Annotated in this window: 40 protein-coding genes (2 of these 40 only partly in view); 15 read left to right on the top strand and 25 right to left on the bottom strand. The window is 40.2% G+C overall.

The features are described from left to right. The 3 genes from NE535_RS01255 to NE535_RS01265 all read right to left on the bottom strand — a co-directional run. On the bottom strand, positions 1–685 hold the 5' portion of the coding sequence (locus tag NE535_RS01255; protein WP_261296875.1) for a hypothetical protein. It extends 206 nt beyond the left edge of the window; the window shows 685 of its 891 coding nt (coding positions 1–685); the start codon lies at positions 683–685; its stop codon lies beyond the left edge, outside the window. Next, the gene (gene ribA, locus NE535_RS01260; protein ID WP_261296876.1) at positions 669–1283 is read right to left on the bottom strand and encodes a GTP cyclohydrolase II; all 615 of its coding nucleotides are present in this window, start codon (positions 1281–1283) and stop codon (positions 669–671) included. The genes NE535_RS01255 and ribA overlap by 17 nt, the downstream gene beginning before the upstream one ends. Positions 1284–1415: 132 nt before the next feature. Next, positions 1416–1772, bottom strand: coding sequence for a YibL family ribosome-associated protein (locus NE535_RS01265; protein ID WP_261296877.1), 357 nt, complete (start codon positions 1770–1772; stop codon positions 1416–1418). 234 nt (positions 1773–2006) lie between these two features. Between NE535_RS01265 and NE535_RS01270 the strand changes: the two genes are divergently transcribed. Together NE535_RS01270 and NE535_RS01275 are read left to right on the top strand one after the other, a co-directional pair. After that, positions 2007–3251, top strand: coding sequence for an NADH:flavin oxidoreductase/NADH oxidase family protein (locus NE535_RS01270; RefSeq protein WP_261296878.1), 1245 nt, complete (start codon positions 2007–2009; stop codon positions 3249–3251). A 179-nt stretch (positions 3252–3430) separates the two neighbouring features. Beyond that, positions 3431–5239, top strand: a complete 1809-nt coding sequence (locus tag NE535_RS01275) for a putative bifunctional diguanylate cyclase/phosphodiesterase (RefSeq protein ID WP_261296879.1) — start codon at positions 3431–3433, stop codon at positions 5237–5239. Positions 5240–5465: 226 nt separating this feature from the next. On the opposite strand, the gene nrdG is transcribed toward NE535_RS01275, so the two are convergent. The 3 genes from nrdG to rssA all read right to left on the bottom strand — a co-directional run bounded on the left by nrdG (position 5466) and on the right by rssA (position 9245). Beyond that, positions 5466–5939, bottom strand: coding sequence for an anaerobic ribonucleoside-triphosphate reductase-activating protein (gene nrdG / locus NE535_RS01280; RefSeq protein WP_261296880.1), 474 nt, complete (start codon positions 5937–5939; stop codon positions 5466–5468). Further along, positions 5939–8056 carry an anaerobic ribonucleoside-triphosphate reductase gene (gene nrdD / locus NE535_RS01285; RefSeq protein WP_261296881.1) on the bottom strand — a complete coding sequence of 706 codons (2118 nt, stop codon included), beginning with the start codon at positions 8054–8056 and terminating at the stop codon, positions 5939–5941. The genes nrdG and nrdD overlap by 1 nt, the downstream gene beginning before the upstream one ends. A gap of 223 nt (positions 8057–8279) precedes the next feature. Beyond that, on the bottom strand, positions 8280–9245 hold the full coding sequence (gene rssA, locus NE535_RS01290) for a patatin-like phospholipase RssA (protein ID WP_261296882.1): 966 nt from the start codon (positions 9243–9245) through the stop codon (positions 8280–8282). Between the two features lie 426 nt (positions 9246–9671). On the opposite strand from rssA, the gene NE535_RS01295 reads away from it, so the two are divergent. From NE535_RS01295 to NE535_RS01305, 3 genes are all read left to right on the top strand, one after another. After that, positions 9672–11027, top strand: a complete 1356-nt coding sequence (locus NE535_RS01295) for a DEAD/DEAH box helicase (RefSeq protein ID WP_261296883.1) — start codon at positions 9672–9674, stop codon at positions 11025–11027. 66 nt (positions 11028–11093) lie between these two features. Continuing rightward, complete coding sequence (locus NE535_RS01300) at positions 11094–11531, top strand: DUF3010 family protein (RefSeq protein WP_261296884.1); 438 nt, start codon at positions 11094–11096, stop codon at positions 11529–11531. A gap of 236 nt (positions 11532–11767) precedes the next feature. After that, positions 11768–12262, top strand: coding sequence for a M48 metallopeptidase family protein (locus NE535_RS01305; RefSeq protein WP_261296947.1), 495 nt, complete (start codon positions 11768–11770; stop codon positions 12260–12262). Positions 12263–12626: 364 nt separating this feature from the next. Here NE535_RS01305 and NE535_RS01310 read toward each other — a convergent pair whose 3' ends face one another. The 14 genes from NE535_RS01310 to smc all read right to left on the bottom strand — a co-directional run bounded on the left by NE535_RS01310 (position 12627) and on the right by smc (position 33453). After that, the gene (locus NE535_RS01310; protein WP_261296885.1) at positions 12627–13751 is read right to left on the bottom strand and encodes a DUF481 domain-containing protein; all 1125 of its coding nucleotides are present in this window, start codon (positions 13749–13751) and stop codon (positions 12627–12629) included. Positions 13752–13966: 215 nt separating this feature from the next. Then, entirely contained in the window at positions 13967–15259 is a 1293-nt protein-coding gene (locus NE535_RS01315) for a peptidoglycan DD-metalloendopeptidase family protein (RefSeq protein ID WP_425347430.1), read from the bottom strand. Between the two features lie 291 nt (positions 15260–15550). Beyond that, complete coding sequence (locus NE535_RS01320; protein ID WP_261296886.1) at positions 15551–19246, bottom strand: AAA family ATPase; 3696 nt, start codon at positions 19244–19246, stop codon at positions 15551–15553. Continuing rightward, positions 19246–20520: an exonuclease subunit SbcD gene (gene sbcD / locus NE535_RS01325; RefSeq protein ID WP_261296887.1), complete on the bottom strand. Its 1275-nt coding sequence runs from the start codon at positions 20518–20520 to the stop codon at positions 19246–19248. The genes NE535_RS01320 and sbcD overlap by 1 nt, the downstream gene beginning before the upstream one ends. A gap of 76 nt (positions 20521–20596) precedes the next feature. Further along, positions 20597–21358 (bottom strand): TSUP family transporter, encoded by a 762-nt coding sequence (locus NE535_RS01330; RefSeq protein ID WP_261296888.1) that lies wholly within the window; start codon positions 21356–21358, stop codon positions 20597–20599. A 187-nt stretch (positions 21359–21545) separates the two neighbouring features. Next, positions 21546–23531 (bottom strand): NERD domain-containing protein kinase family protein, encoded by a 1986-nt coding sequence (locus tag NE535_RS01335; RefSeq protein ID WP_261296889.1) that lies wholly within the window; start codon positions 23529–23531, stop codon positions 21546–21548. A gap of 142 nt (positions 23532–23673) precedes the next feature. Continuing rightward, entirely contained in the window at positions 23674–24057 is a 384-nt protein-coding gene (locus tag NE535_RS01340) for a ribonuclease E inhibitor RraB (RefSeq protein ID WP_261296890.1), read from the bottom strand. Between the two features lie 10 nt (positions 24058–24067). Beyond that, a complete protein-coding gene (locus NE535_RS01345) occupies positions 24068–24289 on the bottom strand; it encodes an RNA-binding S4 domain-containing protein (RefSeq protein WP_188843050.1) in 222 nt (73 codons plus the stop codon). A gap of 63 nt (positions 24290–24352) precedes the next feature. Next, complete coding sequence (locus NE535_RS01350) at positions 24353–25159, bottom strand: Rossmann-fold NAD(P)-binding domain-containing protein (RefSeq protein WP_261296891.1); 807 nt, start codon at positions 25157–25159, stop codon at positions 24353–24355. Further along, entirely contained in the window at positions 25156–26367 is a 1212-nt protein-coding gene (locus NE535_RS01355) for an HD-GYP domain-containing protein (RefSeq protein WP_261296892.1), read from the bottom strand. The genes NE535_RS01350 and NE535_RS01355 overlap by 4 nt, the downstream gene beginning before the upstream one ends. 106 nt (positions 26368–26473) lie before the next feature. Further along, a complete protein-coding gene (locus NE535_RS01360; RefSeq protein WP_261296893.1) occupies positions 26474–26953 on the bottom strand; it encodes a DUF2919 domain-containing protein in 480 nt (159 codons plus the stop codon). Positions 26954–27011: 58 nt separating this feature from the next. Beyond that, positions 27012–29018, bottom strand: coding sequence for an NAD-dependent DNA ligase LigA (gene ligA, locus NE535_RS01365; RefSeq protein WP_261296894.1), 2007 nt, complete (start codon positions 29016–29018; stop codon positions 27012–27014). A gap of 76 nt (positions 29019–29094) precedes the next feature. Further along, entirely contained in the window at positions 29095–30009 is a 915-nt protein-coding gene (gene zipA / locus NE535_RS01370) for a cell division protein ZipA (protein WP_261296895.1), read from the bottom strand. An 18-nt stretch (positions 30010–30027) separates the two neighbouring features. Beyond that, entirely contained in the window at positions 30028–33453 is a 3426-nt protein-coding gene (smc, locus tag NE535_RS01375) for a chromosome segregation protein SMC (RefSeq protein ID WP_261296896.1), read from the bottom strand. Positions 33454–33625: 172 nt separating this feature from the next. On the opposite strand from smc, the gene cysZ reads away from it, so the two are divergent. The 3 genes from cysZ (at position 33626) to NE535_RS01390 (ending at position 39847) form a co-directional block, all read left to right on the top strand. Beyond that, on the top strand, positions 33626–34399 hold the full coding sequence (gene cysZ / locus NE535_RS01380; RefSeq protein ID WP_261296897.1) for a sulfate transporter CysZ: 774 nt from the start codon (positions 33626–33628) through the stop codon (positions 34397–34399). Positions 34400–34707: 308 nt separating this feature from the next. Beyond that, complete coding sequence (locus tag NE535_RS01385) at positions 34708–37044, top strand: carbohydrate binding family 9 domain-containing protein (RefSeq protein ID WP_261296898.1); 2337 nt, start codon at positions 34708–34710, stop codon at positions 37042–37044. A 349-nt stretch (positions 37045–37393) separates the two neighbouring features. Further along, positions 37394–39847, top strand: coding sequence for an EAL domain-containing protein (locus NE535_RS01390; RefSeq protein ID WP_261296899.1), 2454 nt, complete (start codon positions 37394–37396; stop codon positions 39845–39847). Between the two features lie 14 nt (positions 39848–39861). Here NE535_RS01390 and NE535_RS01395 read toward each other — a convergent pair whose 3' ends face one another. Beyond that, positions 39862–41094 (bottom strand): response regulator, encoded by a 1233-nt coding sequence (locus NE535_RS01395; RefSeq protein WP_261296900.1) that lies wholly within the window; start codon positions 41092–41094, stop codon positions 39862–39864. Positions 41095–41110: 16 nt separating this feature from the next. After that, a complete protein-coding gene (locus NE535_RS01400) occupies positions 41111–42232 on the bottom strand; it encodes a beta-ketoacyl-ACP synthase III (protein ID WP_261296901.1) in 1122 nt (373 codons plus the stop codon). Positions 42233–42610: 378 nt separating this feature from the next. On the opposite strand from NE535_RS01400, the gene cysK reads away from it, so the two are divergent. Further along, the gene (gene cysK / locus NE535_RS01405) at positions 42611–43576 is read left to right on the top strand and encodes a cysteine synthase A (protein ID WP_261296902.1); all 966 of its coding nucleotides are present in this window, start codon (positions 42611–42613) and stop codon (positions 43574–43576) included. Positions 43577–44214: 638 nt separating this feature from the next. On the opposite strand, the gene focA is transcribed toward cysK, so the two are convergent. Further along, positions 44215–45138, bottom strand: coding sequence for a formate transporter FocA (gene focA, locus NE535_RS01410; protein ID WP_261296903.1), 924 nt, complete (start codon positions 45136–45138; stop codon positions 44215–44217). A gap of 614 nt (positions 45139–45752) precedes the next feature. Between focA and pflB the strand changes: the two genes are divergently transcribed. Both pflB and pflA read left to right on the top strand, forming a co-directional pair. Further along, positions 45753–48035 (top strand): formate C-acetyltransferase, encoded by a 2283-nt coding sequence (gene pflB, locus NE535_RS01415; RefSeq protein ID WP_261296904.1) that lies wholly within the window; start codon positions 45753–45755, stop codon positions 48033–48035. An 87-nt stretch (positions 48036–48122) separates the two neighbouring features. Further along, entirely contained in the window at positions 48123–48860 is a 738-nt protein-coding gene (gene pflA, locus NE535_RS01420; RefSeq protein WP_261296905.1) for a pyruvate formate lyase 1-activating protein, read from the top strand. A 40-nt stretch (positions 48861–48900) separates the two neighbouring features. Here pflA and yfbV read toward each other — a convergent pair whose 3' ends face one another. After that, positions 48901–49344, bottom strand: a complete 444-nt coding sequence (gene yfbV / locus NE535_RS01425) for a terminus macrodomain insulation protein YfbV (protein WP_261296906.1) — start codon at positions 49342–49344, stop codon at positions 48901–48903. A gap of 185 nt (positions 49345–49529) precedes the next feature. Between yfbV and ackA the strand changes: the two genes are divergently transcribed. From ackA to NE535_RS01445, 4 genes are all read left to right on the top strand, one after another. Next, entirely contained in the window at positions 49530–50732 is a 1203-nt protein-coding gene (gene ackA, locus NE535_RS01430; RefSeq protein ID WP_261296949.1) for an acetate kinase, read from the top strand. Between the two features lie 221 nt (positions 50733–50953). After that, on the top strand, positions 50954–53101 hold the full coding sequence (gene pta / locus NE535_RS01435) for a phosphate acetyltransferase (RefSeq protein WP_261296907.1): 2148 nt from the start codon (positions 50954–50956) through the stop codon (positions 53099–53101). 439 nt (positions 53102–53540) lie between these two features. Continuing rightward, on the top strand, positions 53541–53978 hold the full coding sequence (locus NE535_RS01440; RefSeq protein ID WP_261296908.1) for a nuclear transport factor 2 family protein: 438 nt from the start codon (positions 53541–53543) through the stop codon (positions 53976–53978). Positions 53979–54671: 693 nt separating this feature from the next. Next, positions 54672–54896: a hypothetical protein gene (locus tag NE535_RS01445; RefSeq protein ID WP_261296909.1), complete on the top strand. Its 225-nt coding sequence runs from the start codon at positions 54672–54674 to the stop codon at positions 54894–54896. 66 nt (positions 54897–54962) lie between these two features. Here NE535_RS01445 and hrpA read toward each other — a convergent pair whose 3' ends face one another. Beyond that, on the bottom strand, positions 54963–57671 hold the 3' portion of the coding sequence (hrpA, locus tag NE535_RS01450) for an ATP-dependent RNA helicase HrpA (RefSeq protein ID WP_425347431.1). It continues 1203 nt past the right edge of the window; only the last 2709 of its 3912 coding nucleotides appear in the window; the start codon falls outside the window, past its right edge — the gene reads right to left on this strand; its stop codon occupies positions 54963–54965.

Consider the following 57671-nt stretch of genomic DNA (forward strand, 5'->3'; position numbering starts at 1 on the left):
AATACCAATGTGCTCCAACAAATAATCTGGGCTCGACTTCTTTATCTTGCCATTGCCACTTAGTGCCCAAGCCAAAGTCGAATCCACTTTTCAAAACTGAATAACTCTCAGCACGATTATTCAGGCTACTACGATAACCTGCATAGTAGATTCTATTAACCCAAATTGGGCTATAGGTTTGATTATCAATTTTATAAATCGAAGATACACCTGTAGAAAAAATACCCACATTACTTTCGTTCGAAAAATTATAGCCGTAACCTAAATCTATGTAGCTTTCTATGGTCAGCTTTTCATCAACAAACCAATGATATTCTATCCCTGGAGTGATAGTCATAGTACCGACATTGTCGGGTAAATCACCACCAGGTAAATCATTAAATGTGTAGTCAAAAAAACCTAATGAGACCGGCAGGCGTAATTTCACTAAATGATCATCGGCTTCATCAAGCGTAAATGCTAATGGCACATTCACCACAGCGGCACTTTGACCAGATGTGCGATAGATGCCGCTGCCAAGATAATTGGCAAAGGCATAGTGAGAAGCATCAGGCGCGAGTTTACTCACTTCAGAAAAGGCAGGTAAGCTGCAGCAAAAAGCCATAGCAAAGGCTATGGCTTTAGGTAAGGCCACTTGAAAATGTCGAGCTATGGCGTTTATAAAAACGTTAGCTTTGCTCGTCATTAAAATGGTACTCAGACATCATATGGCCAAGCTCTGTTGACTTGGTTTTCAAGTAAGCTTCATTGTAACGATTTTTACCCACTTGCAATGGAACTCTATCAACAACCTCAATTCCCTCTTGTTGCATGGCTTTCACTTTTCGAGGGTTATTGGTCATCAAACGAACACGAGTGACGTTAATTTGTTCGAGCATGGGCTTAATCATATCGTATTGGCGCATATCAGCTTTAAAACCTAAGCGTTCGTTAGCCTCAACCGTATTAGCACCAGCATCTTGCAACTCATAAGCTCGAATTTTATTGAGTAATCCAATACCACGACCTTCTTGACGTAAGTATAAGATAAACCCTTGCCCTAATTCGGCAATATTTTGCATGGCCGTCTGCAATTGAAAACCACAATCACAGCGTAAACTGAATAAAGCATCACCGGTTAAACATTCTGAGTGGATACGACCTAAAATAGCATCGTCTGCATTTAATTCGCCAAACGTTAATGCTACATGCTCTTTGCCGGTTTCTGTATCTTCAAAACCGTGCATAGCAAAAACACCCCAAGGGGTAGGTAATTGAGAAGTGGCGATATATTTTATCGACATGAAATAGACCTTACGACAATACTCATTCCCTGAGCTCTATAATATGAGACCGTATTTCCAGAGACTAAATTGCCTTAGAATGGTCGTCGGTTACTCGAAAGTAACCAACTACACTAAAAATTTGAATTGGTATTAAAACTTACTCGGAGCAAAACCCGTTACAGTTTGAATACCCATTTCGCGACCTAATGCGGTCATTGGGTGCACAACAACTAATCCTTTAACTGACTTTTTCAACTTACCCATATCAGCCTGTTCGGCTTTAGTGAGTTCACGCTTGAAAGGTAAGTTTTTAACTTCCCCACCCGCTTTATTTAGCTCACGAGTTTGTTGACCTTTAACGTTAGCAATACGTTTAGTCATTGCGGTGATTTCTTTTTTGAACTGCAGAATGACAACTGCGTCGCCACGCTGCTCAGCCGCCGCTAATTTGCGACGAAATTTATCAAGCTTATCATTCAGTGTTTGCAGTTCTTGCTTTAAATTCATTACTTTACCTTTAAACTAATCAGACAATTGCCATGCGGATTAAATAGACACTATTCAATATGAAACCAGATCGCAATTTAAGGTGGGAATTATATACCCAAAGTGAGCTAATTTGCGAACATCAATCAAAGGTTTGTGCATAATAGCAATAGAATAAATACCACTTCAGCAGGTATTGAGGTTGCCTTTAGCGATATGCTGATTTTATTCCACTATAAATAAGCGCCCCCCAACATGCCGCAATCTCTTTTTAGCGAGTTTCAGGTCAGTCCTAACACGAAAATTAAAAATCGATTTGTAAAAGCGGCAATGGAAGAGAACCTCGCTAATGCCCAACAGTTACCCGACGAAAAGCTCTTCAAACTTTACCAACAGTGGGCTGATGGTGGTGTGGGTCTTATCATTACAGGTAATGTGATGATTGATAAATGGGCGATGACCGGACCCGGTGGTGTCGCACTAGAACAAACCACCCCGTTAGCGCCTTTTAAAAAATGGGCAAAAATAGCCAAAAGTAACAACACTAAAGTTTGGATGCAGCTAAATCATCCAGGGCGACAAGTGTTCAAAGCAATGGGAGGTAAAAATCTTGCACCTTCAGCTATTGCGCTCAACCTTGGTAAGCACTCAAATTTATTTTCTATCCCAAAAGCGATGATTGATGAGGAAATCGAAGACATCATTTATCGCTTCGGACAAAGTGCTTTTAAAGCTAAACAAGCAGGATTTGATGGTGTCGAAATCCATGCCGCCCATGGGTATTTATTGGCGCAATTTCTGTCACCTTTAACTAACCAACGCAATGACCAATGGGGAGGAAGTTTAGCCAATCGTTCACGATTATTAATAGCAGTCATTAAACAAGTCAGAAAAACCTGCGGCGATGATTTTGATGTAGCAGTCAAACTCAATTCAGCCGATTTTCAACGTGGCGGCTTCGATATAGATGATGCTGAGCAAGTGATTAATTGGTTAGCCGAGCATAATGTTAATTTGGTCGAATTATCAGGTGGAAGTTATGAAGCTCCTGCGATGCAAGGCCGTAGTGCAGATGAACGCTCTCTCGCTCGTGAAGCCTACTTTTTAAGTTTTACTGAAAAATTAGTCCAGCGCTCGCCTATACCTTTAATGTTAACTGGCGGCATTCAAAAATTTGGCATTGCTCAAAAAGTCATTAATACGGGGTTTAGTTTATGTGGCTTAGCTACAACGCTAGCATACAAACCAGATATCATTAATGTGTGGTATAAGACACCAGAATTTAGGCTTAACATTCCGGCGATTAATTGGTCAAACAAAACCTTAGCAGCACTGGCGACGATGGCCATTATCAAAAGGCAACTAAGACGCATGAGTCAAGGGCAAAAGCCTAAACTAACCGACTCACCATTTTTGAGTTTACTCATCGAGCAAATAAAAAACCGCCGCAGAACCAAAGTCTATCGTCGTCAGTTAACGGAAAAGAGTGAATGTCGTTAATGCGAGATAACAAGCATCCGCAACTTGCAAGCCATTGGATGCAAAACGAGTGATTAGCTTTATCGTGTTTGAAATAGCCATTGGACTGATTTATGAAGATAACACTAAAAACGATAGTGTGTGTAATATACTAATATTATGAGTATTAAATAATATTTAAATGAATAATGGAGCCAATATTGTCAATAACTAGACTCTTTAATTTACATCAATGGGATGCTGAAGATTTTGGAAAAGTGATATTCGTTTTCATTATCAGTTTATCAACCTACCTTCTTTTGTCTTTACCACAGGTTATCGAGGCTAAAATAGCTTATGCCGTGAGTTTAGCTTTTGCCGTTGCGGCATTTCTAGTAAGTCATAGCCGTATTAAGAATAGTTTGAGTAGCCTATCTTTTGTACTGTTACTTTTTATCGGCTTGTACTACCCACTTGATTTAGAAGAAATTGAAGAGTTATATATCCTTCTGCCATTTATCTATTTAACCGTTCACCCAGGCAGTTTTTACCCGATTACTATTAGCTTATTGCTTACATCTGCCTATTTCCCCTCGATTGATGCCCATGAATTAAGTGATGTTATCGAAGACATTATCGAATTAGTGGTGATAACAAGTTTTGCCACCGTTATGGTGTATTTTCAGCAAAAATCACTACAACAAATGCATCATTTTCGTTTTGAAAGTTACACTGATTACTTAACCAGGTTACCAAACCGCAAAAAATTCATGGAGCACATGTCAGAGTTAAAGACTCAAGCGACATTAGATGAGGCGCAACACCACTTTGCATTATTAATTGTCGACTTAGATGGCTTCAAAAAGATTAATGATCAACTAGGGCATATTTACGGCGACCAAGTATTACGTATGGTGGCTGATCGCTTAGCGAAATTGGTTAGCCGTCATTGTTATGCTTATCGAATTGGTGGTGATGAGTTCGCCTTTATATTAGATGAGCCGCCTGAATTATTGCAATCAAAGGCAGAAGCGCTTGCACAAAAAGTGTTAACTCTTTGCCAGCAACCTTACACGTTATTGAATAAACACTACACTGTCACAGCCAGCATTGGTATTGCTGCTTACCCAATCGATGCCAGTGAGATAGAAATATTATGCAGCAATGCGGATATGGCGATGTATCGCGCAAAGTATGCAGGCAAAAACAGCTTTTCATTTTATGATAATCAACTAATGGAAGAACTGGTTAAACGACACGAGTTAGAAAATGATTTAAAGCAAGCTATTAGCAATAATGAACTGTTTCTGCTTTATCAACCTAAAGTCTGTTTAGCCACAGGGAAATTTAATTCTGCTGAAGCTTTAATTCGCTGGCGCCATCCTAAATATGGCTTAATCAACCCTGCTGAGTTTATTAATATCGCAGAAGAAAGTAACAGTATTATTGAAATTGGATTATGGGTGATGTCAACGGCCTGCCACCAATTGATGCTGTGGCGAGAACAATATGATTTTCGTTGTATTGCAGTGAATGTTTCCTCGGTACAGCTACAACAAACCAGTTTTAGTCATGATGTATTATCAATATTAACTGACCTTAAGTGCCCTGCTGAATGCCTTGAAATTGAACAAACTGAAAGCTGGATAATGGATAATCCAGCACTTAATATCGCCGTGTTATCAAAACTCAAAAAGATTGGCGTTCGTTTATCACTTGATGATTTTGGCACCGCTTATTCATCTTTGAGCCAAATTGGGCGTTTGCCTCTGGATATTTTAAAAATTGATAAAAGCTTTATCGATCATTGTGTCGAAAAACAAAATGACCATATGATCGTAAGAACCATTATTCAATTGGGTCATAATCTAGGAATGAAGATAGTGGCAGAAGGCGTTGAAACAGATGCGCAACGCCAGTTATTACAGCAAGAAGGCTGTGATGAATATCAAGGCTATTTATTTGCGAAACCGCTGTCGGCTGAAGAGTTTGAAAACAAACTTATACAGCAACTAGCAACTAGCAACTAGCAACTAGCAACTAGCAATAGTATTTTGCACCAGGGCTACCGCATGAGTGATTGTATTCTATACAACTCGTGAAAGTTTATTAAACGAAACGCCGTGAAATCACCCATGATGGCTTAACACTGCGTCCATGCAGTTGATATTCGATTAATAAACTTCCACTAATTGAGCGAAAAGCATTCGCGATCTCACCCTGTATTTTGCACACTCAAAGATAAATGAAATCGCTTCAAAGTGACTTGCTTATAGTATGAATAATTTGATTTGCGCTGCCCCGCCACTTCAATGACGGGTCAGCCAAGGCCTGTTCAAACTTGCCATCAATCAAGACATCAACCAAGGCCACTATCGCAGCTTGTTCTACAGATAACTCGTCCATTTGATAACCTGTCCATAACCAAATGTCTTTTCCGATACACTCTTTTTTGACTCGATGAATCAATTGCAGCACGGCTGAAACATTGGCAGGATGGAGAGGATCGCCACCACTTAGCGATAAACCTCGGCGACGAATGCGAGTATCATTTAAATCAGCAATAATCTTGTCTTCTAACTGCTGGGTAAATTGATAACCCGCATCTACACGCCAGGTAGACTGGTTATAACAGCCCTTGCAAGCATGATTGCAGCCGCTAACGAACAAGGTACATCGTGTGCCCTCGCCGTTAACAACATCAATACTGTGATAAGCGCTATAAAACATTAGATGTGTTTCACCCGACGTTTAACCTCTTCCTGCTTACCATAGTTAAACGGTCTCGCATCTGGACTGCCAAGATATCCACACACACGGCGAGTTACGGAAACTCGGCTTGGCTCGTGGTTACCACATTTGGGGCAAACAAAGCCTTTACTGGTACAATTAAATTCCCCTAAAAATCCGCAATCATAACATTCATCAATAGGGGTGTTAGTGCCGTAATAAGGCACACGGCTATAACTGTAGTCCCAAACATCTTCAAGAGCATCAATGTTATGTTGCATATTTGGATATTCACCGTAGCAGATAAACCCGCCATTGGTTATTTCAGGATAAGGTTGTTCAAAATCAATTTTATCAAACGGATTCACTTTCTTTTCAACATCTAAATGGAAACTATTGGTGTAGTAGCCTTTATCGGTTACCCCTTTTATCAGCCCGAACTCTTTAGCATCTAAATTACAGAAACGGCTACATAGGTTTTCACTCGGGGTACTGTACAGACTAAAGCCGTAGCCAGACTCTTGCTTCCATAGTTCGGTTTTTTGTTTTAAAAACGCCACAATCGCGATCGCTTTTTCACGTAAAAGTTCATCATCGAATACATGAGTTTCAGTGCCATAAAGCGCATTAATGGTTTCGTGCAAGCCAATATAGCCTAATGAAATAGATGAGCGGCCGTGTTTGAAGATTTCACTGATATCATCATCCGCCTTTAAGCGAACACCACAAGCGCCTTCCATATACAAAATCGGTGCAACACGGGCTTTCACCCCTACTAAGCGGGCAATACGTGTATCTAAAGCGCTTTTAGCAACCACTAATCGTTTTTCCAGCAGAGCATAAAACTGGCTTTCATCGCCTTTGGCTTCTATTGCGATGCGCGGCAGGTTTACACTTACCACACCTAAATTGTTGCGTCCTTCATGTACAAGTTCACCATCTTGTTCATATGTGCCTAAAAAGGAACGACACCCCATAGGGGTTTTAAAGGAACCCGTCACTTTTTCAACTTGTTCATAATTCAAAATGTCAGGGTACATGCGCATACTGGCACAGGCTAGCGCTTGGCGTTTAATATCATAATTTACATCAGCAGCTTTATGGTTTACGCCATTTTTAATGGCAAAAACTAATTTGGGAAATACCGCCGTTTTACGATTTTTACCTAAGCCGGCCATCCGCACAGTTAAGATAGATTGCTGAATTAAGCGCGACTCCCAACTGACCCCGAGACCAAAGCCAAAAGTAACAAAAGGCGTTTGACCATTAGCCGTGTGCAAGGTGTTGACTTCATATTCAAGCGATTGAAATGCATCATGACATTCTTTTTCAGTTTGTGCAGAAGCAAAGGCTTCGGCGTCATCAATACACCATTTTTTACCTATTAGTAGATGTTTTTGATAACTTTTCTGAACAAAAGGAGCTAAGACTTCATCAATGCGATTAATGGTCGTGCCGCCGTAAATATGGCTAGCTACCTGGGCAATAATTTGAGCAGTTACGGCTGTCGCCGTTGAAATCGATTTTGGGGTTTCGATTTCAGCATTACCCATTTTAAAGCCTTCAGTCAGCATGCCCGCTAGATCAATGAGCATGCAATTAAACATCGGGAAAAATGGCGCGTAGTCTAAGTCATGGTAATGTAACTCACCGCGTTCATGGGCAATGACCACATCTTTTGGCAATAGATGTGTTTTGGCATAATGTTTTGCCACAATGCCTGCAAGTAAATCACGCTGCGTCGGAATAACCTTAGCGTCTTTATTGGCATTTTCATTCAGAAGGCTGCTATCGCTTTGTTCAACTAAACCTCGTATCTCGCGATTTAGCTTACTTTTGGTTTCGCGACTGACATCACGGTCATGACGATATTCAATATAATGACGGGCAACAGATTTAAACGGGCCAGACATTAAGATATTTTCAACCGCATCTTGCAGTTGATGAATATCCACTTCCGCCTGTCCTATAAACTGCTTTTCGACTACCGCGGCTAAAGTATGTGCATAATCGCTGTCTGATTGCCCTGCAGAGTCCATTGCTGCGATAACAGCTGCTTCAATTCGACTTGCATCAAATACTGTACGGCAACCGTCCCGTTTAATAACAACCAACATGATTTATTCTCCTTTAGCGCCGCATAAACTACATATCGACATAAAAAACACACATAACACTATATGTTGTGTATTAAGCGCTAACTAATCATCAGGCGCATTGATCTGGATCATCATTATTTACGCTAAAGGAAAGCAAGATAAATTTGTGCGACTCACTCCAGCGATCATAGTTTTGCCACTTGACCGCTGAAGTAAAACTGACTATTACACGGATGATAAATTAATTTTTAATCGATGCATTGATTAAATGCGCGATATCTTCAACTGCTTTTCTGCCCGCTGCAATGGCTTCTTCGGCGCGGTGAAATTCCATCGTACCTATATCTGTCACGTCTGGAATAATACAAATATCTGGCGGGTCACCCATCAGCCGCGCCCGTTTATGTCTTTGCTCTAAAATATCCATAGATTGAGACATCACTGCCAACATCCCGGGGTGAGACTTACTGCCCATTGCAAACTTGTCGGTTAGACTGGCTATATAATCTTTGCCCTTCCCCAGCAAATCCATAAATCCAGATTCTTGTTGTTCAGTTTGAGCCACTGATTTTTCAACCACTGGCGATTTTTCACTATTAATTTGCTGCGGCAATATCTGTAGCTGGGTGCGCCGATAACCGTTCAAATCGACCGCAATCACAATATCAACGTCAAGTGCCCTGCACAAAGACACCGGCACAGGGTTTACCACAGCGCCATCCACCAACCATCTGCCAGCTTGCTGAACTGGAGGTAAAAATCCTGGCATTGAACAGGAGGCCCGAACTGCATGCCTTAATGGACCTTGCCTAAACCAAATTTCTTGGCCAGTATACAAATCGGTGGCAACTGCAGCAAAAGGTTTGGCTAAACTTTCGATATCGATAGCACCAATGCGTGCAGACATCACATCAAATACTTTTTCCCCGCTAATTAAACCGCCTTTTCGCCAACTGATATCCATTAAACTAATAATGTCCCAACTTGAAAAGCCACATACCCAATTTTTTAATTCCGCTAGGTTATCATTAGCATATGCAGCACCAACAAGTGCGCCAACAGAACAACCAGCAACTTTGTCAGGATAAACGCCCAGTTCAGCCAGCCCTTCTAGCACGCCAATATGTGCCCAGCCTTTCGCAGCACCACTTCCTAAGGCAAGCCCTACTCTTGGCTTTGTTTTGGGTGAATGATGAATCGCTACCATGTATTTAAATTCCTTTGGGATGACGTTAGCTTAAATGTAGGATTTTATTATCAAACATCTGAATTCCAACATCTTGTATAATAATGCTCAAACGATTGATTATGGTTCACTCAATCGACCTGACAATTATCAGCGCTTATGTTAAAACGCATGGAAAAACGCTAACTTAAACCATGTTTGAAACAATTCGCGCAAATGAGAGATAACCTTAATATCAATCTTAAAAGTGAATTAAATCTTAAATAAACGCCCAGCGCCGTTTTTTGTTATCACCGGCAATCCTCGCCATAAAAAGTCATTCCACTCCCAATTGACTAGAACTCTGCTTTTCAAATCAATTCATAGCATAAACAAGCAAGCTGTTATTGGCTATAGCCAGTATATACAGCTATAATGTCGGGCTATTATTTTTTAGGGGATCCACCTTTGCAGTTTTCTGATTTTTCGCTTGATAAACGCTTGTTAGACAGTTTGAAGCACATGGGTATCACTACCCCCACAGAGATCCAAGAACAAGCCTTACCTATTGCCCTTGCGGGTAAAGATTTGATGGCGTCATCGAAAACTGGCTCGGGGAAAACCTTAGCATTTTTATTGCCAGCAATGCAGCGGATCATTTCGACCAGAGCGCTGTCGAAAAAAGACCCTCGGGTACTCATTTTGTTGCCTACGCGTGAACTTGCACAGCAAGTATATGGCCAGCTTAGGTTACTGGTGGCTAACACTCAGTACAAAGCCATGAGTGTACTCGGCGGTGAAAATTTTAATGACCAAGCTAAAGGCCTAGCACGTGAACCGCATTTTATTGTGGCCACACCGGGACGAATTGCTGACCATCTACAACAACGGCATTTATTTTTAAATGGCTTAGAATTACTGATCCTTGATGAAGCTGATCGCATGCTAGACCTAGGTTTTGCGCCGCAATTGAAAGCCATCAATGATGCTGCTGACCATAAACGTCGTCAGACATTAATGTTTTCAGCCACGTTAGATCATCAAAGTATCAATGACATTGCCACAACGCTTTTGAATAACCCAAGTCATGTTGCCATTGGCGCAAGTTATGCCGAACATAAAGACATTGAGCAAAAAATGCTGTTTGCTGATCACTTAGATCACAAACAGGCTTTACTAAGCCACCTATTGAAGCAGCCTGAAAACAAGCAAACAATTGTGTTCACTGCAACCAGAGCGGATACCGAGCGCTTAGCTTCTTTACTTGCTGAACAAGGTTTTTCAACATCGGCTTTAAGCGGTGAATTAAAGCAATCGGCACGTAACCAAATTATGGATCAGTTCAGTAGAGGTCAGCAGCAAATTCTGGTTACGACCGATGTCGCATCTCGTGGTTTAGATTTAATTAACGTGTCATTAGTGGTTAACTTTGACATGCCAAAATTTGCCGAAGAATATGTGCACCGCATTGGCCGCACTGGCCGTGCTGGCGCAAAAGGCGTCGCAGTTTCTCTTGTAGGCCCTAAAGATTGGCAAAGTTTTTTACAAGTACAGTCATTTTTACGTAAAAACTTTGAGTTTAGCGCCATCGACGGCTTACCGGCTAAGTTTTCAGGGCTAACTAAGCAAGCAAGTACTAAAGCCGTTAACGCTAAGCCTAAGGCTAAATCCGCCACCGCAGCTAAAGCGAAGCAAAAGCCTAAGGCTGCTCCGAAGCGCGATAAAAGATTTATTACCGGTGTTGATGTGGGTGATGCCCCTATGCGCCGTAAAGCCAAACCACTGCCGATTATTGAACAAGATAACAAAGATAGTGAAGATTAATAGTTAAGTGATTGAGACGGTTAAACCCCGTCATCATTTGAATAGTGTGTAAGAGTAAGGATTAACATGAAAGTTTGTGGTGTAGAGTTAAAAGGTGGCGAAGCCATCATCAGTTTATTAAGTTATGAAGGCGAAACCTTCAACGTACCAAGTTGTCGTAAGGTGTCTTTTGCGGTTTCAGATTCAGCCTCAACGGAGTCAATTCGTGATTTTCATTTTGCGTTTCATAAGCTAATGGAAGATTACAAAATTGATCAAATTGCCATTATTGAGCGTGAACAAAAAGGTAAATTAGCGGGCAGTGCTACTAGCTTTAAATTAGAAGCCGCTATTCAATTAACTGAATTACCTGTGGTGATGATTTCGCCTGTCACGATTAAAGAGCAACTTAAGCGTAATCCACCGCAAGCAGATTTTGATTCATTAGACTTAAAACGGGTACAACAAAATGCGTTTGAGGTAGCCTATGTACATCATAACCGTTTAATTTTCGGTAAAGTCTAACTAAGCAGCAATCTGCTTATCGACCACTGAAGATGTGTGCGCTATTAACAGCTAAACATTGTTATTAGCGCAAAATTTGTTTGAAGCCTTAGATTATGCCTATCACTAAAAAAACCGCTAAAGCCCCACCCAAAATGCCGTTGAAATCACCTAGCCAATCTCTTAAGCCTAAAATGGACATGAGTCAGCTAATCACCAGTGATGATATTAAAAAGCAGCAAAGTGAACGCAGTCCAATGCGTTATTTATCGGGCTATAGACCTGAAATTGTTAATCAAATTCAATCATTAGTGGACAACAACAAGCTTGCTGAGCATTTTTTACAGCGCTACCCTAGAATCCATGACATTCGCACAGACAAAGCACTTTATGATATGGCGATAGCAATTAAAAATGCACATATGCGTCAATCCGATCCCTTAGCTAAGGTCATCTTTGATGACAAAATTAACTTAAGTCACCATGCCCTTGGCTTACATTCCTATGTAAATAGACGTCAGGGGAACAAAGTAAAAGCCAAAAATGAAATTCGAATCTCATCTCGCCTAAAGCACACGCCTATTGAATTACTACAAATGGTAGTCGTGCATGAACTGGCACACTTACGTGAAAAAGAGCATAACAAAGCTTTTTATCAGTTATGTACTTTTATGCTGGCAGATTACCACCAACTTGAATTTGACATGCGAGTCTGGTTAGTTGCTGACGAAGTTGGCCAATCGCCTTATTAACTAACCAGAACTCTGGATAACAACTTGCTTTCTAGAGGCTATTTTTTACTGATAACTGTGCTAAATTTATTTGCAATAGGCCAGCTATTGACGCACAAATTTGCCTTGTTCTAAGAAAAAATATCTCTCTAGAATACATGGCTTAGATATATGTTTTTTAATTTCATAAACTTAGCCAATCTCTTATCCAGAGTTCAGGTTAACGAAGGTCATAATGCGCTTACAAAGTGCATAAACCCATCACTCTCTGATTAGCTCGTTAAGATAAAGACACCAAACATCTTTGCAAGGTGCAAGTTTCTCACTCAGTGCCTACGGGTTGTGATTTCAATCTAGTTTACAGAGACTATAACCAGTGTTGAGATTAAATATCGACCCCAAAGCCAATAATAAGCTGAAAATCATCTCTCTCCGGAACCTGGCCATCAGTCTCAGCTCGAGGGTTACTGCTTCTGTCCCATACTAATGACAGGTCTAGATCAAACATATCGGTTAACTCTACGACAATTCCGGTAACGGCATGATGAGTATAACCGCCAGAATTTTGATTACCCAATTGCATGCGATAATCAGCATTGAAATCAATCGAGTCGGTCAGCTCAGTACTAAAAGTAGTGTCGACAAACAAAGTGCCACTACTTTCATTATCATCCTCGCCTAACTCAACCTCTTTAAAATTCGTCATGGTATAAGCGGGACCACCACTGATACTCCACTCGGTTTTGGCCGTATCAATAATACTATAACCGACACCCGAACCTAGGGTGATTCTAGATGAAATATTCATAAAGGGATCGGTATAGTATTCAACAAATACTGGTCGTAAGAAGAACTGATTAGATAAAAACCAATCGAAAAAGCTGTTTACACGGTGATTATTAGTGGTTTTCTCGTCGCCGGATTTACTGTAATTACCCAGATAATCGGTCCTAAAACGTGATTCAGTGGTTCTACGGATCATTCTAGCTTTAGCTGAGTAATCAATTTGGTCATTATTGCCAGAGCGCAGATTAGCCCCTAAAGACATAGTACTCGACCAATAATTGGCTTCATGCGGCTCACCGGCAATAATAGTAATGATATCATTAAGATTAAATACCACGCCATCAAGATAGCCATGACCATCTTGGATCAACAAACGCCCACTACGAGTAGATAAATCGGAAAAGCCAATGCTCACTGCCCCGCGACTTTGCAACACAATCACATCTTCCCAGTCGACAATAAGCGTACCAAGTTGATCACTCTTAAACTCTAGCTTATTGCCATACAGATGTTTAATTTTGCCTTTAAGCAATTCATTGCTGTTTAACTGTAGCCAATCATACTTATCGCCCACAGGTACTCGAACCTGCATCGGAGTAAATTGGTGCTCAACGTTTTGTTGTTCTGTTAGCGCTTGTGCTACGACATTGGAACAAATTAAATAGCTACAGAAAGTAAAAGCGAACGGTTTAAAGGTTCGCTTTACATTTAAAAAGCGGATCATGTAAGTTTTCCATTGGCTGCAGCTAACCTGTAAGCTGCAATTAAGTGATAATCGGTTGATATTTTAAAGCCTAGCACCAGCTTAAACAACTGCTAGAAGCTAGCATATCAGCTGAATTTGATGATGTTAATGAGTAAGATAACGGACTTATTTTAAGCAAAAAAAACTGCAGCTATTAGCTGCAGTTTATTGGAATAAGTCAGTTAAATAATAAACTAACCAAGTTCCATCATCATTTTTCGACTTCTTACGATAGACTCAAATTCAGATAATTCTTTTTTGGGTAAGGTTTTTGCTTCTGCAATATTGGCTTTCATTGGATCAACCGGACGTCCATTAACATGGAACTCATAATGTAAATGAGGGCCCGTAGATGCGCCTGTATTACCCGATAATGCGATAACTTGGCCACGCTTAACACGTTGGCCTTTTTTCACTTTAAACTTGGATAAGTGTAAATAACGAGTACGCACTTTGTTGTCATGTTCAATGACAATGTACTTACCAGCAAACGCGTGGTTTGCCACTAAAGTCACGACACCTTCACCTGGGGCGACAACATTAGTCCCTACTGGAGTGGCGAAATCGGTACCGTTGTGAGGACGCACTCGACCAGTTATAGGATGCTTACGTTTTGGATTAAAACGCGAACTCATACGATAATTTTTATATAACGGCACACGCTGAAATGCTGGCGCTAAGCTTTGGCCTTTTTCATCGTAGTAGTTACCATCAAGATGTTGGAATGCTGTAATGTCTCTACGACCAGTGTGAATTTGAATGCCTTCAACATTCGTAGTACCAGTTGATTCACCAGCAATAAATTGATCATTCATCAAAACAGAGAAACGATCACCAGCGCGTAATTCACGAGCAAAATTTAATTTACTCTTTAATAGATTTTCAATTTTAGCAATTTCTGCAGCACTTAAGCCCGCAGCTTTTGCAGATAAATAGAATGAACCATTAATCTCACCGCCAACCACACGATTTTGCCACATACCTTCTATATTAATATCTTCAACTTCAAAAGAACCGTCTTCAAATCGGGTAAAAACCACTTGGTGTGCTGGGGTAAAATATAATTCCATTTTGGTTAGTTGGCCCTGGCCATCATCCCAAAATTGAATGCGGTTACCAGGCATTAACGTGTCTAATGCTAATACTTCTAAATCAGCTTCAAGCACTTTATACATGGTTTTCTGATCGATACCCGCCATTTCAAACAATTTACTCAAGGTATCACCTCGAGCAATAACATGTTCAAGAATAGGGGTCGGTTCATTAATGCTGGTATTTATCTTAGCTGGAGCGCTGATATTGGGAATTAATGAGTCAATATCGAGTGCAACTGGGATGCGTTTTGATGAAAACTCTTGTTGAGTCGGCCACAATATGACTGCACCAATAACAAAAACACTCGCCAGTAAGACTTTTTTATGCAAATTGGGCAAGTTAGATAAACTTGCAGATGGCTTTTCAAAGCCCATAATTTTACTCGTTAGCAATCTGTAATCCACCTAAAAGTGTTTTGTTATTATTTATTGTTATTAATTTTCTGACTTTTATTGCAAATCTTATTGCGTGTTATCAATGTGTTAATGAAAAATTAATCAATAAAGTATTTATCATTAAAATGTATCGACAGATACCTTGTTCCACAATGATAAAATTTCATGTGCTCTGTTATATCAAATTATTGTCATATTACAAATATAAAATGTGGTGTTTTTACATTATTTTTTAGGCTGGATGCCACTATTAGCAGGAGATTGAGCCAGATCACACTCTAATTTTACTCAACTCATAGCAAACTGATTTTGTAGTTTACTTACACCAAGACCATTTATTTTATTGACTTTTATTTGTACTGCGATGCGTTCTTTCATCGCTTCAATATGGCTAATTACCCCAATCATTTTTCCTGATGCATTTAAATTATCCAGAGCATCAAGTGCCGTATCCAATGTTTGGCTATCTAATGTTCCGAAACCTTCATCAAGAAAAAGTGAGTCAATGCTGGTTTTATGACTAACAAGATCGGATAACGCCAATGCCAGCGCTAAACTCACCAGAAAACTTTCACCACCGGATAAGGTACGAGTGTCACGAATAGCATCACCTTGCCATGTATCTAGCACTTGTAACTCAAGGGCTTCAGTATCTTTGCGTTCCAACTGGTAACGGCCATGCAGTCTATCCAATTGTCGATTAGCTAACTCGACTAAATGATCAAGTGTTAATCCCTGAGCAAAACGACGGAATTTATCCCCCTTTTGCGAGCCAATTAATCCCTGTAAATAAGCAATATCATCATAATCTTGCTTAGCTAGGCTAAATTGCTCCAATAAGTTCTGTTGTTGCTGCTTTAACTCAAGATCTTGCTTTAAAGCGTGCTGACATTGCCATAATATTTGCTGCTGAAACTGCTGACGCTCAAGTAGCGTTTGCTGTTCTAAGGTAACATCATCTAAATGCATCGCATCAAACGCATGCAACACGCCTTGCTGTTGTAATTCGTTAATATTTTTAGCGGCTTGAGCAAATAGCACTTGCGACTCTTGTAATTGATTATCAAGCTGGCGTTTTAATGCTGTTAATCTTTGATGCTCTTCAGGCGTCAACAATGCACGTTGAAATTCATGTTCATTTTCAAATGGACTGACTGTTAATGCTTGATGCCAACGTTCAACCACCTGTTGATGGTCTAGATACTCTAATTCAAGTTGTTGGCTCAATCCCAGTTTTTGGGTTGTTAAGGTTTGTATTTGAGCCTTACTTTCTTGCAGTCGAGCGAGTTTGGTCTGTAAATCACTTTCTTGAAGCCCCAACTCATGCTCGCTTTGATGCTTGACTTCATCGACTTGTTTATCTGCAAATAAATCCGCTCTTTGTTGCTGCTTTAATTGTAAATCCTGTTGCGTTTTAGTCAGCCCTGTTTGAGTCAAACTGATTTGTTCAGTGATTTGAGTTGCTTGATACTGGTATTGCTGCAACTCCTGCTCCAATAATGCCAATTGCTGACGGTTACGTTCCTGTGTTTGACGAGCATCTAGCCATTGCTGAATATCTGCCTCAAGTGCGTATAGCCATGAAGCTATATCAGCCCATTCGGGTAGGGGTAAGTCACACTTTTGGATATGATTAATTAACTGCTGTTTGATGGCGCTTAAATTTGACTCAATTAAGTTAATTTGATGATTGTGCTTATCAATCTGCTGCAGCGCCGTTTTCAGCTCAAGCTGCGCCAACTGCAGTTTACTATTGTCGGCGTTTTGTCGCTGTTCCAATTGAGTCTTTTGCTCAATCACTTGGCTGACTGAGTCGTTAAGTACTTTCAACTTCAACATCACATCAGACAGCTGCTTTTTATGTTCATCCACAGTGGCAATATAATCAGCAATGGCTTGTTGAGATTGTATTTCATCTAAATCAAAACTCACATCCAAAGCCTGACAGCAATCAATTGTTTGCTGACGGTATTGCAACAATTTGGTTTGCAATTCTTCGATAGCGCTTTGTTGATTCTGTTGAATATAAGTCAACTCAGCCAAGTCTTGCTTTTGCTGCTCGCCTTGTGTTTTTAGTCGTTCAAGCTCATCGAGCAACACCGCTTCTCTTTGCTCCGTTTGCGATAAGTCCAGTTTTTGATAGGAAGAAACCAAAGGGTGCTCGGTAGAACCACATAATGCACATGGCTCTCCCTCTACCAGTTTTGCCCGTTCACGAGTGAGATCTGCAATACGATGCTCTTGCTTAAGTAATTGCTGCACATCTTTCAATTGCACATTTTTATCGCTCCACAGTCCCCGAGTTTGGGTCAGTGCATTTTCTTTGCCTGCTATTTCAAGTTGACGTTGCTGGATAGCCTGCTCTGCATCAGCACAGACTTGACGTCCTTGGATAGAATCTTTGCTAAATTGTGCTAGTTTTTCACGTAAACTTTGTTGCTCTAATAGCTGTTGATATTCATTATGCAAGTCACTTTCGGTTCTACCCGCCAATAATTGACTGATATTGGTTTGTAGGTTTTGTTGCTCACCATTCAAAAGCGCCACTTGATCGCGATTAACAGTAATGCTTTTTTGTACATCATCAATTTGCTGTTGAAGCATATCCGACGTGTGGGTTTGCACCTCTATCTCAGCACGATATTCCTGCTGGGTTTTAGCCTGAGACAACCATTGTTGATGTTGAGATTTCCATGCAGCAATATGCTGGGCAATTACCTGCCCTTGGGGGAACTGACCCACTAACGTCGATAAATGATGCTGATTTTGGTTAATATTCGCGATAGCATGCTGAGTATCGATTAACCGCTTACTCAATCGCTGTTGCTCTAATTGCTGTTTGGCAAAGGATTGCTGCTCACGTTCAAACTGCTGTGTTAGCACTTTAATTTCATGATCTAAAGGTATAATTTGCTGGTCAATTAGCCGCAACAATTGTTTGTGTGAGGTTTTAGCCGCATCGACTGATAATTGTTGAGCAGTATAAGCCTGTTCATTCAGGCTGACCTTGATGTTTGATTGTTGTAACTGCTGCCCAATGCCTTCAATTTGCATGGATAAATCAGCCAACTTTTTAGCTAAATAAGCTTGTTGTTCAAATATCGGCTTTAGCTGCTGCGCAGGTTCGCTATCTGCTAATTTTTGCAATCCACTTTGTTGATCAACAATCGCTTGCTTTGCCTGTTCAAATGCCTGCTGGCAGGCTAAATGGTGTTCAGAGGAATGAGTCAGTTGCTTGTGCCACTGCAAAAACTGCTTTTTATGCTCAATTTGCTGCTGCAGTTGTTTCAAGTCGCGGGTTAATGTTTGCTGCTGTGTTTCATTTTCTGTCACTTGCTCTGCAGTTAATACCTGAACATGATTAATTTGGCTTTCGAGTAACTGTAATTGCTGCTTGGATTGACTAAACTCCTGATGTACCCGCTCGGATATCAAACCATAAATTTCGGTACCCGTTAATTCTTCAAGTAGCTCAGCCCTGACATTAGCATCGGCGTTGAGAAATGCGGCAAACTCGCCCTGCGATAACATCATAGACTTGGTAAAACGCGCAAAATCTAATCCGGTTATTTTTTCAATAGCGTCTGATTTTAATTTTATTTGGCTGGCAATAATTTTTCCGTCAGCTATTTGTGCTAACTCGACTTGCGCATCCTGTAAGTTGCCATCAGCATTATCACGGGCACGTCTTTGGCTCCAAAATGCACGATAACCAACCCCTTTGACTTCAAATTCCACTTCAGCCAAGCACTCACTCGTGCCTCGGGTCATTAGCTCATTTGTGGATTTTGATATCACTGCTAAACGCGGTGTTCTATGATAAAGCGCTAAACAAATAGCATCTAAGATGGTGGTTTTGCCTGACCCCGTTGGACCAATAATGGCAAACAAACCATTTTCAGCAAATGGACTGGCAGTAAAATCGATTTTCCATTCATCTTTAAGCGAGTTAATATTTTTAAAACGCAGAGACAGTATTTTCATTATTTATTCTCCGCTTGCTGCGCTAATTCAACGTCTTGCTGTAATTGATCAAACTTGCTTATCAGCCGCTGTTTAAATGTTTCATCGTCAAACTGTTCTTGCATTAACCTGCGCTGAAAAACCTCTTTAACCGATAACTCAGACAAGGTTTCGTTGTGGCGACTTTGTATCGCCTTCTGGCGGAGCCCACGCGCACGTTTAAGTTGTAGCACTTCAATAGCTTTATGCTGCGTAAGCTCTACTATTCTGGATTGTAAGTCTGAGAGATAATCTTGCTCTGTCACCTCAATACTTACCCAAGTGTCATTAAATGCAGGCGAGAGAGTAGACTCGCAATGATCCGCAAACTGCGCGACCTGATCGGCTATTTGTGTCAGGTTTCCTTTGAGCATTTGCATCGGTTGAAACATTGGAATATCAAGGGTGTTAACCTGCATGTGGTTATCTTGCTGCCATTGCACTAACACCACACTTTTATTGGCTTGATTATCGTTAGACAGTTCATCAAAACTCAATGCAATTGGTGACCCCGAATAGCGAATATGCTCAGTTTTTGCCACTTTTTGTGACCGATGAATATGCCCTAGCGCGATGTAATCCGCTGGCGGAAATAAATTGGCATTAAAGGCATCTAAACTGCCAATATAAATATCACGCACCGATTCAGAGGTACTCGCACCAACCGTGGTTAAATGGCCAGTGGCAATAATGGGTAATGTTTTGCCCGTTACTGATTGATGTTGAATGTTTAATTGTGTGGCCTGATCGAAACTGGCCTGATAATAGTCAGCGATAGCATTGCCTAATTTGACTTGTTTGTCTTTAGCGCTTTCGCCAACCTGACTTTGGGTTAACTCTCTAGGGCGCAAAAAGGGTAAGCCACAAATAATAGCACCAGGCTCCCCCTGGCGATTGGTTATCTCAAAGGCATGTTCTGCGGGTGTTGATAATGCACCAGGGATCACAAGGGTATTAAGACAGGCTAATAGCTCCTTTGATTCACCTAGCATAGACACTGAATCATGGTTACCACCTAAAATAATAAGCTGGCAACCAGATTGCTGCATTTGCACAATAAATTGATTATAAAGGGTTCGGGCATAACTAGGAGGTGTGCCAGTATCGAAAATATCACCGGCAATAATAAGCGCATCAACCTGATGTAGTTCAATTTGCTCCAGTAACCAAGTCATAAATGCTTGATGCTCAGCGGCGCGACTTTTACCAAAGAAATGCTGACCAAGATGCCAGTCTGAAGTATGGATGATACGCATAAAAAACCTTCAATCTAATCTAATTAAGATCTACACCACTTTACAGCAGTGAGCACTCAATAAAATGGGACAACGATTACATGTATTGCGACCAGAGCAATTTAATACTCATGGCAAATGACATAATAACCACTAAAGGCTTAATAATTTTGATGCCTTTAGTCATCACTAACCGAGAGCCCAATGTTGCGCCAATCGCTTGGCCCACAAGCATAACCAACCCGAGCACCACAGCAACTTGACCACCAATGATAAAGAAGATTAATGACGCGATATTGGTAGCAAAATTAAGCACCTTAGCATGAGCGGTCGCTTTGGCTAATCCAAATCCCGCTAATGAGACAAAGGCTAAGGCAAAAAAGCTGCCGGTACCGGGTCCAAAAAAACCATCATAAAATCCCACACCCAAAGCTGCTGTAAACGCAAACAAGGTGGGTGTTAATACTTGTTGGCGATCATCTTCGGCAATTTTTTTAGAAAAAAGGAAGTAACAGCCAATGGCTAAGATGAGAAAAGGCAACACAAACTGAAGAAGCTCAACATCAATCATTTGCACCAGTATGGTACCAATAGCTGCGCCAATAAAAGCACAAATTAACGACAGCCTGATTGCTTTTAAATCAACCATGCCTTTGCGAATAAAATATAAACTCGCAAAAAAACTGCCACCACAAGCTTGTAACTTATTGGTTCCTAATGCCGCAGCTGGCGGTAAACCCGCCCACATCAATGCTGGAATGGTGATTAAGCCACCACCGCCGGCGATAGAGTCTATAAAACCTGCAAGCAGCGCAACGGCAAATAAAATCAGGCCAATTTGTAAAGTTAATTCAAACATGGGTCAAAACCAGTACAGGCAAAGAGAGGTATTAAACCTGCTTTAAAACAGAATTACAAAATATCATTACAGTAAAATACAAGGCCCCAATTCAATGGGGCACTCATACTCTGACGACAGTTTATTTTCTATACAGGCCCTAGGCACTAACATTGATTAATCAGTACTTGAGTAGCGATCAAAATACTCACAGCCCTGCTTGAGATATTTCGGTGTCAGTTAAGCCCAATTGTTCGGCATAGGTTTGATTAGGCGCGATACGAAACTCAAAGCGCAATATCCGTAAGCATGCGTCAAATAAAGCATCACCAAACCATGATTTATCATACTGCATCAATGCATTAACAATACCGTCTGCGCCGCTCCCCCCTTTTAAATGGTTAGGGACTAAAGAGTCGATAAAGCTTGCTACCAGACCATATAAATCTTTTTCTGCGTCACCTTCTACAGCCCATAACGTTGGGTCGGCATATTGGGATGCATAGTGTGTGGCCGCAACATCTAGGCCCACACCAAAATTAACCAATGTGGCTTTTTCTTGTGAGCAAATAATGTTTTTAGGGCAAATTGCACCATGATAAATATCTAAGCTGTGCAAATATTGAAGCGCTGATAACAACTGTAAAAACCAATTGAAAGGCTGCCCCACCTGAATCTGTTTAACTTCATCAAGCGATACACCTTGTGCCCACGCCCTTGCAATAAAAAGCTCATTTGATTGAGGCAACTGACCAAAGCTCAATACTTTCTCAATATGGGGATGATAAATTTTCGACAAACTACGGTATATATTACTTAGCGAAGACCACTGGGTTTCAACATCACTGTAAATACTCACCACACAGGGGTAATTACCTTGAATGTGTATTGCTTGCCACAATTGACTTCGTTCAGTCGATTCAATAAATTGGGTTAATCTATAGTGATGATCAATAACAGTGCCGCGTTCAATGGCAATATCATCAGGCACAGTGTCACACACGCCTAAATCGATTAATGCCGACAAATCACAACGGATCTCATCTAAATCAATGGTTTTACCTTTGGCGGCATCACGATACCAATGATAAATTCTAGGTTGTCTGGTGCGCTCTGCCAAAATCAAAAAAGTGTTAGCGTATTGGGCAATGTCTTCAGAGGTCTTCAGATTATCCTTGATGTCAATAAACTCGACGTCGGCATCATCTGAAATAAACACACAATGACTTTCCCAGCCACCAATCGTAAATCCACGACGATGAATTTGTTGAATGCCACTTAGACTTCGTCTAAGAATTTCCAGCAGCTGATAGGTACTTTGTTGCTCGACTTCAAATATATTTAACGGAATACCACGCGGCATTCGAATTGGCAGCACTAATTGTTCACCATCATTAATGAGTGGCGCACAGAATGGCACACAACTGCAACCGGATAACGACTGCATTCGCTTAAACTCATTACGGAGTTTTTGTTCGTGAGCTTCGGCTTCCTGTTGATTTTCAAATTGGTTCATCACCAACACTTTCAACAACCAAGGTGCCGTCCAGCCTCCAGGGTTATATTCAGATTGCCACACCTCTAAACCTTGTTGTAAAAACAAGCACTTAATTTTAATAAAATCTTGAATCTTATTATTACGCTGCTCTACAACGGCCACTTGTCCAATAGTATCAAGTACCATTTCTTTTTGTGCTTTGGTTACGGCATGTTTATGTGGCGCGGTTAATCCCCATTCTTTTGTTAGCGCGGCAATAATTTTGGCTGGGGTATAAATGCTGAGCTTACCGTGATCTTTTTCAACTAAGATCTCCTCGCCTTTTCGACCAGTAACAAAAACCATTCCCTGACACCAAGGGGCATAAACTCCTACAGGAATTTTGTGTTTTAACCTGCCAGCAAGTACTCGGGCAACATAATTGGCTTTTGATAAACTGTTATCTACATCACGCCCATCTAGTGACCACGCATGTAAACCGGCATTTAAACGGCCAATGTAACCTTTAACATCAACCACATAAACGCCCCACTCGCCTACCACCAAAGCATCCACTTCCATTGCTTGACCCGTTGGCGTAGGAATTTCAACATTGGTCAGCAGTAAGTAATCTTCAGGTAATTCTTCTGCGAGTAATGCAAATGCCCAGCGTTCAGCATCATTAACTGGGGTACCAAAACTGATATGCCTTGCCATAATAATCCATTTATTTGCTCAGTGAATGGCGAACATCCTAAGTATTAACAAACAAAAAAACCACCTAAAAGGTGGTTTTTACTTTAATTGAGCAAAATAACAGTATTCTACAAAATTGAGTTATCACAAACTTAGCAATAGCTTAATGGTGACAATGTTCATCATGCACATGATCATCGGCAAAATCACCATCGCCATCTTGATGCTGCATCACGCCCCAACCATCAGAAATACCATCAAATTCTTTAGCAAAATCATTCAGCTGAGTTTCTTTAGCACTTAGAGCTTCATACTCAGGTACCATTTGAATACTCACAATGACTTCCCATTGGTTTGTTTCTTCATCAAAGTGAAGCTCTAACTCACCTTGCTGATCTTGTTGGGTTAACACTTCTATGGCAGATTCTGCATCACGTTTGTCTTCAAAGACTAGAAAAAAATCGACTTCTAACTCACGTGTCAAATCAATACCGGCTTCGGCCATTGCCGCAAGCATTTGTCCGTTATCATCATCAGGGAATTGCATGGGATTTTCCTTAAACTGCAGCCACAATTTTAATCGTTTGGCCGTTGAATGAAATCACATCACCCACGACACACTTTTTACGTTTACGGGTATCAACATCACCATTTACGGTCACTTGACCTTCAGTGATAACATGCTTTGCATCGCCACCACCATTAACTAAACCTTGTACTTTCAGAACTTTATATAGTTCAACGAACTCATCGCCGGGTAATAATGGAAAATCTACCATGGGTGGTATCACCTTGATTATCTAAATTAACGAGATCAAACGAAAATTATACCCTATGGCGGCTTAGCAAGCATCAAGCATTTTAATTGGATTGGGATGACGATAGCTAAAACCTAATTGCTGACAAATCAGATTGCCATCAATTATCTTACTTGGTGATATTTGCTGATTAAACTCAGGGACTTTTTCACCAAGATGCTCTGCTGCATGGGAGTAAAAGATTGCTTTGGTAGGATGTTCTGGTGCACAAAGATTATATACATTGGCAACTTTAGGCGAGTGAAGAATTAAACTTACCGCAGCAATACAATCATCAAGGTGGACAAGATTAACCGCAAGGTTGCCGCCGCTTACATCCGTTTTACCCGCAAAAAAACGCCCAGGATGCCTTTTAGGACCAATCAAACCGGCAAAACGCACAATACAACTATGCTTCATTCGCGCAAATATGGATTCTGCTTGCAGCAAGATTTGGCTAACTTCGCTGTATGGCTGAGCGTCGTCTTCTGTCATCACTTTATCTTCGTTGGGATAAACCCCTGTTGTGCTGACAAAAATAACCCGTTGGTACTGTTTGTCTCCAATCGTTGAGCTTAATGCTTCAAGATTCGCTAAATAGCTGGTTTCACCGCGACGTAGACCTGGTGGGATATTGATAATCAGCATATCACTATCCAATAGTTTTTTTGCTGAATTTATGGAGCATTCGGAAGCCAAATCCAATTGATATGCATCTATACCCACTTGAGATAATGGCTCTAAATCTTGTTGTTGTCGCTTGTTGGCTTTTACAAAATACCCTTGTTTAATCAGTGATTCTGCTAATGGAAAGCCAAACCAGCCACAGCCAATAATGGTAACGGATGTCATAGAGCGCCTTGATAGGAAAAATGATTAAAGTAAAAATTAATAACGTTATCGGCTTGCAATGTTTTGATGGCGCCATCGCTCAAAGTGTCTTTTTTGATCACTTCAACAATTTCGACTTCACCGTCGATTAAAAAACGTAAGCTGGCGCTGCCGCCTTTGTCATTACATGCCCAAACGTGTGGTTTTTTAACTTCCCCCGTGGTCATCATGACTTTGGCAACTTGATCATCAGATAATTTTACTAAGGTGCCCGGAGGATATATCCCCAATACCTTGACCAGTAGAGAAATTAAATTATCAGCGTGTTTACCTACGCGCTGTTTAAATAATATCCCCAATGCCAATTGCGGCGAATGATATTGATGCAACAGCATTTGATAATCATTCACTAACGCTACTATTTGGGTGGTTTCTAATATCTCGTCTTTGGTGAGATGATCTGGATAGCCTGTACCGTCAATATATTCATGATGATGCAGGATTACATCAAGCACCGCACTCGGGAAAAGGTTACTACGATTGACTAAATCAAAACCTAAATTGGGGTGCATTTTCATGAAATTCATTTCAGGTTGAGTTAATTCGCCATGCTTACGACGAATATCATCTGGCACTTTTAATTTACCGATATCATGCAATATACCACCAAGGGCAATGTCTCGAAGCTTCGACTTATCTAAACCATTTGCATGGCCTATTACCATAGACAGTACCGCGATTGAAATACCATGTGCTGTAATACTCGTATCTTTCTCACCGTGATCGACTAACGATAAATTGACGGTATCAGACTCAAATAAATGCTCAATTAAATCTTCAACTAATGCTGCAGACTCGCGGTACATTCCTTCGGGATCACTAACGACTTTACTGAAAATATTACGGCTATCATTTATGGCTTTAATAAAACGTTTTTGGCCTAAGCGCATCGATTTTTTCGCTAAGCCCTTGTGATCCGTTTCAACCACTTCCTCTGTAACATCTTCTAGGCTTTCGGTCGTTTCCTCGGTTAAAGGTAATAATTCGTGGCCAGAAATAACATAGACAAAATCAATATCAAGCTCATTGATGATTGCAATTTGCGAGGCTTGCTCAAGTTTAATTTTATTAATAAAAAACGGGTTTTTGGTCCATGGCAAAGGCAGCTTAATGGTAAGCCCTAACACAATATTAGACAGGGGTATTTGGGTTAACTCTTGTTTAGCCAATGAATATGTCTTCCATACTGAATAATTGTTTTGGACGCCTACGTCTAAATCAACTTAAAAGTTGAACTACTTACACTATAGAATAAATGAACTAAATTCGTCGTTTTTATTTTTCTGGCTCATCGACAACTTGCCAATCGTTGAAGTAATAATGTAAACGTTTCGACTTCAAAACATAAATACTGATCCAAAATAAAAATAATGCATCTAATGCATAGCTTATTTTAAATAAAAAATCATCGTGGATTAAACGTTGGATAAGCATGGCAGCGTCGATTAACAGCAATAGCCATAATATTGCTTTACCACGCTTAAACCATGGAATAAGCCATTGCCACTGACGTTTTCTCTCAGCTATCACTAGTCCGTAAAGCAGCACGGCACCAACACCAGCAAACAAGGCTAAAATAAAATCTTGTTTGTGTGGATAAAACAATCTGACTAAGCCCGACCTGTCATTAAACTGAGTCAAGGATGCGATAAAAACACACCAACCTCTGGCTAGAAATACCAACACAATATACAAAAAATACGGGGGCTTAATATGTCCTTTATCATCAAGCCAAGTAATATTGCTAAAATTCATGATACACATTTAGCCTTATTGCAATAACACTCATCAATGCTTCACCTCAATCCGTGTATTAAGATTGTAAAATTGCCATTAAAGCTTGTTCGTCGATCACTTTAACACCCAATTCTTGTGCTTTGGCTAATTTTGAACCCGCGGCTTCACCTGCCACTAAACAATCAGTATTTTTAGACACACTACCAGCCACTTTTGCACCTAAAGCTTGTAATTGCGCTTTAGCATCATTGCGGTTTAACACATTTAATGTACCCGTTAATACCCAGGTTTGGCCTTTTAAACTTAATTCACTGTCATCAACTTGTTCGATTGACGGCCAATGAATGCCACTTTCAATTAATTTATCAACCACCTCAAGATTATGCGGTTGAGCAAAAAAGTGATTAATGTGCTGAGCAACAATATTGCCCACATCATCCACCGCCAACAACTGCTCAAGTGATGCACTTCTGACTGCCTCAAGGGTTTTAAAATATGCAGCCAAATTAGCCGCAGTGGCTTCGCCGACTTCTCGAATGCCTAGGCTATATAAAAAACGCGCTAAGGTTGTTGATTTCGCATCGTTAATCGCGGCAACTAACTTGGTTGCAGACTTCATTGCCATACGGTCCAGCATAGTGATTGCTGAGGCGCTCAAACCAAATAAGTCTGCAGGACTTTTGACCAACTCTTTATCAATCAGTTGCTCAACAACTTTATCGCCCATACCATCTATATTAAGTGCTTTGCGTGAAGCAAAATGTTTTATGGCTTCTTTACGCTGAGCTTCACAAAACAAACCACCGGTACAACGGGCTACCGCTTCACCTTCAATACGCTCTACATCACTTTGACATACAGGACAATGCTGTGGAAAAGTGATGTCGCAAGCGTAATCTAGACGCTTTTCTAGTACTACGGCCACAATTTGCGGGATCACATCACCTGCGCGTCGAATGATCACGGTATCGCCTACTTTTACCCCTAAGCGGGCAATTTCATCGGCATTGTGTAAAGTGGCATTAGACACTGTCACCCCGCCCACAAATACTGGCTGTAATCTGGCAACTGGGGTAATTGCACCTGTGCGTCCGACCTGAAAATCAACCGCTTCCAGTAAGGTCATTTCTTCCTGCGCAGGAAACTTATAAGCAATTGCCCAACGCGGCGCTTTAGCGACAAAACCTAAATTAACTTGTTGCTTGATGGCATTAACTTTAATCACTACACCATCAATTTCATATTCAAGCGTGCTTCGACGATTTAAAATATCTTGGTAATAAGCATAAACTTTGGCTAACTCATCACAAACCTTCACTTCAGCACTAACCGGCAAGCCCCATACTTTTAGCTGCTGCAACTGTCCATAATGGCTGGCTTTCATCGCCTCAGCCTCACCTTCAACCACCCCTAGCGCATAAGCATAAAACCCTAAGGCTCGTGATGCGGTGATCTTACTGTCTAATTGACGTAAACTGCCCGCAGCCGCATTACGTGGATTAACAAATACCTTGTCGCCCTTCGCTATTTGACGCTGATTTAATGCCTCAAATGCCGCTTTAGGCATAAAGACTTCGCCGCGCACTTCTACGAGCTCAGGGTAACCTTCACCGCGAAGCTTTAATGGGATTGATTTAATCGTGCGCACATTTTCAGTGATATCTTCACCTACTGCACCATCACCACGAGTTGCCGCGCGCTCAAGCACGCCATTACGATAAGTAATCGATACCGCTAAGCCATCTAGTTTCGGCTCACAAACATATTCCACAACGCCCACTTTGTCAGTTATCCGCTTATTAAAGCTTTCAAAATCAGCCTGTTCAAAAGCATTATCCAAACTTAACATGGGTTTTAAATGAGTTATTTGATCAAATTTAGCTAAAGCTAAGCCACCCACTCGCTGAGAGGGTGAGGAGGGTGAGATAAATTGGGGGTTTTCACGTTCAAGTATGAGTAAACGCTGCATTAAGCGATCATATTCAGCATCGGGGATGGTAGGAGAGTCGTCAACATAATAATGAATATTATGTTGGTTTAGTGCTTCAGATAACTCGGCCATTTCAATTTGAATTGCTTGCATAAATTTGATCCGTAATACAAAAAATTAAGGCCGCATCGGCGGCCTTATTATGCTAATAAAAAGGGATAAATGGGGTTTAAGCCGCAGCGATTCTACGCTTGTAATCTTCTTTTGCCGTATCATCCCATGGCTGACGCTTGCCATCTAATAACTCTGCGCCTAAATCATCCACCAGCTGTAAAGCGGAATTTAACATTATCGTAAAATTCATTTTAGGGTCACCATAACAAGGAAGTGTCATAAATAACACCACACCGTCAGTAACAAACTGCTCCATGTTATCTGGGTCAAATGTGCCAGGTTTTACCATATTCGCCAATGAAAATAACACCTTGCCTGTTCCAGCATTATCAATATGGCGATGGAATATTTCCATATCACCAAACTTAAAGTTTAATGATAATAAAGCGGGTAGCAGCTCAGCACCTTGTAATTGCTGCCCTGTTTTAGCGACAACATGCAAAACCAATACATCGGTAGGATCGGCAAGCACTTGAGGCTCTTCGACAACGTCTTCAGGTTCATCTTGCACAACGTCAGGGTTTGAATAATGTTTTGGTTTATCCATTGCTTCCATATGTGCAGGTTTCATATCCTGGCTTGTCGTCAGCGTAATTTGAGGCTCTTGTTCAAGCTCATCGTCTATTGACGGCATTACAGGTTCAGACTTAGCCTTGCTGATTGCTTCTGCAGCCACCAAGGGCTCAGCCGTTTTTGCGTGTTGTGGTTTAAATAACCCTGCGGTTTTAAGGATCGGCTTGGTAACCACAGGCTCAACATCCGTAGACTTTAATACTCGAACAGGGCCAATACCGTCATTATCGAAACCTTCAGAATCGCGACGTTCTGCTTGCTCTTTGTAAAAGTTTGCCATAGGGCTTTGTTTCATTGACTTAGGTTGTTGTTTCCTTATCGACCAAAAACCGTGCACAAGAACCGCAATAATTGCAATTGCACCTAAAACTAACAACACTAATTGTAAATCTTCCATTGTCTACTTAATTCCTATTTATACTGCGTCAGCAAGCGCTACCGCGGCTTCAATATCTACAGCAACTATACGCGAAACACCCGGTTCATGCATAGTGACGCCAATAAGTTGATCTGCCATTTCCATGGTGATCTTGTTGTGGCTGATATACACAAACTGCACACTTTGCGACATCTCTTGTAATAAACGACAGAATCGTTCTACGTTAGCGTCGTCCAAAGGGGCATCAACCTCATCCAACATACAAAAAGGTGCTGGGTTTAATCTAAATATTGCAAATACTAATGATAAAGCGGTTAACGCTTTTTCTCCACCACTAAGTAAGTGAATGGTACTATTCTTTTTTCCAGGAGGTTGGGCCATGATGGTCACCCCCGTATCAAGCAAATCATCATCTGTTAATGCTAAGTAGGCTTTTCCACCACCAAACACTTTAGGAAACAGTTGCATTAAATCATTATTTACCGCTTCAAAGGTCGCTTTAAAACGCGTTCGCGTTTCTTTATCTATCTTTCTAATCGCGTCTTCTAAAGTTGTTAACCCTTGATTTAAATCGTTATCCTGACTATCTAAATACTGTTTTCGTTCACTTTGCGTATCATACTCATCAATAGCTGCAAGGTTGATCGCCCCTAAACCATTAATTTGATTACGTACTTTATCTAACGCAATGGAGCATAACTTTATGTCAAAACCGTCGGGAATACTATTAATCGCACTTTGCAGCTGAATTTGTTCATCTTGCAACAACTGCAATTGTACATCCGTTTGGCCTTTTATTCCTTCACGACGTAACTTTAACGTGCTTATCTTTTGAGTCAAGTCTTGTAATGTGACAAGCTGTTGTTTTTGCATCATTAGTGAAGTGTCTAAGCTTTGTTGTAAATTAGCTTGTTGTTGGCGATTAGCATTAAGCTTGAGTTGGTTTTGTTGTTGAATATCAAGCTGTATTGCTAATTTCTGCTTAAGATTATCGCGCTCTGCTTGCGCTAAAGGGTCCTTTTCTAAATGACCATGCTGTCCAATCGCATCATATCGCTCAGTCAGCTCTTGTATTTTTTCAACTTGCTGTGCCAATTGTTGCTTAGTTACAGCAATTTGGGTATTTATTTGCTGCAAGGATTGGTTGAAATGGGCGCCTTGCCTTTCACGTTCTGCTCGCTGCGTTTTTAAATCGCGTAGTTGAACGCTTGCCTGCTCAAAAGCCTGCTGAGCTTGTTGCTGTTGCTGTTGGCATAATTGATTTTGGTAATCAAGCGCTTCCATTTGAACTGACAATGCTTCCGCTTCAAGTAATTGCGCTTGCTGATGTTGCTTGGCTAAAGTTAACTCTTGAGTTAATTGTGTTTGATGCTGTTCACGACTGTGTTTTTGTTCAACCGCTGCATCATATTTTGCCTGTAATTGGGTTTTTGTTACCAGTAATTGTTGTAACGTTTGCTGATGTTGACCTAATTGAACATTTATCGCTGCTAACTGGGTTGTTTGTTCAGTTTGATGGTGTAATGCAGCAGCTGTTTGAATTTCAAGTGCAGCCACGCTTTCAATTAATGTTTGTTGTTCAGTGGTTAAACTGATCACCGATTGATGGCTAGATTGCGCTAAAACAAACCCATGCCCAAGCAAATAGCCGTCTTTTGAGGCAATAATGGCTGATGCAGACAAGCTAGCAATTTTGTCTTTGGCTTGTGCCAGCGTATCAACAAAACTAACCTCGGTTAACCAAGGCGCTATATTGACTGGGCTGGTTAAAGCTTCATGCTCAAACAATATCGATGACCTTACAAAACCATTATTGATGACATTATCAGAGTGCTTGTCATCTAAAATGAGCGCTCTACTTATTGATTGCAATAACACATCTACGGCTTTTTCATAGCCTTGGGTCACATTAATGACTTGCCATAATTGCTGCGTATTGTCCTTACCAACCTCGTTAACTAACCACTCATTTATCAGCTGCAGTCTTGCTTTGGCACTGGCAAGCGCATCTTTAATATGGTGATAAGCACCTTGAGCTTGAGTTAAATGATGTTGTTTTTTAGCCAACTCAACATCTAATTGCTGTTTTAGCGTTTCTTCCGCGCTAATTTGAGTCGCAATATTGGTCAGTGTGCTTTGATGTAACTGAATGTCCTTTTCAATATCATGTTGTTGTAACTGTTGCAGCTTTTGTTGTAATACCGGAATCGTTTGTTCATGCTTGTGCAATAACTGTTGTTGATGCTCATAACGTGATTGATACACTGCAAGTTCTGTTTTTACCTGATTGAACTTGCCAGCAGCATCGTTGTATAACTGTCTGAGATGATCGCTATTCTCATCCACTTGATGCACTTGTTCATCAAGGATTTCAAACTGCATTCTGACTTCATCTTGCTGAGGAGCTAGGCTAGACTGCTGCTGTAATGCTTGGTTTAACGTTTGTTCATATTGCTGATGCTTTAATTTAGCCTCATCAATACGCTGTTGTATGGCTAGCTGCTCTTGTTCTCGTTGAGTATCTTGTAATTGTTGATGCTTTAATTGCTGTTCAAACTTAGCAATTTCATTACCTGCTAGATAATATTGTTCAACCAGTTTTTGTTCACTGTCTGTTAACTCGTTTAATTGCTGTTGTAATTGCAATACGACATTTTCAGATGAATGCTGATCCGCAGCAAACTCACTTTGCTGGCGTTCAAGTCCAATCAATTGTGAATGCATCTGGTCAGATTGGCTTAATAAGTCTTGATAACGACCAACAAGCTGTTGCGTATGCAGCTCACGCTCCTGTGATTTTAACGCACGATATTGTTTCGCCTCTTCAGCTTGCTTGGCTAGACGCTCAATTTGTCCGCCTAATTCTTGCCGAATATCGTTAAGACGTTCTAAGTTCTCACGGGTATGGCGAATGCGGTTTTCAGTTTCACGGCGACGTTCTTTATAGCGCGATATGCCAGCAGCTTCTTCGATAAATACTCGTAGCTCTTGCGGTTTGGACTCAATTAAACGCGAAATAGTCCCTTGTTCAATAATGGCATAGCTACGAGGCCCCAAACCGGTCCCCATGAATAAGTCGGTAATATCTTTTCGGCGGCACTTTTGACCATTGAGAAAATAAAATGATTCACTGTCGCGATTAACTTGACGCTTGACCGATATTTCTTGATAACTGGCATACTGACCAGACAAACGACCTTGAAGGTTTTCAAATATCAGCTCGACCCCAGCAACTGAGATAGGCTTTCTGGCTGTTGAGCCATTAAAAATAACATCCGTCATCGAGTCGCCGCGGAGGTTTTTAGCGCTACTTTCCCCCAGCACCCAACGAACTGCATCAATCACATTGGATTTTCCACAGCCGTTTGGACCTATAATGGCGGTTAACGCATGGTCGAAAGGGATTTTTGTAGGGTCTACAAACGACTTAAATCCAGCAAGTTTTATTTGTTTTAATCGCATTGTTGCCGGTATGGTTTGGTTAAAATGAATGAAACGCTGTTCACTTTAGCAATTGACGCGCATTTTGTAACGATTATTCGCACTTAGATACAGTTTATTGCTTGTTTTCTACTAGTTGCAACGTCAAACTCAACATTATTAAGTGACATTCGAATCATAAAGGAGCCTCTCAATGGCTGTGAATATCCCTTCTATACGTAAAAGTGGCGTAAACTACTTTTTGGAAGGCTTTCAACTTATTAAGCAACCAGGGTTGCGTGCCTTCGTTTTTATTCCATTAATGATAAACCTGATTTTGTTCGCTGGGGTGATGTATTTTGCCGTGAGTAAATTAGATGAATTGTTTACCTGGATGAATGGCGAAATACCTGAATATCTGACCTGGTTAAATTTCTTTCTATGGCCGCTGGCAGTATTAACCATGCTAGTTGTCATGTCGTTTATTTTTAGTTCTGTTATGAACTGGCTTGCAGCGCCTTTTAATGGATTGCTCGCCGAAAAGGTGGAACAACATTTAACAGGTAAAAACCTCAACACAGGTGGCACGGTCGATTTAATTAAAGATCTGCCCCGCATTCTTGGCCGTGAATGGATAAAACTTAAATATTATTTACCACGTGCACTGATATTTTTGATTCTATTTTGGGTGCCTGTTATTGGTCAAACTGCCGCGCCTATTCTATGGTTTTTATTCACAGCCTGGATGATGGCTATTCAATATTGCGATTATCCATTTGATAATCATAAAGTGCCCTTCGATGACATGAAGTTTGCCCTTAGAAATACCAAAGGAACCAGTTTCAGTTTTGGAGCCTCTGTCACATTATTCTCAATGATTCCTATCGTGAATTTTATCGTCATGCCCGTAGCAATTTGTGGAGCGACCGCCATGTGGGTAGACCGCTACCGAGAAGCGTATAAAAATACCCGTATCGTTGCGGACTAGTCGATATGACATAGCGCGCCAAACAATGGAGCTTAATAGGCGCGTTATGCATTGCCTGTGTATTGGAATAGAAAGTGTGTATCGAAATAAAAAGTGTATTGGAATAGAATGTGTGGAAAATTGCTGTGCTATTGCACGTAATGTCATTCACAGGTTCGAACGACCATGAACTTATCATTCGCTCTCTCATTATCATTCATCACACCAACCAGTAACATTTTGATAATCTTTTTATTGCATTAAAGTTCGGAATTAATGCATTTGTTTGCGACAATGCACAAAACAACAATAAAGATCCGAATATCAACGTGAACAAATATTCTAAAACCCTTTTATTCATCGCCAGCATATCGACTTTTAATATTTTTGCAGGTAGCAGCGAACAGTTTCAAGTAACCATTCCTACCCTTAGCAGTGAAATAGAAATTGATGGTGAATTTTCTGAGCCGCAATGGCAACACGCCAGTGAAGTAGAACTTAAATTTGAAACCTCACCGGGAGAAAATATTGCCGCGCCCGTTCGCACAACTGCAAAAGTGTTTGCTAGCGAAACCAGTTTATTTATCGCTTTCACCGCATATGACCCGCAACCTAAAAATATTCGTGCCAATCTTCGAGATCGCGATAATTCGTGGGGTGATGACATGGTGGGTATTAAATTAGATACCTTCAACAATGCCCGCTTAGCCTATCAATTTTTTATTAACCCCTATGGCGTACAAAGTGATTCAATTGAAAATGAGCTCACTGGTTTGGAAAGCGATGCCTGGGATGGTATTTGGTACAGTAAAGGTAAAATAACTGCAACAGGTTATCAGGTAGAGGTGCAATTGCCACTGCGTCTGTTTAACTTTGACGATTCACATACAGTGCAAAACTGGGGGATTGAATTTATTCGATTTTACCCGCGCAATCAAAGTCGTCGATTTTCAACACACAAAATAGATCGCAATGTATCCTGTCAGTTATGTCAATTGGGGGTAATGCAAGGGCTTGAAGGTGCTAAACAGGGTAAAGACATTCAAATTACGCCATCATTTGTAGCCAACCAAAGTAATCAACGTCCATTATCTCCAAAAGGCCCATGGGAAGATGAAACTAACACAGAAGTCGGCCTAGACTTACGCTGGGGAATGACTCCTACTACCCTATTGAATGCCACCATTAATCCAGATTTTTCTCAAGTTGAGTCTGATGCGGGACAACTAGATGTTAACAATACTTTTGCGCTGTTTTTCCCAGAAAAACGGGCATTTTTCTTAGATAACAAAGATTACTTTGATAGCCAAATGGAGTTACTACACACTCGAAATATTAGCTCTCCTGATTATGGCGTTAAGATCACCAGTAAAACAGATGATCATACCGTGGGAGTTTTAGCCACAAATGATATTCAAACTCAGTTTCTTGTGCCGGGCAATCTAAGCTCAGACATCGCGACACTCGCTCAAGAAAGTCACAACGTGGCAGCAAGATATCGCTTCGATCCAAGCAAACAGTTTTCTATTGGTGCTGTGATGACATTAAAAAAAGCGGATGACTATCATAACTATGTGTATAGCACCGACTTAAAGTATCAGCCGTCACAGCAAGATACCTTTACAGCCCAATATGCTTATTCCGATACCCAATACCCGAATGATTTATTCAATCAATTTTGTAACGGAGATGATTGCGCTATTGCGCCGATAGAATGCGACCTTTCCTCATGTGATTATAATGAACGCGTGCTTCGTACCAATAAGTCTGACGCTTTTAGCGATAACATGTTCAAATTTACCTACAAACATGATCGCCGAAACTGGTTTGCCAGTAGCCAATATGAATCAATTGGCGATGACTTTAGGGCCGACTTAGGTTTTATTGAAAAAATTGATGCGGCGAAATTTGTCGCCGGTGGTGGCTATCGTTGGTACCCAACAGATCAGTTTTTTAGCAAAATCACCGTTGCGGGTGATTGGGATATTACCCATACCCAACAAGATGAAAAGCTTGAACAAGAAACTGAGATCTACATTGAATTAGAAGGTGGATATCAAAGTTATATTGCTTCAGGTATTGCTCAAAGAGAGCGTGTAGGCAGGCGTCATAATCCATCCAACATCAATATTCAAAATAATACCCAAATGTTTGACGAAACCATGGGCTGGTTTTATACCAACTTTGTGCCGATGAAAGCCCTTAGGCTAGAACTTGATGTCAATTACGGTGACAACATCGATTTTGTGAATGACCGCTTAGGCACCTTAACCATGTTAAATCCGGGCATTGAATGGAAAGTTACTGAGTCTATTGTATTAAACCTTTCTCATCGTTATCAGACACTTGACGTGGATGATGGCCGACTATTTACCGCAAATTTAAGTGATTTAAGACTTAATTGGCAGATAACCTTAAATAGTTTTATCCGTCTTTCCAGTGTGTATACCGACATTGAGCGCGACCCTAGCCTATATATCTACCAGCAACCGAAAGCTAAATATCAAGATCTCGGTAATGAGATACTTTATGGTTACAAGCTAAATCCACAAAGTGTGTTTTATCTAGGTTATTCTGATGCATTTAAAGCCAATGATGATATTGACAATTTGACTCAAAATGAAAAAACTTACTTTATGAAAGTCAGCTATGCATGGTTACTATAAGGCATATTCATTGATGGTTAACTGAGCCAAACGCGGCATACCTATAAAGTAATAATTATCAAAATAAACCCACTTTTTTAACAAAAAAGTGGGTTTATTTTTAGCGTTGTACACTTAATGTTCTACACTGAGGGGGAAGATCAATTTGATTTATAACTTTTGTAAATTAAGGATGTTTAAGCGGTTAAGGGATTTTGCTTGTTGTCAGGGATGATTAAAAATTAAATGCTACCCATTATAGACTCGGCGTTTTATCCATCCTCTCGATACAGACTAAATTCCCTCTGTCGGTGTAACACTTGCCTGTTTTAACACAGTAATGGTATCTACAAGTATGCAAGGGAAAATCATGACTGAATTTACAGAGCCTCTTTTAAATAAATCTTTCGATTGGGTTTGGGATATTGAAAAAAAACGTTTTTTCTGTGACCCCTTCATCAATATCATTCTAGGTACACACAAAAGTGAAGGTATTCAATTTAAACAGTTGGTTGAATTACTGGACACCAACCAAGCCAACTTTTTAAAAATAAACATAGAAAAAGCGATAAACACCAAACAAGCTGTCCATTGCCATTTGGTTTTTAATATTGCAAAAATGAAGGTTTTGGCCGAAATCATTATTGAACAGGGCGATCTAAAAAAAGTAAATGGCGAAATTTGCTTTAAATTAATCCTGCCAAATCAAGAAGAAGAAATCAAAATCATTAAAGAGCTATTTTTCAAAGCTCGAAGTTTATTGATTGTTTGCGGCGCTCAAAATCGAATTCTTATTGTTAACTCACTGCTGAAACCTTGTTTAGGCTTTGAAGAATACGAAGTACTGGGGCAAAATTTGTTTTCGTTTTTACCAACAAGTTCATCTGATCTGCAAGAGCATTTATTTGATTGTGAAAATAATGGGTCGTGGACAGGTGAAATGCTGATTAACAACAAACAACAACAGCAACTCCCTTTTAAGGCACAAATTTTCTATTATCCAAACCAAGATTCACATAAATCACTTTTTATTTATCAGCTCAAAAAACTCGACTTTACACTCTCAGAAATGACCCAGTTTACCCATGCAAAAATGTATTGGGATTGGTATAACAAAATTGATTTTTTTGCCAAAATAGATCAGGTAAAAAAGCAAATAACAGATCAAGAGAGTTTGGTTGTTTTCGTTATTAACACTTTATCAAGCTCAAAAGTAAATTCAGTGTTTTCACGCTGGTTAATAGGCCAGTCAATACCTAAATTGAAGATGTTTAAAAGCATTAGAAAACTAGGGATACTAAATGATGATCAAATTTGCGGTCTATTTGTTTCATCAAAGATAGTTAAAGATATTCAAAAAGATTTAACTAATATTTTCAGTCTCTTATTAAAAAATGATCAACAAAGTGAGCATACACAAGTTCAATGCCATATAGGTGTATCAATTTATCATGTCGATGCTGAAGATAATACCAAACTACTTTCTCATGCCGTCCAGGCGCTAGCCTCAATAAATACCGATGCAATTGAATTCAAAACCCATAAAATTAAGTACTTTGATAAACGGGTCAATCAAATTAATAGTAGAAAAGCAAAACTTGAAGTGGCTCTTCTTGAGTGCTTAGAGTTAGATAATATCAATGTTGTATATCAACCCATAATCAATGTACGCACTTTTAAAATAGAAAAAGTCGAAGCTTTAGCCCGCTTTACATTACACTATTCTTTCGAATACAGCACTCAAGAAGTTATCGAAATTGCTGAAGAAATTGATTTAATTCATGATATTGATCAGAAAATATCTTCTATAGCTATTGCTGAATTACCGGTGTTATCCGCTGTGCTAAAAAACGAAAATTTAGGTTTATCGATTAATCGTTCTATGGTCTATAGTCCAAAAAACCGCTCAACTTTAGATGAGACACTCGAGCTGATTAATCAATGTAACATTGAAGCTAGCCGAATCACCATTGAATTAACCGAGTCCGCTATATTTACCGATAATCCACAAATTTTAAAAGCCATTCACCGCATCAATGAAAATAATATTGTGTTAGCCATTGATGATTTTGGTTCAGGATATACCTCTTTTGGCAGTTTAACTAAACTACCGGCTGGTTTAATTAAAATCGATAAAGAGATCACCACAGGTATTGTTAAAGATAAGCAAAGGCAGTTGATGATTAAAATGTTTGCCCAATTTATTCATGCAATGCAGGGGAAAATTATCGTTGAGGGTGTCGAGACCAAAGAAGAATTTGCAATACTGCTTGAGTTACAAGTTGACTATATTCAAGGCTATTTTTTTAGTAAGCCATTATCATTAGCTGACCATCAACACACCGTAGCCAATATCGCTAAAACGGTTGAAAAATTTCAACTTAACGCGTTGATATCCACGAAGACTCACATATCCTCAATAATGGACTTGCTAATGCCAACGCTTTTACACGTCAAACCTGACGATAGAATTGAAGATTTTGTGACTATGCTTGAGGAAGTAGACAGGATTGCAGTATTAAAAGGCAAGAAATGCATTGGGTTTATTACTCAAAATGAGATTAACGCTGCAATAAGCCCTGATGTAAATACAGATGCTGAAACGGTTCATGACAGGCTAACGTTAAGTAAACGGGCACATCAAATAATGTTACCCGTTGAACACACTTGTCATTCCGATTTTTCCATTGATTCATTAATAGCACACTTTTGCTTTTTCCCAAGATCCACCATGGTAGTCACTGGAAAAACTGGCATCTATTTAGGTTCAATATCTATAGAACAAGCCAAAGTAGTGATGTGTAATATGCTAAAACAACACTGATACAAATAGTATTATTAGCAGGTAGAAACAACCCTGTTTCTACCTGCACCCTTGGCTAAATATAAATATTCATCAGCACGGTGCAGAACACTGTCAATGGTTTCACTGCGAAGTGTCGCCACACCACAACTGAACGTCATTGTGATTGGCCCAATAGAGGTATCAATAACTTTATTCGCGCATTGCTGTCTAAATTTATCCATCAGGGTATGGGTTTTCTCAGCATCTAACCCTTTAAATGCCACAACAAACTCTTCTCCGCCAAATCTTGCTACGGTAAAATGTTGCCCAAATGCCATTTCTAAACGCTTAGCAAACTCAATAAGTACTTGATCACCAACATCATGGCCATGGGTGTCATTCACTTTTTTGAAAAAGTCGATATCAATAAGTGCCACAGAAAACACATTGTTATCTTGTTGTTCATTTTGATGTTTTTTGAAAAAATATCGTCTAGTAAATGCCTGAGTGAGGTAATCGCGATTAGCGGTTTCCCAGAGACTGCGGATCATGTCAAGTGAGTCTAGAGTATTGAGCACCCGACAGTGGAACTCTTCATGCACAAAGGGCTTTTGTAAAAAGTCATTGGCACCATTTTTAATAAAGCGCGCTGATAGACTTTCATCATTGTCATTCGACAAACCAATAATGGCGAGGTTCTCACGGCTAAATTGCTCTCTTACCCGTAAAATCAGTTCAAAACCATCAACATTGGGCATATTATAATCGGTGATTAATAATTGAATATCCGGCTGATCTTTCAATACCGTTAATGCTTGAGCGCCATCATTGGCTTCAATAACCTTAAACAAATGTTGTTCAAGTAAAACTCGCACAAACTTTCGACTTACAACTGAGTCATCGGCCACCAACACTTTAACTTGCTGATTTCGCTTTAGACGAGAAATCAGTTTAACCACATATTGATAGCTGTATCGATTCTCTTTAAGCACATAATCCGCGATGCCTAATTTGAGGAGTTCTTTACGTTGCTGAGAATCTAGATTGCCCGTTAACACAATACATGTTGTGTGATATGAATTAAGCACTAAACGGACAATTTCACCATTTGGAGCATCGGGTAAATTTAAATCGGCCACCACCACAAAATATTGATTAACATCGAGTAACGTTATCGCAGTTGCCAAATCAGGAGCAATATCCACATCACAATCAAGCTCTTGTGCAATTAAATGCTTAAGAACTTTAGATACCGCGTCACTGTCTTCAACTATCAATATTCTCAATTTAATCACCTACAATTTAACATTTCTCTAGTACGATACTGCCAATAGAATAACCAGCACCAAAAGAACACAGTAGCCCTAAATCACCAGTTTCAAAATCATCGCTGTATTTATTAAATGCAATAACTGACCCAGCTGAAGCCGTATTGGCAAATTCATCCAGTACAATGGGTGCTGTCTGTGGCTCAACATCATCACCTAATAACTTCTTAACTACAAACATATTCATATTAATATTTGCTTGATGCAACCATAGGCGTTTAAATTCTTCAGGCTTTATCTGCTCATCGGCAAATTGATTATCTAAATGCTGATAAATCATTGGCAGTAACTCTTTAAACACTTTACGGCCTTGCTGATGAAACAGTTTATCGGCAGTTGCACTGTTTTCTGGATCACAACGGTTAACAAAACCAAAATTACTGCGGATATTGTTTGAGTAATCAGTCATGCAGCTGGTAGATAAAATATTAAAGGCATGTTCTGTTTGGGCTAGATCCTGCCTTTCAACAACAACTGCAGTGGCCACATCACCGAAAATAAAGTGACTATCTCTGTCTTTGAAGTTGCTTTGAGGTGAAGTCAATTCAGGATTAATGACTAGCACTCGATTGGCAGTGCCACCTTTAATTGCATTCATTGCACTGACGATCGCGAATGTCGCCGATGAACATGCTACTAACATATCGTAAGCAAAGCCTTTAGTGCCTAACGCTTGTTGAATTTCAATAGCAATTGCAGGGTAAGCACGTTGCGTATAGGCACAGGCTACAATGATTAAGTCAATGTCTTCAGCATTGACTTGGGCTTGTGCCAGTGCATCTTTTGCCGCAGCGATGCCCATAGAGGCTTGTAACGATAACTCTTCTGAAGGTTGATCCGAAATTAATGGCATCATAATGTTAGGGTCTAATATGCCCTCTTTTACCATGACATATCGGCTTTTAATCCCAGACGCTTTCTCAATAAATTCACTGGTCGAATACACTAAAGCAGCCTTTTCACCTGAGTCGATTAATGCCGCATGCTGTTGATTATATAAATCAACGAAGCTGTTATAGCTTTCGACTAACTCTTGATTAGAAACAGAATAAGGAGGAACAAAAAGACCACTGCCAGAAATAACCACTTTTATCATGATATTTACCATTGTTAATGTGTTTGAGCTAAATGTTGAACTATCAGCCGTTAATCAGCTATCTTTGCACCTTAAATGAGATGAAATACAAGATATAAAAAAAGCAAACGGTATCGAAAAAACCTTAATTTAGCCAATTAAGGATATTTTAGTATTAACTCGATAATACTCTTACAAATAAATGCTAAATAGCCGAAAGGTCAGACCATACCCTAAAGCAAATGACACGACCTGTTTGTAAAACAACCAAAGAATAGCAATTTAGAATAACAGCAACACCTTTTATAACCAAAAGGAATATAGAATAACAAATATTCACTTCTAAATTCCCAATGGATGTTTATGATTAGATAATGCAAAAATAGGAGCAAACAATCCATGAGCAAAATTTTCGAAGATAATTCCTATACTTTAGGTAATACCCCACTTGTTCGTTTAAATCGTGTAAGTAACGGTAACGTGTTAGCTAAAATTGAAGCTCGTAACCCTAGCTTCAGTGTTAAGTGTCGTATTGGCGCTAACATGATTTGGGATGCGGAAAAGAAAGGCACATTAACAAAAGACGTAGAGTTAGTAGAACCAACATCGGGTAACACTGGTATTGCGCTTGCTTATGTTGCAGCGGCTCGTGGTTATAAGTTAACCCTAACAATGCCGAACACGATGAGCCTTGAGCGTCGTAAACTACTAAAAGCATTGGGTGCAAATTTAGTGCTAACCGATGGTGCTAAAGGTATGAAAGGCGCGATTGATAAGGCCGAAGAAATTCGTCAATCAGATCCGTCAAAATACTTAGTACTTGGCCAATTTAGTAATCCTGCTAACCCAGAGATCCATGAAAAAACAACCGGTCCTGAAATTTGGAATGACACTGATGGTCAAGTTGATGTGTTTGTTGCAGGTGTTGGTACAGGTGGCACGATTACAGGTACTAGCCGCTTCCTAAAGGCACAGGGTAAAGAAGTTATTTCTGTTGCTGTTGAGCCAGTTGACTCACCTGTTATTGCTCAAGCCAAGGCTGGTCAACCAATTCAACCTGGTCCACATAAAATTCAAGGTATCGGTGCTGGTTTTATTCCAGGAAACCTAGATCTTTCATTAGTAGACCGCGTTGAAGCGGTAAGCAATGAAGATGCGATTGAAATGTCACGTCGCTTAATGAAAGAAGAAGGTATCTTAGTGGGTATCTCTTCTGGTGCTGCGGTAGTAGCGGCCAACCGTATTGCAGCGCTACCTGAGTTTGCCGGCAAAACTATTGTGGTAGTTTTACCATCAGCAGCTGAGCGATACTTATCATCAGTGTTATTTGCTGGTGAATTTGGTGAAAGTGAAAACGTACAATAATAGTGTGGTTGCTATAATAAGTAGCTCGTTATAGCCAACAATTATTCAAATGGCCCGACTTATGTCGGGCTTTTTATTTGAGTCATTTGTATTGGCTTATTTTCATTTCACCATGTTCTGATATTCGCAAATGCTGGATTCAACTCAAAGTTAATGCCGTTAGTTAAACGATACTTGTAGTTATCCCCTCTAGCAAAGACGTTGTTTAATGATATAGCGTTATCTAACATCACTCATCGCCATAAACACGAACTAGCTCAAAACACATCTTTTACAAAACAGATAAAATTAACTAAACGTAACATCCCTTCAATGAGTTTATTTATTACATGCCTTTTTATCAGTCCCCTAAAAAAATATCCGCATTTGACGCTAAATTTGAAGCGCAAAAAATTGCTTTTGCCCCTGTCAGCTTTCAGGTTGCTCTGCTTTAGGTTTACCCTCGTCTAAATCAGTACAAATGACTCAAAGGGTAATAAAATGGCATAACCGTAAAAAGACTTGGCTGTATTTTTTAAATGAAAAAAAGTTAAACAAACATAATATTCTTCTCACAAAAAAGAAGGCTAGCTGAACCTTAATGGTACTTGCTAGCCTGTTATTGTATTAGACTCGAAATGAGGGCAATAACTAAACCACTAATCGGCTTCTGTTTTTACCGTAGGTTTTATGATGCTTGTTGTGTTAAACGTTGAAAAACTGCCGTTTTCAACCAGCCAGTAACCTAAACCTATTACAACGGCCCCGCCAAAAATATTGCCTAATGTCACCGGAATTAAGTTATTAAAAATAGCGTTAGTTAAGTTAACATCGCTAAATTGGTCTCGGCTGATCTCTAACGCCATAAAAAAGCTGTCTGGGGCAAAGTTTTGAACAGCAATACCAAAAGGCAACATAAATAGGTTTGCAATACAGTGCTCAAAACCTGCAGCGACAAACATGGCAACAGGTAATATTACTAGAAAGCATTTAGTTAATAAGTCTTTGGTGGCAAATGTCATCCAAATGCCTAAACACACCAACACATTACATAAAATACCTAATACAAATGCTTGCAACCAAGTGTGATGTAACTTGTGCTGCGCTATATTTAACGCCGTTAATCCCCATTGCCCATCAGCCAATTCAAATAATCGCCCTAGCATAATAAGCAATACCATCAGCAGTGCGCCAACCATGTTACCTACATAAACGCGTGCCCAGCATTGTAGTTGTTGCTTCATGGTGATTCGCTTGTTCACCCAGGTCACACTGGTTAACACTGTGCTGGTGAATAACTCACCACCTGCAGCAATGACCAACATTAAGCCTAGACTAAAAGCAATGCCGCCAATAAAACGCGTCATCCCCCAACCTGCATCACTTCCGGTGGTAACAGAGATATAAAATACAAAAGCAATGGCAATAAACATCCCTGAAAATATTGCCAAAGTAAACGATTGCCATGATGCTTTTTGGACTTTTTTCATGCCATAGTCGTCAGCGATCGACAGTGATGTTTCGGCTTTCATGGCGACTTGTTGATTGGCCGCTAAAGGGGATTGGCTATTTTCAGTTTTCATTAATCACTCTCGATGACAACATTATTCACTCGCACAACGGAACTACCATCAATAAGCCATACATACTTATTTTTACCGAATTTTAATATCAAAAAACCACAGGGTAATTTGGTAAGACCAATTTAAAATTAACTTTTTGATAACAAACAATGTACAATAAAACGGCTTAAATGAACTTCATGGCAGAGATAAGTGCACATTCAATAAGCAAGAGGTTAATTAATTCCTGCTAAGGGCGCGAATTATAGTGTCAAAACTGTTAGCTGGCTAACAGTTTTGAGCAAATCCTTTATAAAATTTCGGTCAATTAATGGCAATGTCAAAATGCTGTGATATCATACAAGGGTAAATTGGTCTTACCAATATTAAATAGGGCTTTTTTGTAAATATCCTTTTAACGTCTATGTCGATAAATAATAATCCAGTGCAAGCATGTTTGATGGATTTGACGTTATAAAGAAGACAAGATTAATCAGGTTGTCTTGTAATCAATTGCACCAATAACCTGAAAAGAATTTTACAGCCTGTTAGCTAAGCTAGTGTGACTGATGTTAAAGCCGCAGTAATGCCAAGCAGACTGACATACCGATCCATTAAGTTTAAAGGTAATAAACATGACTGATCTAACAACGGTATTTGCAAATGCGTGGAATAACTTTGTCGCTGGTGACTGGAAAACTGAAGTCAATGTGCGCGATTTTATTCAAAAGAACTACACACCTTACACGGGTGATGAATCATTTCTAGCAGATGCTACCGACGCCACTTTATCTCTTTGGGATAAAGTGATGGAAGGCATCAAACAAGAAAACACCACCCACGCCCCTATCGACTTCGATACCAAAATGGTATCAACCATCACGTCCCACGATGCAGGCTATATCAATCAGTCGCTTGAAACCATTGTTGGCTTACAAACTGATGCTCCACTTAAACGTGCCATGCTACCGAATGGCGGCATTCGTATGGTGGAAGGTTCATGCAAAGCTTACGACCGTGAATTAGACAGCGACATTAACTACATCTATTCAGAGTTACGTAAAACCCATAACCAGGGTGTATTTGATGTTTATACTCCTGAGATTATGGCGTGTCGTAAATCAGGCGTCTTAACCGGCTTACCTGATGCTTATGGCCGTGGCCGCATTATTGGTGATTACCGTCGTATTGCTTTATACGGTATCGATTATTTAATGCAAGACAAGCTTGCCCAGTTCACATCATTGCAAGCGCAGATGGAAGCGGGTGAAGATCTTAATAACGTTATCCAACTTCGTGAAGAGATTGCAGAGCAGCATCGTGCACTTGCTCAAATGAAAGTGATGGCGGCTAAATATGGCTGTGATATTTCAAAACCAGCCACCTCAGCTAAAGAAGCCATTCAATGGACTTATTTTGGTTATCTTGCTGCAGTAAAAAGTCAAAATGGCGCAGCAATGTCATTAGGCCGTACATCAACGTTCTTAGATATCTATATTGAACGTGATATCAATAATGGTGTGATTACTGAGCAACAAGCACAAGAAATGGTTGACCATTTTGTGATGAAGTTACGTATGGTTCGTTTCTTACGTACTCCTGAATATGATGAACTATTCTCTGGCGACCCAATTTGGGCAACAGAATCTATTGCTGGTATGGGTGTTGATGGTCGTACGCTTGTAACTAAATCAAGCTTCCGCTTCTTGCATACGCTATACAACATGGGCCCAAGCCCTGAGCCAAACATTACTGTGCTTTGGTCAACTCAATTACCACATGGCTTTAAAAGTTACTGTGCCAAAGTATCAATTGATACCAGCTCGATTCAGTACGAAAATGACGACTTAATGCGTCCAGATTTCCAATCTGACGATTATGCTATTGCCTGTTGTGTTAGCCCTATGATTGTAGGTAAACACATGCAGTTTTTCGGCGCTCGCGCTAACTTAGCGAAAACCATGTTATACGCAATCAATGGTGGCGTTGACGAAAAACTGAAAACACAAATTGCACCCAAAACGGCAGCAATCACAGATTCAGTGCTTGATTTTGATGATGTTATGTCACGTTTAGATTCGCAAATGGATTGGTTAGCTACCCAATATGTCACTGCGTTAAACACCATTCATTTCATGCATGACAAGTATTCTTACGAAGCGGCATTAATGGCGTTACATGACCGTGATGTTCGCCGTACTATGGCTTGCGGCATTGCCGGTTTATCGATTGCTGCGGATTCACTTTCAGCCATTAAATATGCCAAAGTCACGCCGATTCGCGACGAAAATGGTATCGCTGTCGATTTTGAAATTGAAGGCGACTATCCAAAATTTGGTAATAATGATGCACGCGTTGATGATATTGCCTGTGATTTAGTTGAGCGTTTTATGGCTAAAATTCGCGACAGAAAAATGTATCGCAATGCCATTCCAACACAGTCTATTTTAACCATTACCTCTAACGTAGTTTACGGTAAGAAAACCGGTAACACACCAGATGGTCGTCGTACTGGTGCACCATTTGCTCCTGGCGCTAACCCAATGCACGGTCGAGATGAAAATGGCGCAATAGCTTCATTAACCTCTGTAGGTAAATTACCATTTGAACATGCACAAGATGGTATTTCGTATACTTTCTCTATTGTGCCAAATGCATTAGGTAAAGAAGACACTGCACGCCGCAATAACCTTGCTGCATTGATGGATGGATACTTCACCCACAATGATCGTCAAGAAGGTGGCCAACACTTAAACGTGAACGTAATGAACCGTGAAATGCTTGAGGACGCCATCGTTAATCCAGACAAGTATCCACAATTAACGATTCGCGTATCGGGTTACGCAGTCCGCTTTAATGCGCTTACCCCTGAACAGCAACAAGATGTTATCACCAGAACCTTCACTAAAGGTTTATAAACTCTGCTAAAATTAGCTGTATCGAATATTCGATACAGCTTTTTTCTTTGCTCAATTTATAGATATTCATCATTTAAAGGGTTTGTTATGACAATGGGTCGTATTCACTCAATTGAATCTTTTGGCACCGTAGATGGTCCCGGCATTCGTTATATTGCCTTTATGCAAGGCTGTTTAATGCGGTGTCAATATTGTCATAATCGCGACACGTGGGATTTAGAAGGTGGTAAAGAGGTCTCAGTTGATGAGTTAATGTCGCAAATCATGACCTATCGCCCATTTTTAGAATCCAGTGGCGGGGGTGTTACTGCTAGTGGTGGTGAAGCTATCTTACAAGCTGAATTTGTTGCGGCGCTTTTTAAAGCCTGTAAACAACACGACATCCACACTTGTTTAGACACTAACGGCTTTGTGAGAAAGTACGAGCCTATTATTGATGAGTTGCTTGATAATACCGATCTTGTATTACTAGACATCAAGCAAATGGATGATCCAACCCACATAACGCTTACTAAAGTCAGTAACCAACGTACGTTACAGTTTGCACAATACTTAGCAGAGCGTAACAAAAAAACTTGGATACGTTATGTCGTCGTCAATGGCTTTACTGATGATGTGGCATCGGCCATCAAATTAGCAGAGTTTATTAAACCAATGTCAAACGTAGAAAAAGTTGAATTATTACCGTATCACCAACTTGGTGAACATAAATGGCAGGCTTTTGGCGAAACATCTCCTTTAGCAAACGTGTCGCCACCCAGTAAAGAAACCATGTTATCCATTCAACAAGTCTTTACTGAACGTGGCATAGCTGCCTATTTTTAACTACCCTTGAATACATTAGCCTTTAGGTTTCGCTATGTTGTTATAGCTCGTCCCAATAATGTTGATCTAAGCGTTTAAAGGCAATATTAAGCAGTACAGCCAAATCTAAGTAACACGCTTTGGCACCTAAAGGTTGGCAAGTAACCCCCATTTGATTGAGTTTTTGACTCAACTGGTTACTCCAATCAAATAAGGTTAAGGGTAATGGATGACGAGCACGCCACCCTAACCATAATAGTCCCTGAATGGGCAAGCTGATGATAAGTAAGGTCATCGCTAAGGTTTGAGGCAAATGTGCCCAACCTAATACATAAATTTGGCTAAATGCGACAAACAGCGCAATAAATGGCATTGCCCAAAAGGCAGTTTGGGTCGCTTTTACCACTCGGTATTCAGGAAAATAAAAGCCTAACTGGCGCACCATAGGCCAAGTTGACATGTATTTTTTACCGTCGCGAATTAGCGTGACAACATTGAGTACCAATGAGAATTACCTAACATGGTGGAACATGCTTAAACAATAGCATATTGAGTAAGTTTGTCCCAAATAAACAGCCAAAATGATATTGGCTAACACGATACCAATGCACTGCCAAACATCGCTTAGGCGGTGCATTCTATAAAATTGTTGATTAAGCTTATTAAGGTCTAATTATGTCAGATAACCAAGTGTCAGATAATTTAGTATTAGTTTTAAACTGTGGCAGTTCATCGCTTAAATTTGCCGTTATTGGTGCAAAATCCGGTGAAGAACACATTTCTGGTTTAGCAGAATGCTTTGGTCTTGAAGACTCGCGTATAAAATGGAAAGCTCAAGGCGGCAAAAACGAAGCTAAATTAGGCGCATTTACCGCGCATCGTGAAGCTGTTGAATATATTGTTAAGACGATTCTAGCTGGCCAACCTGAGTTAGCCGCACAAATTAAAGCTATTGGTCATCGTATTGTACATGGCGGCGAGAAATTTACCCGTTCAGTCATTATCACTCCAGATGTTATTCAGGGCATTGAAGACTGTGCCTCACTTGCACCATTACATAACCCTGCTCATTTGATTGGTATTCGTGCGGCGATGGCATCATTCCCAGCATTACCACAAGTCGCAGTATTTGATACTGCTTTCCACCAAACTATGCCTGAAAAAGCTTTCGTTTATGCCCTGCCATATAAACTTTACCGTGAACATGGTATTCGTCGTTATGGCATGCATGGTACCAGCCATTTATATGTTAGTCGTGAAGCGGCGAAAGTGCTTAACAAACCGATTTCAGAAACCAATGTTATCGTAGCTCACTTAGGTAATGGCGCTTCTGTTACAGCCATCAAAGGTGGTAAAAGTGTTGATACATCAATGGGGTTAACTCCACTTGAAGGTTTGGTCATGGGCACACGTTGTGGCGACCTAGACCCGTCTATTATTTTCCATTTAGTCGACCAACTAGGTTATACCCTTACCGAAGTTAACAATTTATTGAATAAGCAAAGTGGTCTTTTAGGGATATCTGAATTAACCAATGATTGCCGTGGTATTGAAGAAGGCTATCAAGATGGCCATAAAGGCGCCACATTGGCATTAGAGATATTCTGTTACCGCTTAGCCAAATACATTGCGGCTTATACCGTGCCACTAGGACGTTTAGATGCGATTATTTTCACTGGCGGAATTGGTGAAAACTCTGACATCATTCGTGCAAAAGTATTGGATTTATTAGCTATATTTAACTTCACTGTTGATGAAACTAAAAACAAGGCTGCACGTTTTGGCCATGATGGCATCATCACTGCGGATAATAGCCCTATCGCGATGGTGATCCCAACCAATGAAGAGTGGGTTATTGCTGAAGATGCGGTTAAGTTGATTTCTGCGAAGTAACGGCAAGTCTGATTTTTAAATATATGACAAACAGGTATTTGCATCACTCACTGCGTGACAGAAGAAGTCTGACTAAAGACTAACCACAGACGCATGCATTTACCTGTTATCAGCACAACGTTCAAGTTGGCTCGATAACAATTGAACTTAGGCTGTCTGAACGCCATTTATCTCTTAACCCGAGTTAAGGTTAAGTAAACATTACATTATTAGAGGTTTTTATGTCTCGAAATATTATGCTGGTTCCAATCGGAATAGGCGTGGGTTTAACATCGATCAGTTTAGGTATGGTACGTGCTCTTGAGCGTAAAGGCGTTAAAGTGCAGTTTTTCAAACCGATTGCTCAAATTCGATCGGGCGATAAAGGCCCTGAACGTTCAACAACTATCTTAAGCAAGTCGCCTACGGTTAACCCTCTTGAGCCATTTAACATGGATCATGCTGAAGCCTTAATCCGTTCTGAGCAAACAGATGTGTTAATGGAACAAATTATTGCCAGAGCCGCAGAATGTGCCACAAATACTGAAACGATTGTAATTGAAGGCTTAGTACCTACTCGCAGTCATCCATTTGCAGATGACATTAACTACGAAATAGCCAAAGCACTTGATGCTGATGTGGTATTTATTGCAACGCCTGGCAATGACACCCCAAATGGCTTAATGAACCGTTTAGAGATTGCTTACAACTCTTGGGGTGGTGTTAAAAATAAACGTGTTATTGGCGCAGTTATCAACAAAATTGGTGCACCAACGGATGAAGAAGGTCGTGCTCGTCCCGACTTATCTGAAGTATTTGATCATAATGACATCAAAATTGGCGATACTGCAGGTATGTTCCAACTACCAGGAAAAAGCCCATTACGTATTCTCGGCAGTGTGCCATACAACTTAGATTTAATTTCACCACGAGCATCGGATTTAGCTAAGCATTTAAATGCCAAAATCATCAATGCTGGTGAAATGCATACCCGCCGTATGCGTCGGGTAACATTTTGCGCCCGTTCGATCCCTAATATGGTTAATCATATTAAAACCAACTCATTGTTGGTGACCTCAGGTGATCGCTCTGATGTCATTGTATCGGCGTGTTTAGCGGCAATGAACGGCGTAAAAATTGGCGCATTACTACTCACAGGTGGTTATGAACCTGAACCTGAAATCATGAAGCTTTGTGAGCAAGCATTCGATACTGGCTTACCTGTTTTCTTAATTGACAGTAATACATGGCAAACCTCGCTCAATATTCAGCGATTTGATCATGAAGTCCCTGTGGACGATTCTGTGCGTGTGGAAAAAGTACAAGAGTACGTTGCCAGCCATATAGATCAAAGCTGGATTGAAAGTGTGACTCAAGATTCAACCCGCGAGCATCGCTTATCGCCACCAGCATTCCGTTACAAGCTAACAGAACTTGCTCGCGCAGCACGTAAGACCATTGTTCTACCTGAAGGTGAAGAACCTCGTACAATCAAAGCAGCTGCGATTTGTGCAGAGCGTGGCATTGCCCGCTGTGTATTACTAGGCAACAGAGAAGAAATTTTGCGTATCGCTTCGGTTCAAGATGTCGTATTAGGTGAAGGTGTTGAAATTATCGACCCAGAAACGGCACGCGACAAATATGTAGAGCCAATGCTTGGGCTACGTCGCCATAAAGGATTAACCGAAGTCGTTGCCAAAGAGCAATTAGAAGACAACATGGTTTTAGGCACCATGATGTTAGCAGAAGATGAAGTAGATGGTATTGTATCAGGTGCAATTAACACCACGGCTAATACTATCCGCCCACCGTTACAGTTAATTAAAACGGCGCCAGGTTCAAGCCTAGTGTCGTCAATCTTCTTCATGTTGATGCCTGATCAAGTACTTGTTTATGGCGACTGTGCTATTAATCCGGATCCAAATCCAGAGCAATTAGCCGACATCGCAATTCAGTCTGCAGAGTCCGCAGCAGCATTTGGTATCGAGCCACGTGTGGCAATGATCAGTTACTCTACTGGAACCTCAGGAACAGGCTCTGACGTGGATAAAGTACGTGAAGCTACACGTATTGCGAAAGAAAAACGTCCAGATTTAATCATTGACGGCCCACTACAATACGATGCAGCCGTGATGCCAAATGTGGCCCAGTCTAAGGCACCAAATAGCCCAGTAGCAGGCAAAGCTACCGTATTCGTATTCCCAGATTTAAACACAGGTAATACGACTTACAAAGCGGTTCAGCGTAGTGCTGATTTGATCAGTATTGGCCCAATGCTTCAGGGGATGCGTAAGCCAGTAAACGATTTATCTCGTGGTGCATTAGTAGATGATATTGTTTACACCATCGCATTAACTGCCATCCAAGCAGCACAAAACGAAGCGAAATAAACCGTTTCAGCGGCAATTTGTCGATAAATTAAAGACACTTAAAAGCACTGCTGTAATTGCAGTGCTTTTTTATTACAGTGCTTTTTATTACGGTGATTTACTGAAAGAGGTAATTTTTAACCAAGAAATATAAGCGATAAAAAACAATGCGTTAGATGTATTGCGCTAATTCGTTAACATACTTGTCCACAGATTCTGTGGATAACCTTTAAGACGCACACTTTTAGCGGCTATTAAGGTAAATGCCGTGGCTAGGTTTAGTTATTAGTACACTTTCACCATAGCAATTTTTACACTACCCTTGCTAGTGCTAAATTAATTATAGATACTATTAGTTATTCATTTGGCTAAGTTTTATACCAAACCCACTATTTGGTATGGGTTTGCGTTTAATTTCTCTTTTGCCCGAGGTTGTTTTGATAAGGTTATCGATATTTTTATGTATAGATTCATTCTAATTTTCAGTTTATTGGCATTATTGGGCTGTGAGAAGATCGTCGAAAAAACGGAAGCGCCACAAACACCTGAAAGTGTCACGCTTAGCTTTTTCGAAGCGATTTATACCGACAGAGATGTCAGTAAAGCCCTGCCCTATGTCACCGCTGAATTGAGAGAGGTGTTAGAACACTACCATATTGCTTCATCAGTACAACGTCATGTACTAGGGTTATCAATGACAAACGTCACCATGACTATTGATGAAATCGATATCGACTTTTTCCGCAAGTTTACTGACGAAGTGACCATTATTGTCAAAATGGAAGGACTTAAAGGCGGTAAACCTTGGGTAGATGATCGGACCTTACTCCTCGAAAAACGCGGTAATAAATGGGTGATAATTGAAGTGCTACCGGAAAAAGGCCGTATTGGCGGTTAAGCATTTCCCCCATATTAATGGGCCTGCTGATTGCAGGCCATTCTTTAAGCTCCAAGCATAGACACAACTAAAGATTTCATCCCTGCATCAACCTCATCTTAAATGCTCAATTGAAGATGTAAAATGTCCAACCTAAAAAAGATAAAAAAATAGCAGCCTAGGCTGCTATTTTTAAATGTGCTTGTATTTTCTCTTGGAGCGTTAACCTAAATCTATAGGTTGGTATTCCGAGTTCAGTAGTTATTACTCTTCTTCAGAAGGTAATGACTCTAACACGTCGTCTTTTACTTGGTAGTAAGCGTTTTCGTATTCATGAACTTCCATAATCACTCCAATCATCTTTTCAGGTCGTTGAGGGTCTAGGTATGTTTATTTTTTGACTATTTTGTCAGTAACATTTGCCTATTAACAGAGAAGAGTACCAATCACGTTCTTCTTGCTGACAAGTATATCAACCAAAGGATCCGCATTACTAGCCTAACAGCTCATTTATTACAAAAAACTTACAGAATTGAATGTTTTTATTGCTGAATAATGCAATATACCATCAAATACGTGAAAGACTTTCATTTTCTAATTCACTTTTTATACCCTCAACATGATTTTTTAAACTCCATTACTTCCAATGGTTATAACAGAATGTTTTTTTAAGGCTATATTTTAAATAACCCCAACCAGTTTTAGGGAGTTACGATGAATACACTTGTTGAGTATGAAGCCAGTAAATTAGTTGATTTGTTTGCTAAAGCAGACAATTTAGCAATGCATTTGTTTATGGATAATATGAGCATGCCTGTAGATGTCCAAGACAGACTGATTAGCGAAATATCAGCCCTTAACCAGATTGATCAACAATCTGTAGGTGAAATTATTGAGCATCATGGCCAAAGCCTTATGTCTGAGCGTTTGCGTTGGTAAAACTTGCCATAAAAAAACCTCAATTTACAATACAAATTGAGGTTGAGTTTTAATCATCACAGTGATTTAAACTTGATTAATATGATTCAAAATACGCTTTTCAGAAATAGGATATGCAGTGCCTAACACTTGAGCAAAACATGACACACGATATTCCTCAATCATCCACCTCGCCTCGATCAACGCATCTGGCACCGGTTGCAAGCGAGGCACTTTAGCCAGTTGCGCAGCGAGTATCCCTTCTACCTTACTAATACTGTGCATGTGTAATCTATCTCGACTTGGATCAACGGGTAATTTGTCTAAGCGATTTTCTATTGCTGATAAATAACGAGCAACATCCGCTAATTTATCCCAACCACATTCCTGTACAAAACCTTTATAAACCAATTTATCCAATTGGGTTTGTATGTCACTCATAGCAAATGCAATATCGAAACTGATTTTACCTTTCAAACGTTTTTTGATCTGTTGGTAAATTGTCAGCACCTTTTCAACTTTCAAGGCAATATGTTCCGCGGTGACATTTAACTCTTGTCTAACCCAATCTTTTGCTTGTTCAAACTGCTGTTCATTGCGAATATCCAGATTTTTTTGATCAAGCAATTGTTGCACTGAGGCTTGAATAATATCGTCAATCAACAATTGAACCTGCCCAAACGGATTAAAGTACATCGCCAGTTTCGCTTTATTGGGTAAGGATTTTTGTAAATGCTTAACCGGTGAAGGAATATTGATGAGTAATAAACGTCTGATCCCTAAGCGATGCTGTTTAGCCGCTTCAATGTCATCATCAAACAGCTTAATTGCCACATCGACTTTATTATCAATTAACGCAGGAAAGGCTTTTACTTCGTAGTTGCCTTTTCGTTGTTGATATTGTTCAGGCAAATTGCCAAACGACCATGAGGTTAAACTTTCCTGTTCAATGCCTTTGTCAGCCACTTGGCGAATAGCTTTCGCTACCACACCTTGCAACTGCTCTTTTAACGGCTCAATTTGTCGACCTTGTGCGACTAATCGACCTTTATCATCTTCAATTTTGAAGTTAATCAATAAATGGGCGGTTAATTGGCTAAAATCAAAATCATCAGGGCTGATACGCGTCCCGCTCATGCGAAGTAATTGCTTACACAAACTGTCTATTAAGGGTAACTCGAACGGTGTCATTGCTTGCACACACGCTTTAGCATAATCCGGTGCGGGGACAAAATTACGTCTTAAAGCTTTAGGCAGTGATTTAATTAATGCAACCACTTTCTCTTCTCTAAGACCGGGGACCACCCAGTCAAAATCTTGCTCATCTATCTGATTTAACAATGCAACAGGAATATGAACAGACACCCCATCATCAGCACTTGCCGGTTCAAAATGGTAACTAACAGTTAGTGCTAAATTGCCTTTATGCCATACTTCTGGAAAATCTAACGCAGAAACATGATCAGCACTGCGCTGCATCAATAGATCTTCATTAAAATCCAATAACTCAGGTTGATCTATACGGGCTTTTTTCCACCATTTAAAAAATAGCGGCGCATTATAAATACCTTCAGGTATCCGTGGCTCATAAAAATCTACCAGCACATCTTCATCAACGAGAATGTCTCGACGTCTTGATTTATGCTCAAGGTTTTCAATGTCTTCTAATAACTTTTGATTATTAACAAAGAAAGCTTCTTTAGTTTGTAATTGACCCTCTGCAAGTGCGCTTCTAATAAAAATCTCACGGGCTTCAATAGGTTCAATTGGGCCATATTGCACTCGACGACGATTAACAATGGTTAAGCCATAAAGCACCTGGTTTTCAAATGCCACCACGCTACCCGCTTTGGCTTCAAAATGCGGTTCAACATGGTTTTTCTTAATTAAATGCGTTGCTAATGGTTCTAACCATTCGGGTTGAATTTTGGCGCAACAACGGGCAAATAAGCGTGAAGTTTCAGTTAACTCTGCTGCCATAATCCACTTAGGGCCTTTTTTAGCCAGCGGTGAGCCAGGGAAAACAAAAAACTTGCGATTACGCGCTCCTAAGTATTCATTATTGGCATCTTTAAAGCCTATATGGCTGAGTAAACCCGCTAGCAAGGCTTTATGTAAATTATCGTAACCTGCTGGCGTATCATTCAAGCGCCATTTTAATTCGTGAACAGCCTGTTTTAGCTGGGTATATAGATCTTGCCATTCACGAACACGTAAATAAGCAAGGTATTCATCGCGACATTGTTTTCTAAATTGGCTAGCTGACAATTCGCGCTTCTGATCTTTAATGTGATCCCATAATTTTACCCAGCTACTGAAATCAGAATCTTTATCAGCAAACCGATTATGGCACTCATCGGCAGCTTGTTTTTTCTCTATTGGGCGCTCGCGTGGGTCTTGAATTGATAACCCTGCAGTGATCACTAGAGCTTCATGCAAACAGCCTTGTTGATTAGCCTCAAACACCATACGAGCTAATCGAGGATCAAGGGGGATTTTAGCTAAATTACGCCCAAGTTGGGTGAGCACTAAATCACCCTTTTGTTTTTTGACTGCTTGTAGCTCTTCTAACAACAAAAATCCGTCGCGAATGTGCTTTTGCTCTGGCGGTTGAATAAACGGAAAACCCGCTATATCACCTAAACCAATAGCTAACATTTGCAAAATAACCGAGGCTAAATTGGTGCGTAAAATTTCAGGGTCGGTAAATTCAGGACGCTGAATAAAATCGGACTCATCATACAAGCGGATACAAATCCCAGGGCCTACACGACCGCATCGTCCTTGACGCTGGTT

The sequence above is a fragment of the Shewanella holmiensis genome, assembly GCF_025370255.1.
Lineage (GTDB): Bacteria > Pseudomonadota > Gammaproteobacteria > Enterobacterales > Shewanellaceae > Shewanella > Shewanella holmiensis.

Excerpts from the sequence above, each read along its gene's own strand:
- nrdG (WP_261296880.1), bottom strand. The coding sequence starts at position 5,939 with ATGTTTTATAGCGCTTATCACAGTATTGATGTTGTTAACGGCGAGGGC.
- NE535_RS01390 (WP_261296899.1), top strand. The coding sequence starts at position 37,394 with ATGACTGAATTTACAGAGCCTCTTTTAAATAAATCTTTCGATTGGGTT.
- NE535_RS01445 (WP_261296909.1), top strand. The coding sequence starts at position 54,672 with ATGAATACACTTGTTGAGTATGAAGCCAGTAAATTAGTTGATTTGTTT.
- cysK (WP_261296902.1), top strand. The coding sequence starts at position 42,611 with ATGAGCAAAATTTTCGAAGATAATTCCTATACTTTAGGTAATACCCCA.
- NE535_RS01335 (WP_261296889.1), bottom strand. The coding sequence starts at position 23,531 with ATGGCAAGGCATATCAGTTTTGGTACCCCAGTTAATGATGCTGAACGC.
- NE535_RS01300 (WP_261296884.1), top strand. The coding sequence starts at position 11,094 with ATGAAAGTTTGTGGTGTAGAGTTAAAAGGTGGCGAAGCCATCATCAGT.
- nrdD (WP_261296881.1), bottom strand. The coding sequence starts at position 8,056 with ATGTTGGTTGTTATTAAACGGGACGGTTGCCGTACAGTATTTGATGCA.
- NE535_RS01360 (WP_261296893.1), bottom strand. The coding sequence starts at position 26,953 with ATGAATTTTAGCAATATTACTTGGCTTGATGATAAAGGACATATTAAG.
- smc (WP_261296896.1), bottom strand. The coding sequence starts at position 33,453 with ATGCGATTAAAACAAATAAAACTTGCTGGATTTAAGTCGTTTGTAGAC.
- zipA (WP_261296895.1), bottom strand. The coding sequence starts at position 30,009 with ATGGAAGATTTACAATTAGTGTTGTTAGTTTTAGGTGCAATTGCAATT.
- NE535_RS01345 (WP_188843050.1), bottom strand. The coding sequence starts at position 24,289 with ATGGTAGATTTTCCATTATTACCCGGCGATGAGTTCGTTGAACTATAT.
- NE535_RS01265 (WP_261296877.1), bottom strand. The coding sequence starts at position 1,772 with ATGAATTTAAAGCAAGAACTGCAAACACTGAATGATAAGCTTGATAAA.
- ribA (WP_261296876.1), bottom strand. The coding sequence starts at position 1,283 with ATGTCGATAAAATATATCGCCACTTCTCAATTACCTACCCCTTGGGGT.
- NE535_RS01305 (WP_261296947.1), top strand. The coding sequence starts at position 11,768 with ATGCGTTATTTATCGGGCTATAGACCTGAAATTGTTAATCAAATTCAA.
- NE535_RS01310 (WP_261296885.1), bottom strand. The coding sequence starts at position 13,751 with ATGATCCGCTTTTTAAATGTAAAGCGAACCTTTAAACCGTTCGCTTTT.
- pflA (WP_261296905.1), top strand. The coding sequence starts at position 48,123 with ATGACAATGGGTCGTATTCACTCAATTGAATCTTTTGGCACCGTAGAT.
- rssA (WP_261296882.1), bottom strand. The coding sequence starts at position 9,245 with ATGGTAGCGATTCATCATTCACCCAAAACAAAGCCAAGAGTAGGGCTT.
- focA (WP_261296903.1), bottom strand. The coding sequence starts at position 45,138 with ATGAAAACTGAAAATAGCCAATCCCCTTTAGCGGCCAATCAACAAGTC.
- NE535_RS01440 (WP_261296908.1), top strand. The coding sequence starts at position 53,541 with ATGTATAGATTCATTCTAATTTTCAGTTTATTGGCATTATTGGGCTGT.
- pflB (WP_261296904.1), top strand. The coding sequence starts at position 45,753 with ATGACTGATCTAACAACGGTATTTGCAAATGCGTGGAATAACTTTGTC.
- NE535_RS01320 (WP_261296886.1), bottom strand. The coding sequence starts at position 19,246 with ATGAAAATACTGTCTCTGCGTTTTAAAAATATTAACTCGCTTAAAGAT.
- pta (WP_261296907.1), top strand. The coding sequence starts at position 50,954 with ATGTCTCGAAATATTATGCTGGTTCCAATCGGAATAGGCGTGGGTTTA.
- NE535_RS01340 (WP_261296890.1), bottom strand. The coding sequence starts at position 24,057 with ATGCAATTCCCTGATGATGATAACGGACAAATGCTTGCGGCAATGGCC.
- cysZ (WP_261296897.1), top strand. The coding sequence starts at position 33,626 with ATGGCTGTGAATATCCCTTCTATACGTAAAAGTGGCGTAAACTACTTT.
- NE535_RS01350 (WP_261296891.1), bottom strand. The coding sequence starts at position 25,159 with ATGACATCCGTTACCATTATTGGCTGTGGCTGGTTTGGCTTTCCATTA.
- ligA (WP_261296894.1), bottom strand. The coding sequence starts at position 29,018 with ATGCAAGCAATTCAAATTGAAATGGCCGAGTTATCTGAAGCACTAAAC.
- NE535_RS01270 (WP_261296878.1), top strand. The coding sequence starts at position 2,007 with ATGCCGCAATCTCTTTTTAGCGAGTTTCAGGTCAGTCCTAACACGAAA.
- NE535_RS01400 (WP_261296901.1), bottom strand. The coding sequence starts at position 42,232 with ATGATAAAAGTGGTTATTTCTGGCAGTGGTCTTTTTGTTCCTCCTTAT.
- sbcD (WP_261296887.1), bottom strand. The coding sequence starts at position 20,520 with ATGCGTATCATCCATACTTCAGACTGGCATCTTGGTCAGCATTTCTTT.
- NE535_RS01330 (WP_261296888.1), bottom strand. The coding sequence starts at position 21,358 with ATGTTTGAATTAACTTTACAAATTGGCCTGATTTTATTTGCCGTTGCG.